Source organism: Bradyrhizobium sp. (assembly GCF_050014615.1).
Classification (GTDB): domain Bacteria; phylum Pseudomonadota; class Alphaproteobacteria; order Rhizobiales; family Xanthobacteraceae; genus Bradyrhizobium.
Genome location: NZ_JBEKCZ010000014.1, coordinates 1 through 44,745, shown reverse-complemented (window position 1 = coordinate 44,745; position 44,745 = coordinate 1). Strand labels below are relative to the sequence as shown.

The following is a 44,745-nucleotide window of genomic DNA, read 5'->3' as shown; positions in this document are numbered from 1 at the left end:
ACGTCCGTGACGGTGTTTCGTCAACCGCGCAAATCGGAATGAGGGTTTCGCAATGTCAAGACTTGAAGCTTTTCGCGTTGCGTTGTCATAGTCAGCCATGCCGATCGATTCATCAAAATTCTTCGACTCCATCCGGATCAAACCGAACAAGCTGAGCGCCAAGCAGCAGGCGCAGGCGCGTGAAGAATCCGCCATGTGCGAATGGCCTGATTGCAAGAACAAGGGGCCGCACCGGGCGCCCAAGGGCCGGGCCAATGACAAGGAATACTGGCACTTCTGTCTCAATCACGTCCGCGAATATAACCAGTCCTATAATTTCTTCTCCGGCATGAATGCGGACGCGGTCGCGCGCTACCAGAAGGATGCGCTGACCGGCCATCGGCCGACCTGGAAGATGGGCGCCAATACCAGCGCCAAGAAGGGCAAGGGCAGCCCCGAGGCCGACCTCGAAGCTGCGTCCGATCCGTTCAGCATGTTCAGCGAGCTCAATGGCCGCGGCCGCTGGCGGCCGGGTCCGGGCGGCGCCGCCGGCGAGACCAAGGTCGAAACCCGGAAGATTTTCAACGCCGAACGCAAGGCGCTGCAGGTGATGGGGCTCGGCGCCGACGCGACGCTCGAGACCGTCAAGGCCAAATACAAGGCGCTGGTGAAGCAGCACCATCCCGACGCCAATGGCGGCGACCGCTCCACCGAGGATCGCCTGATCGAAATCATCAAGGCGTATAATTACCTCAAGACGGTGGTGCGCGGCGCGAGCTGAGGCTCCAGGCCGTCCCGAAGTCGTCCCGGCCAACGGGCCAGGAATCCCCGTCAAGGGTTCTTTCGAACCGGCGCCGCGGCGGGCTCGATCACGCCTCCGCCCTGTCTGCGGCGGATTGCCCAGACCGTCAGCGCGACAATCAAGGCGCTGCCGATCACAAACAGCATCCAGTAATGCTTGGCGAGCCCGGCATGGGGTGCAAATCCGCCGTATCTGTGCAGCGCCGATACCGCCAGCACGCCCGGCAGCACATGTACGGGCGCCCACAGCAGGATCGCGGGGACGTTGACGGCATAAAACATCGGCGGCGACATCCCCAGTGCGCCTGCCGTGACCGGCACGAAGGCTCTGATCGGCGGCACGAAGCGCGCGAAAAACACCGCTAACGCGCCCCAGCGATGAAAAAAAGCCTCGCTCTGTGCGACCACGCGCGGGTAATTCGCCAGCGGCCAGGCGCTGAGGATTTCGCGCTGGGCGCGATGTCCGATCCAGAACGCCGATCCATCGCCAAGCAACGCTCCGGTGATCGCGGCGGCCAGCACCCACTCAAGCCGCAATTCGTGACCAGGCACCAGCGCGCTCAGCGCAAAGATGATGGTCGACCCCGGAATCACCGAGCCGACGATGGGGACGGCCTCCAGCAGGGCCGCAAGGAATAGCGTGAGATAGGCAAGCCCGGCATGCGCCGAGACGAAGGCAATCAATGGATCAATGAATGAAGTCACAAAAATCCTGTGCAGGGGGCTGGGATCCGGCCTTGGACCAGACCTAACATAACTCGCGGCGCGGGTGGAAAGTGCCATCAAGCTCAATCTTGTGGCGCCGGACTGGCCGATTGTGCCGGCGAAAGTACGGCGTGATTCGCAGGGCAGCCCTCCAAAAACCGGGCCCAGCACCTATCTAGATGATATAGCAACGGAACTTTGATTGGGCCGCGGGCTTCTGCCCGCCGCGGCACTCTGATAGGTTTGCTGCAGCACCCATCCGCAGCCACACCATAAATCTGGTTTCGGGAGCGTCCGAGACCTCGGAGGATTGATGACGACCGCCGCCATGACCAAATCGCAAGAAGCTGCTGGGGCGCCCGCCGGTATGCCCGACATGAAGGTGTCGGTTCGGCAGGTGTTCGGTATCGACAGTGACCTCGAGGTGCCGGCCTATTCCGCGGTCGATCCGCATGTCCCGGATGTCGATGCGGATTACCGTTTCGATCGCGCCACCACGCTTGCCATCCTCGCCGGATTTGCCAAGAACCGCCGCGTCATGGTGACGGGCTATCACGGCACCGGCAAGTCGACCCATATCGAGCAGGTCGCGGCCCGGCTCAATTGGCCCTGCGTGCGCGTCAACCTCGACAGCCACATCAGCCGTATCGATCTCGTCGGCAAGGATTCCATTGTCGTGCGCGACGGCAAGCAGGTCACCGAATTCCGTGACGGGATTCTGCCCTGGGCCCTGCAGAACAATATCGCGCTGGTGTTCGATGAATACGACGCCGGCCGTCCCGACGTGATGTTCGTGATCCAGCGCGTGCTGGAGGTTTCGGGCCGCCTGACCCTGCTCGACCAGAACAAGGTGATCAAGCCACATCCGGCGTTCCGGCTGTTCTCGACCGCCAACACCGTCGGCCTTGGCGATACGTCCGGCCTCTATCACGGCACCCAGCAGATCAACCAGGGCCAGATGGATCGCTGGTCGATCGTCACCACGCTGAATTATCTGGCGCATGACGAGGAAGTCGAGATCGTGCTGGCCAAGGCGCATCATTATCGCAATCAGGAGGGGCGCGACATCGTCAACAAGATGGTGCGGCTGGCGGACCTCACCCGCAACGCCTTCGCCAATGGTGATCTGTCGACGGTGATGAGCCCGCGCACGGTGATCACCTGGGCGGAAAACGCCGAGATTTTCTCCGACATCGGCTTTGCGTTCCGCGTCACCTTCCTCAACAAATGCGACGAGCTGGAACGGCCGCTGGTGGCTGAATTCTACCAGCGCTGCTTCAACGCCGAGCTTGCGGAGTCGTCGGTGAACGTGGCGATGAGCTAGCGCATGATCCGGAAAAGTGGGAACCGGTTTTCCGAAAAGATCATGCTCTAGGGTCGTCCCCGCGAAGGCGGGGATGGCGGTGAGGCAGAAATGACGACGTCGAACTCCAAATTCCGCACCGGATCGAAGGAAGCGCCGACCGAGCCGTTCAAGCGCGCGGTGACGGCCTGCCTGCGCGCGATCGCGAAGGCGCCGGAGCTTGAGGTGACGTTCGCCGCCGAGCGTCCCGGCCTCGCCCCGGGCAAGGCGCGGCTGCCGGAGCCGGCGCGCAAGATGACGAGGCGCGATGCCGCCATCGTGCGCGGCCATGCCGATTCGATCGCGCTGAAACTGGCCTGCCACGATCCGAAAGTGCACCGCAAGCTGATGCCGGGAAATCCGCAGGCGCGCGGCGTCTTCGAAGCGGTCGAACAGGCCCGCGTCGAGGCGCTCGGCTCGCGGCGGATGGCGGGGGTTGCGAAAAATCTCACCGCGATGCTCGACGATCATTTCCATCGCGGCAAGTTCGACGAGATCACCGACCGTGCCGACGCGCCGTTGTCGGACGCTTTGGCGATGCTGGTGCGCGAACGCCTGACCGGCCTCGCGCCACCGGCGGCGGCCCGCAAGATGGTCGATCTCTGGCGTCCGGTGCTGGAAGACAAGATCGGCGCGCGGCTCGACCGGCTCGACCGGCTTGCCGAGGATCAGGCGAAATTCGGCGACGCGGTGCATGATCTGTTGACCGCGCTCGAACTCGGCGATGATCGCAACGCCGAAGCCGATGAAGACGAGAACCAGGACGACAACCGCGACGGCGAGAACGATCAGTCCGGCGCCGAGGGTTCACCCGACAGCGACGCCGCGCAGGAAATGAGCGCCGATCAGGCCCAGGCCACCTCGGACGAAATGTCGGAAAGCGCGATGGAAAGCGCGCAGGCTTCCACCAGCGATACGTTCGACGACGGCGAACTCGGCGACGACGAGACGCCGGGCGAAGCGACGCGGCAGAATTCGCGCGGCGCCAATGAGCCGCGTGGGCCGGAATATCATGCGTTCGCGCCGAAATTCGACGAGGTGATCGCGGCCGAAGACCTCTGCGACCATGATGAGCTGGAGCGCCTGCGCAGCTATCTCGACAAGCAGCTCGCGCATCTGCAGGGCATCGTCGCGCGGCTGGCGAACCGGCTGCAGCGCCGCCTGATGGCGCAGCAGAACCGCGCCTGGGAGTTCGATCTCGAGGAAGGCATTCTCGACCCGGCGCGGCTGTCGCGGGTGGTCACCGATCCCTATCATCCGCTGTCGTTCATGCACGAGAAGGAAGCGACCTTCCGCGACACCGTGGTGACGCTGCTTTTGGACAATTCCGGTTCGATGCGCGGACGCCCCATCACGGTGGCGGCGACCTGCGCCGATATTCTGGCACGCACGCTGGAGCGCTGCGGCGTCAAGGTGGAGATTCTCGGCTTCACCACGCGGGCGTGGAAGGGCGGGCAATCGCGCGAGGCGTGGCTTGCCGCCGGCAAGCCGGCCAATCCCGGCCGCCTCAACGATCTGCGCCACATCATCTACAAATCCGCCGACGCGCCATGGCGCCGCGCGCGGAAGAATCTCGGGTTGATGATGCGCGAGGGCCTGCTCAAGGAAAACATCGACGGCGAAGCGCTGGACTGGGCGCACAAGCGCCTGCTCGGCCGCTCCGAGCAGCGCAAGATCCTGATGATGATTTCCGACGGCGCGCCGGTCGACGATTCCACATTGTCGGTCAACCCCGGCAACTATCTGGAGCGGCATCTGCGCCATATCATCGAGGAAATCGAGACCCGCTCGCCGGTTGAACTGATCGCGATCGGCATCGGTCACGACGTCACGCGCTATTATCGCCGCGCGGTCACCATCGTGGACGCCGAAGAACTCGGCGGCGCCATCACCGAAAAGCTCGCCGAGCTGTTCAGCGAGACCAGCGGCGCCGCCCCCGCCAGGACCGGCCGCAAGGCCGGTCCCAAGCGCCGATTGCATTCGTAAGATCATTGGAGCGAGATGATTGATCGCCCGCGCCTCTTCACCATGAGGAGTGAACCATCTCGCGATCGCTCTCGCCGCGGCTTCCTGACATCCATGGCGGCGGGGCTTTCGACGATCGCGCTGCCTGGTGTCGCGCGGGCGCAGCATGCGGCGGCGGCGCCGCCGCCAAAACCGGCGCCGCCGGATGAATTCCCGCTCACCGAAGCGGCGTCGATCGAGGTCAATGCCCGGCCGATCGCTTTCTTCGACCCAAACGACCACGCGCATCTGCGGTTCGGCGCGCTGGAATATCGCAGCGGGCTGGTGCTGACCTCGCGTTTCCCGGGCTTTGGCGGACTGTCGGGCCTGCGGCTCGACGCCAAGGGCGAACGCTTCATTTCGTTCAGCGACAAGGGCAACTGGTTCACCGGCCGCATCGTCTATCAAGGCCGCGACCTGACCGGACTTGCCGAGGTCGAGGCGGCGCCGATGCTGGGGCCTGACGGCAAACCGATCACCACGCGCGGCTGGTTCGATTCGGAATCGATCGCGCTCGACGGCTCCTTTGTCTATATCGGTTTGGAGCGCGTCAACCAGGTGCTGCGCTTCGATTTCAGCAAGGGCTTTACCCGCGCGCGCGGCGAAGTGGTGCCGCTGCCGCCGGCGGCGAGCAAGCTGCCGTTCAACAAGGGGCTGGAAGCGCTGGTGTTCGTGCCAAAGGGCATGCCGCTCGCGGGCACGCTGATCGCGATCTCCGAGCGCGGCCTCGATGCCAAGGGCAATCTGATCGCCTTTCTGGTCGGCGGGCCTTCGCCTGGACAATTCAGCGTTCGCCGCACCAATGAATTCGACGTCAGCGACGCCGTGCTGCTGCCCTCCGGCGACCTCCTGGTGCTGGAGCGCAAATTCTCGCTGCTCTCCGGCGCCGGCATCCGCATCCGCCGCATCGCGCTGGCCTCGGTGGCGCCGGGCGCGGTGGTCGACGGCCCCTCGATCTTCGATGCCGATCTCGGTGATGAGATCGACAACATGGAGGGCATCGACGCCCACGTCACGCCGGAGGGCGATACCGTGCTGACGATGGTCTCCGACGACAATTTCTCGCTGATCCAGCGCACGCTGCTGCTGCAATTCACGCTGGTGGCGTGAAGCCCATTATGGGCGGAACGCTTCTTGCAAACATTTTGAGTTCGATGAAAGCCGGAGTTGCGATGCGCCATTCCATCCGATCGATATGCATTCTCGCGCTGGTGTCCGCCACCGCCGCCGCCACCGCGCATGCGGAAAACTGGCCGTCGCGGCTGATCCGGGCGACGATCCCGTTCGGCGCCGGCAGCGCCGCCGATGTGGTGCCGCGCCTGGTGCTCGACCGGCTCTCGGCCGAAATCGGCCAGTCCATCGTGATCGAGAACAGGCCCGGCGCCGGCGGCACGCTCGGCACCGCGATGGTGGTGAAGGCCGATCCCGACGGCTACAGCATTCTGGCCCAATCCTCGGCGCTGGCGATCGCGCCGGCGATTTATCCCAAGCTGACCTTCGACATCAGCAGAGATCTGGCCTCGGTATTGATGATCGGCTCCGGCGCCAATGTGATGATCGTGCCGCCGACGCGGCCCTGGAAAACCGTGCAGGATTTCATCGCCGATGCCAAAGCGAAACCCGGCTCGATCTCGTTCGGCTCGGTCGGCGTCGGCAGCGCGGTGCATATCAGCGCCGAGAAATTCCGCCTCGCCGCCGGGATCGAGACCACCCACGTGCCCTATCGCGGCGGCGCCGAAGTGATCGCCGATATTCTCGGCGGCCGGATCGATTTCTATTTCTGCCCGCTCGCGACCGCGCTGCCGCTGATCAGGGAAGGCCGGGTGCGGGCGCTGGTGGTGTCGACGCCCAAGCGCGTCGCCGATCTGCCCGACGTGCCGACGCCGCAGGAAGCCGGCCTGAAAAATGCCGAAAGCGTGTTCTGGCTCGGCGTGTTCATGCCGGCGAAGACGCCGCGTGACATCATCGAGAAATTTCATGCCGCCGGCGAGAAGCTGCTGGCGGAGCCCGCGATGCAGGACAGTTTGAAGAAGCTCGGCATCGAAACCCTGCCGATGACCACAGCGCAAATGGATGATTTCGTGGCGCGCGAGACCGCGGATTATCTGGCCGTGATCAAGGCCGCGGGAATCCAGCCATAACCTGACCGGACACGGTTGAGGAACGCCCGGCGCGTTCCTAGATGGAATCTCACACCGGCTCCTCCCTCCCATCAGGACACCCTCATGAGCGCCCTGTTTTCCCCGATCCAATTGCGCGACCTTGCCCTGCCCAACCGCATCATGGTGGCGCCGATGTGCCAGTATTCGGCCGACGACGGCGCGGCCAATGACTGGCACTTTACGCATATCAACTCGCTGGCGCTGTCGGGCGCGGCGATGTTCTGCATCGAGGCCACCCATGTGGAAGCCATCGGCCGCATCACGCCGGGCTGCCTCGGGCTGTGGAACGACGCCACCGAAGCGGCGCTGAAGCCGATCCTGGCCTCGGTGCGCAGGCGTTCGAAGACCGCGGTGGCGATGCAGCTCGCCCATGCCGGGCGCAAGGGATCGAGCCACACCCCATGGAACGGCGGACAATTGATCCCGATCGCCGAGGGCGGCTGGCAGACCGTGGCGCCGTCGGCGGTGCCGCACAAGGAAGGCGAAGCCGCGCCGCTGGCGCTCGATGCGCCGGGCCTGGCGCGCGTGCGCGATGCCTTCGTGGCGGCGGCCAAACGCGCCGATCGGCTCGGCATCGACGCGCTCGAGCTGCATTTCGCGCACGGCTATCTGGTGCATCAGTTCCTGTCGCCGATCGCCAACAAGCGCACCGATCAATATGGCGGCAGCCTCGAAAACCGCATGCGCTATCCGCTGGAACTGTTCGACGCGGTGCGCGCGGTGTTTCCCGACCACAAGCCGGTCGGCGTCAAGGTATCCGCGACCGACTGGGTCGACGGCGGCTGGGATATCATGCAGACCATCATATTGGCGCTGGAGTTGAAAAAGCGCGGCGTCGACTGGATCGATGCGTCCTCCGGCGGGGTGTCGCCGCTGCAGAAAATTCCGCTCGCACCCGGCTATCAGGTGCCGATGGCGAAAGCGATCAAGGAAGCGACCGGCCTCACCACCATGGCGGTCGGGCTGATCACGCAGCCGCAGCAGGCCGAGGAGATCGTCACCTCGGGGAAAGCCGACATGGTCGCGCTGGCGCGCGGCATGCTCTACGACCCGCGCTGGGGCTGGCACGCCGCTGCCGAACTCGGCGGCCATGTCGATGCCCCGCCGCAATACTGGCGCTCGCAGCCCTCGACCCACAAGGAACTGTTCGGCGCCACTACGTTCGGGGCGCGGTGAGGGGGAGCGCGACCCGTAGCCCGGATGAGCGAAGCGACATCCGGGACTCAACGTGGCGCGGTCCCCGGATTTCGCTTCGCTCATCCGGGCTACGTCTCTGACTGCAGAAGCAAGACGTGGATGGCCGGGTCAAGCCCGGCCATGACGAAGGAAATTTGCATCGCCCCGGGAATGACAGTGATGCATTGCCCCATCCCCACCTCACATCCCGAACACGGCGACCGCGCGGATCGGCGAACCTGTGCCGCCGCGCCATTTCATCGGCAGGCCGATGAAGGTGAAGGGGCCTTCGCCGAGGATTGATTCGAGATTGCACAGGCTCTCGATGTGGGTGATGCCGAGCTCGAAGCAGGCCTTGTGCACCAGCAGATTCTCACGGCCCTCGGGCCCCGGCCGCATCGAATCGATGCCGAAATGCACGATGCCGTGGCCGGCGAGCCAGCGCGTGGCCGCGACATTGACGCCGGAATTCTCGGTGCCGTATTCCTTGCGCGGGAACGTTCGCTCGTGATGGCCGGTGCACAGCAACACGGTGCCGCCTTTCGGAATTTCGACGCCGGCCTTCTTCACCGCGGCCTCGAGATCGGCCGGCGTGATCTCGGCGCGCGGCGCGATGTGGCGCAGATCGAGGCAGATGCCGGGCACGATGCAGTTTTCCAGCGGATATTCGTTGATCGGCTGGCCGGTCTTGTCGAAATGCAGCGGCGCGTCGATGTGGGTGCCGGCGTGATCGGGCATCGCGATATACATCGACGCCAGCCCATGCACATTGCCGCCATCGGCGAAGGATTCCTCGTGGGTCTTCCAGACGCCGTGGATGATGGCGGAATGGCCGGGATAACTGGGCGTGCGGTGGTAGAGCTCACGAGAGAGGTCGACGATCTTCACGAGGGGTCCTTTCCTGGATCAATTGGTCTTGCTGTCATTCCGGTGAACTAAACGCGTCGTCCCTGCGAACGCAGGGACCCATAACCACAGGTGTCGGTTAGGAAGCAAGGCGACTGCCACATCGTCCAAATCGATAAGCCGCGGCGTATGGGTCCCTGCGTTCGCAGGGACGACGGGATTGCATCGTTCATCACAAAATCCCCCATCACACCGGCTTGATGCCGGCCCTGGCGATGATGTCGCGCCATTTCGGGACCTCGATGGCGATGCGCCGGCGCAGGCCGTCGGGGCCGTTGGCGATCACCTCGAAACCGTTGTTGAGCAGTTGTTCGCGAATCTCCGGGCGCTGCAGCACCTCGATCGATTGCGCCGCCAGCCGCGCGACGATCTCGGGCGGGGTTTTGGCCGGCGCCAGCAGCGCCTGAAAGGTCTCGGCGATGAAATTCTGGTAGCCGAGTTCGACCATGGTCGGCACGTCCTTGAGATCGAACCAGCGATGCGCGCCGGTGACGGCCAGCGCTTTCAGCGCGCCGGATTCGATATAGGGATGCGCCGGCGGCAGGGCCGCGACCGCGAGCTGGGTGACGCCGCCGAGCAGCGCCTGGATCGCGGGCATCGCGCCGGAAAACGGCACATGCGTGATATCGATGCCGGCGGCGATCTTCAGGAATTCGCCGGACAGATGCGGCGTGGTGCCGGCGCCGGGGCTGGCGTAATTGAGCTCGTCGGGATGCGCCTTGGCGCGCGCGATCAACTCACCGATCGTGGTGATGCCGAGCCTGGGATCGGCCAGGATCACATTCGGCGAGGTGCCGAGTTCGGCGATCGGCGCGAAATCGGTAGTGGGATCGTAGGGCACTTTGGCATAGAGCCCGGGATTGACGACATAGGCGCTGGACGTGACCAGCAGCGTGTAGCCGTCCGGCTCGGCATGGGCCACGTAGCCGATGCCGATATTGCCGCCGGCGCCGGATCGGTTCTCGGTGATGATATTGCCGCCGAGGGAGGTCGCGAGATGCTGTGCCAGGATCCGCGCCATAATGTCGGTCGGCCCCGCCGGCGCGAACGGCACGACGATTTTTATCGGCCGATCCGGGTAGCCGGCGGCGCGGGCGCCGCTGACACGCAGTTGTGAAGTCGCCGCCGCGCCGATCGCGAGGCCTGCGGCGCGCAGCACCTGCCGGCGCGAGCGATGGGGGTATTTTTCCTCGGGTATTTCTTCGGACATTTTTTCTCTCCCGGCGGGCGGCTTTTATTTATCTCACCACAGTCTGCGGCTTTATTCGAGCCTTTCGTTTGGACGTACCATCTCTCGTCGTCCCTGCGAACGCAGGGACCCATAACCACAGGTGTTAGGGGTTGGGCAAAGGCGTCGAACAGCCAATCTCATAACAAGCGACACGGCGTATGGGTCCCCGCGTTCGCGGGGACGACGCGTGGATGGAGCGCAGCCACACCGCCGCCTTCTCGCGGCGCGATGCGCCCGAGGTTTGCTGGAACTTCCCGCCCTCACAACAGAGGGCGCAGGGAATGCCGGGCGCCCGATGCGCCCGCAGCCGCGCGTGTAGTGTAGTAAACACGCGCGTTAGTCACCACGGTCACACCGGAAAACGCCCGGCATTCCCCGCGCAATGGTTTTAACGGCTTGCTTCGTGCTCTCCCTGGTGACCGGGCTTGGTTGTCACCATCGCCTCGCGGACACTTCCGCGAGACTTGAACGCCAGCGTCGGGGCGTCAGGACCACACGACTTCGCCGTCCGCTTTGAGCGCTGTACGTCTGCAGCACCAAGCGTCCACCGCATCCCGCACCCAACGTCCGTGACGATCGCGATACGCCCCTCTTGTGAGGGCGGGACGACCGACGATATGCAACTGATTTGCGTCAGCCGCGAAGAAAATTATTTTTGCGAAGGGGACTCGACAGGCGGAAAGGGACGCACACGCCGTTGCTGTGGTTGCCCGTCGGGCAAGTCGGGTGGCGGTGATGAAGCATCGTCATTGCGAGCGAAGCGAAGCAATCCATGCAGCAACATGGAAGCAAGCGTGGATTGCTTCGTCGCGGAGCCTGTCATCGGGCGCGCATTCGCGCGACCCGTTGGCTCCTCGCAATGACGAGAAAGCCGTCATACCCCGCGCATGCGGGGTATCCAGTACGCCACGGCCTCTCGATTCTTCACCATCGTCTCTGGAATACTGGATCGCCCGGTCAAGCCGGGCGACGACGACTGAAGGTGTGATGCGTTCTTGCACTATCTCGCGATGACGACATCCTCATCGTCCCGCACCCCCATCCCCTCAAAACGCAGTGCTGTCGTCCGACACCCGCCGCCCGCGCGCGTCATATTCCAGCAACGTCACGCGGTCGCGGCGGGTGATGCGGGCGCTCTTCAGCCGGCCGTTGGGATGGTAGCTGTAGAGATATTCGAAGAAGAACTCGCCGCGGAGGAACTTGACGACGCGGGTCAGTTTTCCGTCATCGCTGTAATAGCCGATCAGATAGGCCGCGCCTTGCGCGGTGATCACATCCGCCTCCTGCCGGGTGATCCGGTTCTCGAGCTTGATCGGATGCCGGTAGCCGCGCCAGCCCCGGTAATATTCGACCGGATCGTGATCTTTCCTGGCGAGCGCCAGCACCAGACGCCGCGCCAGCGCGACAAGGCCGCCCAGCGTCAGCAGCAGGATCCAGAATGTCATGGCGGGGCGGGCTCACCGTTGAACCGGGACCGCCATTGGACTTCGCGAAGGCGAGGAAGGTTCACGGCGATGCCGGCGTGGTGATAATCACTCGTCGTCCCCGCGAAAGCGGGGACCCATACGCCGTGTCGTTCGTTGTAAGACGCGCTGTTCGACGACTTCGCCTAACCACTGACGCCTGTGGTTATGGGTCCCTGCGTTCGCAGGGACGACGAGAGATCGTGCGCCGCATCCCGCCCTTGCCGGCAACTTTGATTAGGCGCAATTCAGCCGGGCCGATACCATCGTATGCGCTGGCGCGGGCCTTAAATCCGTCACATCCAAGGGAATCACATGAGCAACGACAATTCGCTTTCGCTAACCGAGCTCAACGACCGCATCGCGGTGCTCAGGGACAACATCCGACAATTGGTCGAACAGGCAGCCGGGTCTTCGGGCGCGCAGGATGAAGAACGGACGTCGGGGCGCATTGCCCAGCAGCAGGCGGAGCTCGACAGGCTGGTCACGGCGCGGGACGCCATGTCGAAAAAATAGCTGGAGGGCGTCCGGCACGCCGGGCCGTCCTTCGTCAGGACTGCATTTGCAGCAGCGTCGACATCAGGTCGCTGCTCAGCGGTTGCGACGAATTGCTTGCGCTGGAGGAAGTGCCGCCGCCGACGCCGCTGGTGGTATCCTGGGTATATTGACTGACGGCCTGCTGGAACGACGCGCCGCTCGAGGCCGCCGAGGAACTGGATGACGACGCCGGTTGCGGCGGAGCGAACACGCTTTGGCTGTTGTTGACGGCTGAGACCATGATCGTACTCCCCCGGGAAACGCGCTGCGTTAACTGGTTACGATCTTATGGTTAACGGCCGGTAAATCGGGGCTCGCGGATTCCGGCGCTTCGACGAGCGCCAGCAGCAGGCGCCCGGTCAGCGCCGCGAGACTGAATACGGTGACATGCAGGATCGCGAGGTCCATGGCGTGATGCTCTCACGTTGCAGGCGGAACTGCAATTGGAGTCGGTGAGGGCGGAGAAGGTTCACGGGATATGGGTAACCATCCGTGCGCCAGCCGGTCAGCCGCCCGGCTTTTTGGGCTCGCCCTTGTCGGGCCGGTCGGGAGAGACGAACGCCCGGGTTGTGATCGCCGATACTTTCTGCGCCAGCCTGACCTTGTTGTGCTCGACAGCCGCGACCTGGCTTTTGTCGATGAAGGGATGCTTGGGGTCGAGGGCATCTTTCCCGACCAGACGGATGCGGTCGCCGTCGATGCTTTTGACAATGCCGACATGCTGGTCGTTGGCGTCGACGACTTCCATGTGTTCGCTGATGTCCATCATCTTTACTCCCGGGGCCATGTCATGAGGCTAACGCGCGGGGACGGGGCGGGTTCCGATGGATGCGGCGCCGCGGTGCGGTGATGGCGAGGGAGGAAGTACTATGAACGCTACACCTGCCGCCGCACAAAGCCTCACCATGCGTGGATAGAACTCCTCTACCGTACTCGTTGTTAGCGCTCGAATTGCGAGAAGCGCCTTTATGAAGGCTGCACGATCGTATTCTTTCATCGATATTTTTGCGGCTTCTAACTCCCCCAGGCGTAGCCATGCGAACAGCACATTTTCTTCGGAGCGGAAGGAAGGGGAGTGTCTATATGAGAGTGACAAAGCAGAGAAATGTTCAGAGTGCCGAAAGCGCCGGACCTTGCTGAAATGCTGGGGAGCGGGTTGCGCTTCCAATCGCTGCTTCAACTTTACGATGCCGACCATATCGAGAGCATTGGGCCACTCGCGCCTACGGTGGTCGTTGGCGTAGACCACATTCCGACGCGTTGGGCTGTGCAGCAAGCCAAGCCAGAATGGCTCATCATCGGTGCGACGGGTCACTGGTCAGCAATGGCTTCGTTCCATTCAGAAGGGCTCGCTTGCGCACGCTGCCTTCACGATAAAGACGATCCGGATAATGGATTGATCCCCACGACAGCTTGCGTCTCTTTCTGGGCCGGCTTGTTGGCTGCCGCCTATCTTGCGCGACACGCGGTCGGCCAACCGATCCCTATAAACGAGCAGCAGCAAGTATATTTGAGCCCATTCCGACCGGAGAGCGTATTTCTTTCCGGAGTAGCATTCCGAAAAGATTGTCCAATCTGCCAGCCTGCGATCGGTGTTCCTGACGCCAAAATCGCCGCTGACAATTAGGGCTTCGGTTTTTGCACGGTCCTGTGATTTGGAATGGTGACTACTTAACAAAAACAGCCGGGTCTTTCGACCCGGCCATTCAAAACTCTCAAACCCAAACCCGCTTGAAGCGAGAAGCTCAGCTCGCCTTCGCGACCGGCGCGGAGGCGGCGATCTTTTTCTCGATCTTGCGCTTCAGGTCCAGCGCGCGGGGCGACAGCACGTCGGCCTTGGCCTTGATCAGGAAGGCATCGAGGCCGCCGCGGTGGTCGACGCTCTTGATCGCGTTGGTGGAGACGCGCAGGCGCACGTTCTGTCCGAGCGCGTCGGAAATGAAGGTGACGTTGCACAGGTTCGGCAGGAACCGGCGCTTGGTCTTGATATTGGAGTGGCTCACCTTGTGGCCCACCAGCGGGCCCTTGGCCGTCAGTTCGCAGCGCCGCGACATCGCAAGAAATCCTCTTCCATCCCGGCTTCCGTCCCGCATAAGGGGTCGGCGCCAAGGGTTCAAAATCACGCCCATTCAGGGAACCGCGGACGTATAGGGGCAGGGAGGCGGGGCGTCAAGGTTTGCGGGGTTTTGAAGGCCCGGAAAGTGCGCCCCCTCTCCCCTTGTGGGAGAGGGTTGGGGTGAGGGGGGCAGGTCTATCGATGGACCGTAACCCCTCACCCGGATCGCATCTTTGATGCGATCCGACCTCTCCCACAAGGGGAGAGGTGAAGGGGCGGAACCCATCGCGCGGTGCAAACCCGCGTCACAAAAACGCGTTCCGGAACAACCAGAAGCCGGCTTTATGCATCATATAAACGGCGTATTCGCCACCGACATCATGGGTTCCGCGCGCGCGTCCGCCGGTTTGGCGGGATTTGTCGCAAAAGCGCGCCGGTAGTTGTGCTTGCTTTGGGTATATTCGTTGTGCGCCGGGTATTTTGGCTTAAATGAATGCTTTGGATTGCGCTTGGTGTGAGGATTGTACCGCAGGTGGTTACGCACAGCATGATGTCGCCCCGGCCGGCCCGCAAGGCGCTGGCGATGTTGGGCAGCCTGTGCGCCGGTATTTTGCTGTTTTCCGGGCTGTTCGCGGGGCTATCGGATGCCGCCCGCGCGCAGGGCAGGCTCGAGGCGCATTATGAGGCGACGCTGGCGGGCATTTCCGTCGGCAAGGGCTCCTGGGCCATCGATATCGCCGACGACCAGTTTTCCGCCGCCGCGGCTGGGGGCACCTCGGGATTGCTGAAGGCGTTCGCCGCCGGTTCCGGCACCGGGGCGGCGCTGGGCCGCGTCGTCAATGGCGTGCTGGTGTCGACCAATTATACCGCCTCGACCACGACCCCGAAAAAATCCGAGTCGATCCACATGGTGCTGCTCAACGGCACCATCAAGGAATACGGCATCGATCCGGAACCGCCGGTCGATCCGGACCGGCTGCCGGTCACCGACGCGCATCGCCGCGGCGTGCTCGATCCGATGACGGGATCGATGCTGCGGGTGCCCGGCACCGGCGATCCGCTCAGCCCCGAGGCCTGCCACACCGGTGCCGCGATCTTCGACGGCCGGATGCGCTACGACCTGAAACTCGATTTCAAGCGCATGGAAACCGTCAAGGCCGAAAAGGGCTATCAGGGCCCGGTGGTGGTGTGCGCGGTCTATTTCACGCCGATCGCGGGCTACATTCCCGATCGCGCCGTGATCAAATATCTCGCCGCCCAGCGCAACATCGAGATCGCATTCGCGCCGGTGGCGGGAACCCGCGTCCTGGTGCCGTTCCGGATGGTGATCCCGACCCCGCTCGGCACCGCGATGCTGGAAGCCACGCAGTTCATCACCACGGCGACGCCGCCGCGGGTCGCGAAGACGCAGTGAGCGGCTTCTGATGCTTTATGTATGCGTCGTCCCTGCGAAAGCAGGGACCCATAACCACCGGCGGGAATTGTTGAAGCAAACTATTGGCGACGTCGGCCACCTCGGAGATCACGCGGTATGGGTCCCGGCGTTCGCCGGGACGACAGGTGAAGGAGACCCACCGAATCCCTGTTGACTCTTCCTCACTTCTGATTCGACTCCGAGCTGTCCGCAAACTTAAGGATTTCAACGCCGAACCCGCCCTTGTCGAGCCGCGACAAACTTGATCTAGTGCCGCCATGGGGGCTCAGCGCGAGATGTTGCGGTGAACGAAGCCGGAGTGCAGATCAGGCGCCGATTCGGGCGCGATTCGTTCCGGACTCGTTCCAGAGCTTAAGCCGCGACCTCACCGGCGTCGCAAAGTGATACACCCCTCTTATTCCAGCGACGCAGAAAACCCAATAAAACATGGTCTATTCGTCATCTCCGCCCACGCTTGCTAACGGACGGGCCCCCGGCGCCGGGGTTACCGCCGTGCTCGGGCCGACCAATACCGGCAAGACCCATCTGGCGATCGAGCGGATGCTGGCGCATTCCTCGGGCGTGATCGGCCTGCCGCTGCGGCTTCTGGCGCGCGAGGTCTACAACAAGATCGTCGATCGCGTTGGCGCCGATTCGGTCGCGCTGATTACCGGCGAAGAAAAGATAAAACCGCCGAAGGCGCGGTTCTGGGTCTCCACCGTCGAGGCGATGCCCAGGGATCTCGACGTGTCGTTTCTCGCGGTCGATGAAATCCAGATCGCGGCCGATCTCGAGCGCGGCCATGTCTTCACCGACCGCATCCTGCATCGGCGCGGCCGCGATGAGACCTTGTTGCTGGGCGCGGCCACGATGCGCCCGATCATCGAGCGGCTGTTGCCCGGCGCCTCGATCGTGACCCGGCCCCGGCTGTCGCAGCTCGAATTCGCCGGCGACCGCAAGATCACGCGGCAACCAAGACGTACTGCAATTGTCGCGTTCTCGGCCGACGAGGTCTACGCGATCGCCGAACTGATCCGCCGCCAGCACGGCGGCGCCGCGGTGGTGCTGGGGTCGCTGAGCCCGCGCACACGCAACGCGCAGGTCGCGATGTTCCAGTCCGGCGATGTCGATTATCTGGTCGCGACCGATGCGGTCGGGATGGGCCTCAACCTCGACGTCGATCATGTGGCTTTTGCCTCCGACCGCAAATATGACGGCTATCAGTTCCGCCGCTTAAATCCGTCCGAATTCGCGCAGATCGCCGGCCGTGCCGGCCGCGCCACGCGCGATGGCACGTTTGGAACCACCGGGCGCTGCGCGCCGTTCGAGCCCGAACTGGTCAACGCGCTGCAGAATCATACCTTCGAGAGCGTCAAAGTGCTGCAATGGCGCAATTCGAAGCTGGATTTTTCCTCGCTGGGCGCGCTGCAGGTGTCTTTGGCGCTGTCGCCCACGCACGAAGCCTTGACCCGTGCCCCGATCGCCGAAGATCTGCGCGTGCTCGATCATGCGGCCCGCGACGCCGATGTGCGCGGGATGGCGCATGGCGCCGCCGCGGTCGAGCGGCTGTGGGACGCCTGCCAGATTCCGGATTACCGCAAGATCGCGCCGGCCGCGCATGCGGAACTGGTCACGACTTTGTTCGGTTTTCTGATGCAAAAGGGCCGGATTCCCGATGCCTGGTTCGCCGCCCAGGTCGATCAGGCCGATCGCACCGACGGCGATATCGACACTTTATCGGGCCGGATCGCGCAAATCCGCACCTGGACCTTTGTCGCCAACCGTCCGGACTGGCTGGCCGACCCCGAGCATTGGCAAGGAATTGCGCGAGAAGTTGAAAATAAATTGTCCGATGCGCTGCATGAACGGCTCACGGAGCGTTTCGTTGATCGCCGTACCAGTGTATTGATGCGCCGCCTGCGGGAAAACACGATGTTGAATACGGAAATCGGCAAGACCGGCGAAGTGATCGTAGAAGGCCATGTGATTGGCCGGCTCGATGGATTCACCTTTGCACCTGACGCGGCGGAGGCCGGCTCCGACGCCAAGGCGCTGCAGGCCACCGCGCTCAAAGCGCTGGCCGGGGAAATCGAGGCGCGCGCCGAGAAACTGGCGGCCGCCCCCGACGATCAGTTCGTGCTGGCCTCGGATGGCACGCTGCGCTGGACCGGCGACGCCGTCGCCAAGCTGGTGGCGGCCGACGACGCGCTGCATCCGCGCCTGCGCATCATTTCCGACGAGCGTTTGAACGGCGCGCCGCGCGAATCAGTCCAGACCAGGCTCGATCTGTGGCTGAAGACGCATATCGAGAAGCTGCTGGGGCCGCTGTTCGATCTCGCCAAGGCCGAGGACATCACCGGGATCGGGCGCGGCATCGCGTTTCAGCTGATCGAGGCGCTCGGCGTGCTGGAGCGCGCGAAGATCGCGGCCGAGATGAAGGATCTCGATCAGCCGTCGCGGGCGGCGCTGCGCAAATACGGCGTGCGGTTCGGCGCCTATCACATCTATGTGCCGCCGCTGTTGAAGCCGGCGGCGCGCGCGCTGGCCTCGCTGCTGTGGGCGCAGAAGCAGGACAATGTCGATATGTCGGCGCTGTCGGGCGCGCAGCATCTCGCAGGATCAGGCCGCACTTCGTTTGCGGTCGACAAGCTGCTCAACCGCGATGCCTATCGTGTGCTGGGCTACCGGCAATGCGGCGAACGCGCGGTGCGGGTCGATATTCTGGAGCGTCTGGCCGATCTCATTCGGCCGGCGCTGTCGTGGCGTGAAGGTTCATTGGGCGAAAAGCCCGCCGGCGCGTTCGATGGCCGCGGCTTTGTGGTGACGCAGGCGATGACGTCGCTGACGGGATCGGCCGGCGAGGATTTCGCCTCGATCCTGCGCGCATTGGGCTATCGCATGGAGCGCCGCCCGCCGCTGCCGCCGAAGCCCGTGGTGGCCGAGGCGGCTGCGGCCGAGACGCCGGTGGAAGCGATTGCGGATGCGACAATAGAGAGCGCTGCAGTAACTGCAGACGCAGTTGCCGTCGAACCTGCGGTCGCTCATGAGACAGCAGCGATCGAGACCGCAGCGACAGAGACCACCGAGACCGCTGCCGTCACCCATGATGCGCCCGTGGCCAGCGACGAGAGCGTCGCGCCGACGGCGACGTTGCTGCCTGAGGTCTCGCCGATTGCGAGCGAGCCCGCGCAGGCCGTCGCCGAGACCATGCAGGCCGTCGCCGAGACCGCGCAGGCCGTCGCCGAGACCGCGCAAGTCGCCGTCGAAGCCCAAGGCGCTGAGGATACGCCGCAGGATCACGCCGTCGCCGAGACAATTTCTGAGACGGCTGTTGTCGGCGATGCCGCACCGGCGGAAGCCAGCGCGGCGGAAACCGCGCCCGAGATGGTTGCCGCGCCTGAACTGGTCGAGGTCTGGCGGCCCGGCGGCCGCTCGGAAGAGCGCCGGCCGCAGCGCCATGATCGCAACCGTCCCCGTCACCAAAATCGTCCTGCGGAGGGAGCCCAGCCTGCCGCCGCGGGCGAGGCCGTCGCCGGCGAGGCTGGCGAAGGCGCCAAACACGAGCGGCATCGGCGCGGACGGCGCGACCGCAATAATGATTTCAGAAAGCCCCGCACCGATGCGCCGGCCGAGGCCGTGGCGGTTGCCGCGGATGGCGCGCCGGTGGTTGGCGAGCCGCGCGCGGATAATAGTGGCCGTCCGCCGCGCGAGCGCTATCAGGGCAAAGGCAACGACAATCGCGGCGACCAGGACCGGCCCAAGAGTGACCGGCCCAAAGGCAAGTTCGAGGGCAAATTCGGCGGCGGCCGCGACAAGGGTGGCCGTGACAAGGGTGGTCGCGACAAGGGCGACCGTGACGGCCGCTCGGGCGGCGGGCCGTCGCACCGGCAATATGCGACCAGCGCCGCGCCGCGTGAACGCGATCGCCCGGTCGATCCCAATTCGCCCTTTGCCAAACTGGCGGCGCTCAAGGAACAGCTCACCGCCAACCGCAAGGATCGCTGACACGGATCCTGTTTTCTCGCTATTTCTCGCTATTTCTCGAAGTGGTGTGGCTTGGAGCGCCAGCGTCTCGACAAATGGTTGTGGCACGCGCGGGTGGTCAAAGCCCGCACCAGCGCGGCCGCGCTGGTGGAGGCCGGTCATGTCCGAATCAATGGCGCGCGCGAAAAGGCGCCCGGCCATGCGGTGAAAGCCGGCGATGTGCTGACGATCGGGCTCGATCGCACCGTGCGCATTCTAAAAGTCATCGGATTTGCGCCGCGGCGGGGCGATGCGTCGGCGGCGCGCGGGCTCTATGTCGATTTGCAGGACCGGCCGGAGTAGTTCCTTGTTTCCAAGGCCATTCCGCCGGCGCAGGATGGCCTGGAAAGCCTCTCGCGGGGCCTGTTGCTTGACTTGCGGCTGCGCAGTTCCTGCGCTACGCAAACCCCAGAAAATTACTGATCAAAATTGACCGTTCCGGAGCCCTGGATGACTTACGTCGTCACTGAAGCCTGCATCAAATGCAAATATACCGATTGCGTTGAAGTCTGCCCCGTAGACTGCTTCTACGAAGGCGACAACATGCTGGTGATCCATCCGGACGAATGCATCGATTGCGGGGTGTGCGAGCCCGAATGTCCCGCCGACGCGATCAAGCCGGATACCGAGCCGGGCCTGGAAAAATGGCTCGAGGTGAATACCGAATACGCCAAGAGCTGGCCGAATATCACCCAGAAGAAGGAATCCCCGGCCGACGCCAAGGATTTCGAGGGCATGGAAGGCAAGTTCGAAAAATATTTTTCTCCGGCCCCTGGTACCGGCGACTGACCCAGGCGGGGTCTTTTTGGCTGACGGGGCCGAGGCAGTTACTGTCTTTTCCACCCATCGGCTTAACCCTAATCGCCGTGATGTGGCCGAAATGGCCTTCAATGGGCCCCGGACGGGGCATAAACCATTGATTTTCGCAGGAAATGTGCTATATTGGGCACATTAACAAGCCGAACCCGTCAGCCCGCTTGATGGCCCCAATGGGTTCCCGTGAAAACATCGAACAGGGGCGTGGCAGTTCCGCGCGCAGGCTGTGTCACAGAAAACGCGTAAAAAGAGTGTTTCGAAGGGTTCCAAAAAAGCCGCTGCGGTAAGCCGTAGTGCAACCAAGAGCCGTGCCCGGACTTCTCCCAAGGAATTCCGGAAAGCCACCAAGGCCCCGGCTGCAAAATCCTCAAAGAACAAAAGAAGCGAAATGCCAAACAAGACTGCAAAAACTGCCGCGAAAGCGACCGTTTCGAAGGCTCCTGCTTCGAAGATCGCTGCTCCCAAGACCACCGCTCCGAAGATCGCCGCTCCCAAGGCAGCGGTCGCGTCCAAGCCTGTCGTTGCCGCCAAGCCTGCCGTCAAGCCGGTGGCGGTGGCTCCGCGTGTCGAGGAGCCGAAGAAGCCCCTGACCCAGCGTCAGGGCTTCAAGACCAACGAATTCGTGGTTTATCCCGCGCATGGCGTTGGCCAGATCCTGGCGATCGAAGAGCAGGAAATCGCCGGCGCCAGGCTTGAACTGTTCGTGATCAATTTCATGAAGGACAAGATGACGCTGCGGGTGCCGACCGCGAAAGTCGCCAATGTCGGCATGCGCAAGCTGTCGGATCCGGCGCTGGTCAAGCGCGCGCTGGAAACGCTCAAGGGCCGCGCGCGCGTCAAGCGCACGATGTGGTCACGCCGGGCGCAGGAATACGAGGCCAAGATCAATTCGGGAGATATCGTCGCGATCGCCGAAGTGGTGCGCGATCTGTATCGCTCGGACTCGCAGCCCGAACAGTCCTACAGCGAACGTCAGCTCTATGAAGCCGCCCTCGACCGCCTGTCGCGGGAAATCGCCGTGGTCCAGCATGTGACGGAAACCGAGGCGGTGAAGGAAATCGAAGGCCAGCTCGCCAAGAGCCCGCGCCGCGGTGCCAAGGCCGAGACCGAAGTCGAGGCCGACGGTGAAGCGGATGGCGACGCCGATGCCGATGGCGACGATGCCGCCGTCGCGGATGAAGCCGCGTAAGCCACCGATCGATCCACGATCCCTGACAATCAAAAGCCCGGTCGAAAGACCGGGCTTTTTGTTTGTTGTGATGGCGAAATCCATCAGCGAGTCGTCCCCGCGCACGCGGGGACCCCTAGCGTGAGCGCAACGCGCTCATCGCGGCGCCGTGTCGCTTGTTGTGAGACTCGCTGTTTAACGACCTTGCTTAACCGCTGACGCCGGTGGTTATGGGTCCCTGCTTTCGCAGGGACGACGATCTGAGACTAGCGCGATCGCTATATTTGCGAGCTCGCAGCCCACGTCCGCTCAGGATCATTCGCGTCGATATTGCGTGGCGGTGGCTTCACGCTCTCGGCTATTCGGGGGGTGAGCCCGAAGACAACGCCGATAGCAGCGGCTGCAACGCCTCGCGCACGCGCTCGATCACGGGCGCATAATCGCGGCTCTGGTTCTGCCTGAACAGGCGCACACTTCCATACCACGGACTATCGTCGCGGCCGAGCAGCCAGCGCCAGTCAGGTGTGTAGGGCAGAAGGATCCAGGTTGGACGGCCCAGCGCGCTGGCGAGATGGGCGACGCCGGTGTCGACCGTGATCACGAGATCGAGGCAGCTCATGAGGGCCGCGGTCTCCGCGAGGTCGGTGAGTTGCGCGGTCAGGTCGATGATGCCTGTCCGCTCGAGCTGCGCCCTGTCGTCCGGCCTGGGGTCCTTCTGCAGGCTGACAAAAGCAGCGTCGAGATCGAGCAGGCCCGACAGCTTCCGGAGCTGTAACGACCGGTTGTAATCGTTCCAGTGTTTCGGATTGCCGGACCAGGTGAGACCCACCCGCAGCTTGCGGCGCGGGCCAAGGGGATTCTGGAGGGTATTCTGGAGGCGATTCTCCCAAGCCTGGATGCGTGCCTGCGCGGGCCGCGGCAGATAGACGTCGGCCGGGATCGTCTCGAGCCGCGTTCGGAACGCGAGTGGCAGGCTGCAGATCGGACAGTGCAGGTCGAAGGCGGGCAGTGGGTCCGATTTTACCAGGAGCCGGGAGACGCCGGACAGTCCGGACAAGAGGGACGCGAGCGGGTCGTCCACCCACAAAATGACCCGCGCGCCGCGCGCGGCCAGCAAGGGGATGTAGCGCGCGAACTGGATCGTATCGCCCAGTCCTTCATCGGCAAACACCAGGATCGTCTTGCCCTCGATCGGACCGTGGCCGAGCCACATCGGTTGAGAGAGGTTCGGGTAGCCCTTGGTAACACGGGTCTTCCACCGTGCTTCACGCCCGACGAAGCCGGCCGCGAAATCGCCGGTCAGGAGTTGAAGCTCGGAGATCAGAAAGGTGATGTCGGCATTGCCGGGATCGGCCGCATTCGCCTGCGCGTAGACGGCAAAGGCTTCGTCAAGCCGCAGCAGCTTGGCGAGCGCGGCGGCCTTGCTGATCAGCACGGTGATGGAGCCCGGCAGCAGTCCAAGCGCCTTGTCGAACCACGGCAGCGCTTCCTCGTACCGGCCCAGCTTCAATAGCGCCGCGCCGATATTATTGCAGATCTCGGGACTGGCGGGGGTCTGCGCATGCGCCCGCGAACTGGCGGCCAAGGCTTCCTCGAACCTGCCGAGGTCGTGCAGCGCGAGACCGAGCTGTTCGAGCACCGTGGCGTTGTTCGGGTGCAATTGGTCGCTTAGCTCGAGGCAGGAAACGGCTTCCCCGATCCGGTTCAGGTCGCGCAGCAGAACGCCGCAGCGATAGGCGGCATAGGCGTGACGCGGGTTGAGCTTGAGCGCCTGCTGGTAGCTCGTCAACGCGTCCGCCGGCCGCTCCAGGTTCGCGAGCGCGTTGCCATGGTGCAGCCACGTATCGGCATCGTCGCGCGTGATCTTGACCGCCGCGTCGAACGCCTTGAAGGCTTCCCTGTGGAGTCCTTGCTGTGTGAGCGCGGTGCCGAGGCTGACGAGATACGCAGTCTTGGGATCTTGCCGGTTGGCGCGGGAGATCCATTCGATGGCGAGGTCGTATTGTTTGGCCTGCAGGGACAACAGGCCCATCAGGTGCAGGCTGTCGACGTGATGAGGGTCTGTCGCAAGCGCCCTCTCGCAGCACAGCTGTGCGTCGAGAGGGCGGCCGGCCTGCATGTGCCGGAGGCCGAGTTCATGGAGAGCCGACGGCGTTGAGCCGTCGGGACTTTTAGCGGTCTTCCTGGACTCACCGGCTGCCCGGCGTTCACGACGGTTCATATCGACGCATTTCGACCGCTTGAGATAGCTGCGGATAGCTGATTCTCGACTCGCGGTCGAGTTGCAGGTCTCGCTCCGAGTGTTGATGCTGACACAAAGTGGCAGCACTCCGTGATAGCCTTGACCCGCTTCACAACAGGGCGGCTCGATGTCACGCGCGCAGCGTCTACTCGATCTCATCCAGCACCTTCGCGGCTACCGCCGACCGGTCAGTGGTGCGGTGTTGGCCGGGGCGCTCGGCATTTCGCTCCGGACGCTCTACCGGGACATCGAAACGCTGAACGCGCAGGGGGCGCATATCGACGGCGAGCCCGGCGTGGGCTACGTCCTGCGCCCCGGCTTCATGCTGCCGCCTTTGATGTTTTCGGAAGAGGAGATCGAGGCGATCGTACTCGGCTCGCGGTGGGTGGCCGACCGTGCCGATGCGGCGTTGAGCGCCGCCGCGCGCAACGCATTGGCCAAGATCGCAGCGGTGCTGCCGCCGGACCTCAAAACCAGCCTTGATACGTCAAGCCTTCTGATCGGGCCGCGAAAGGCGATGGCCGCCGGTGACAGCGAATTGCCGGTCATCCGCCAGGCGATTCGGGGTGAGCGCAAATTGCGCATCCGCTATCTCGACAAAAGTGGCAGCGATTCACGGCGGACCATCTGGCCGTTCGCGCTGGGCTTCTTCGAGCGGGTGCGCATCGTCGTGGCGTGGTGCGAAATGCGCCAGGGTTTCCGCCACTTCCGGACCGACCGCATCAGCAAGGTGCAGGTCACGGACAAACGCTATCCGCGCCGCCGCCAGGTCCTGCTGAAGGATTGGCGCGCGGTCGAAGGAATTCCGGAACAATAGCCCGAAATCACTACTGACAGTTTTTGGCAGTGTCGTCTCCTAAACTGAACCTATCCCGGACACACGTTCCGGCAGCGACGTTCAATCAAGGGACCAGCGCCATGCCAAACTTCAATTTCGTCCTGCTCTATGTCGAGAACCCGCCGGCCAGCGCCAGCTTCTACGCCGATCTGCTCGGTCGGCCCGTCATTGACTCCTCCCCCACCTTCGCGATGTTGCCGTTGACGGATAGCGTGATGCTGGGACTGTGGTCGCGCAACACCGTCGAGCCCGCGGCCACCGCGCACGCCGGCGCCGGCGAAGTCGCGTTCACGGTCGCGGATGTCGCCGCCGTCACCTCGACATTCAACGACTGGAAGAAGCGCGGACTGACGATCCTGCAAGAGCCCGTGCAAATGGATTTCGGCCATACCTTCGTGGCGGCCGATCCCGACGGTCATCGCCTGCGCGTGTTCGTCCCCGGTGCCGCATGAGCCGGAACTGGGTCGCGGTGGCTTCCGCCGAGCATGTCCGGCTCGGCCGCGGTCAGGGATTCATGCAGGTCTGTCACGGCAAGGCCGCGCCGCTCAAACGTATCCAGCCCGGCGACAGGGTTGTTTACTACTCGCCGGCCACCGAGTTCCGCGGCAACGACCGACTGCAGTCGTTTACGGCGATTGGCGTCGTGCGCGACGGCTTGGCCTATCAGGCGGACATCGGCGGCGGTTTCTCGCCGTTCCGCCGTAGCGTCGACTGGCACACGGCCGAGGAGGCGCCGATCAAACCACTGGTCGGCAGGCTGCAATTCACGACAACGCGAAGTAATTGGGGATTTCAGTTGCGCTTCGGCCTGTTCGAAATTTCCGCGCACGACATGGCGATGATCGCGGCTGCGATGGACGCGTCCGCCCCATCTTCCGCAGGAACTTCCAGATCATATGGCCCGATCAGGGAAGAACTTCGCGATGAATCAAGACCTGCGGGTTAAGACTTGCGCGTCAAGACCTGGCCGTGGCGCGCGCCGCTGTGCGCGCCACGGTGCCAGGTCAGCGCGCCGTTGACGATGACAGCCTCGATGCCCTCGGCCTGTTCGGTCGGTGTATCGTAGGTGGCCTTGTCGATCACGGTCGCGGCGTCAAACACGACGACATCGGCATGCTGCCCCAAAGCGAGTGTTCCCCTGTTCGCCAGACCGTAGTTTTTCGCGGTCAGTCCGCTCATCTTCCAGACCGCGGTCTCCAGTGGAAACAGCCCCACATCGCGGCTGTAATGACCCAGAACCCTCGGAAACGTTCCCCAGAGTCTCGGATGCGGCTTGGTGCCGCCGGGCAGGCCGTCGGAGCCGACCATGGTCTCTTCGAAGGCCAGGATATTTCTGACATCGCCCTCATCCATGATGAAATAGATCGCGCTCGCCGGTTGCAGGCGCCGGGCCGCCTCCAGCCGGCTGACCTGCCATTCCCTGGCGATATCGGCGAGGTCGCGGCCGACATATTCCGGATGCTTTTCGCATTCGGCGATCAGGACACGGCCACGCAGCCTGACCTCGTCGGTATGCAGCATGGTCGAACTGGCCGCATAGGGATAACAGTCGAGCGCCAGGCACTGGCACTTCATCGCCGCCTGTATCAACGGCAAGGTCACGGCCGACTTGCCGAAATTCGCCTCGCCGATCAGCTTGTGATGGGAAATCACGACCGGTGCATTCAGCGCGCGGCCGATCTCGAAGGATTCATTCAGCGAGTCGACGCAGCCCTCCGCCTCGTCGCGCATATGGGTCGCGTAAACCGCGCCGGTGCCGGTGATGGGCCGGCAAACCTCGATCACTTCCTCGGTGGGAGCCATCGCCGCAGGCGGGTAGTAAGTGCCGGTGGAGACGCCGATCGCGCCGGCGTCCAGCGCTTCGACCAGTAAACCGCGCATCGCGGCGATTTCTTCCGATGTCGCGGCACGATCGAGCGAATCCATGGTCATCAGGCGCAGCGTCGTATGTCCGACCATCGCGGCGACGTTGACCGATGCCGGCGCGCGGCGCAACGCGTCCAGATAGTCGGAAAAATGTTCGAACGCGCGAGGAAACGTTTCGTCACCGGACTGACCCAGCAGACTCTGCGGCATCGGTCGCGGCAATTCCGGCTTGAGCGGGGCGAGGCTGATGCCGCAATTGCCTGTCACCACGGTGGTGACGCCTTGCGAAATCTTGAAGATCATGTCGGGGTCGGACAGCACCGCATGGTCGTCATGGGTATGGGAATCAATGAAGCCCGGCGCGACGATCTTGCCGCCGGCCTCCAGCGTCACCAGCGCCGGCGCGCCTGAGAGATCGCCGATGGCCGCGATCATGCCATCGCGGATGGCGACGTCTGCATCGAAGCGGGGCTGGCGCGTTCCGTCAATGACGGTTCCGCCGCGAATCAGGAGGTCGAAGGGGCGGGCCGTAGCGTCGGTCATGGCGAACTCCTGTGTTTATTTGGCGGCTGCAAGCTGGACAGCGACGGCCGAATCGCCGTCCGGCCGCCAGCCTGTGGCGATGACGGCTGACGTGACGGCAGACGCCAGCAAGAGACAGAACGCCGCAAGATATGACCCTCCGGTCGCCGCGATCAACGCACCCATGGCGACGGGAGCCACCGAGCCACCGATCTGTCCGCCGAAATTCATCAGTCCTGTCGCGCTGCCGATCAAGTGCTCAGGGAAGTGCCGCAGCGGCGCCGCGAAAACCGTAGCATAGACAAAGTTGAATGCCAGCAGCAGCAGCGTCCAATACATCAGCAGCAGATAAATCGAGGCCGTTATCATCATCAGCGCCAGAAATACGGCGCTGAACAACGCGCCGAGAACCATGAACAGCCGCTCGCGGCCCTTGCCGTGCTTGTCGAGCAGCAGGCCGACCACGTTGGTTCCGGCAAACGCGATCAGATTCGGGAGCATGGTCGCAAGACCGACCTGCTTTAGATCAACCCCCCAGGTCTGCATCAGGTATGACGGCATCCAGGACTGAACGCCGATATACAGCAGACTGGTAAAAGACCAGATCGCCGTCAGCTTCCACGCCATCGAGGTTCGGAGCAGCGACCCCCACATCTGACGCGGTCGGCTGGCGGCGCGCTCGCGCTGTGCGGTGATGCCGCCGCGCAACGCAAACCAGAGCACCAGCGCGACGGCAAAGCCGGCGGCGCTGAGAATGTGAAACGATCCGCGCCAGCCGAGCCAGGCGACCGTGGCGCCAATCAGGCCCGCGCCGGCGGCATTGCCAAGGAACACGGTGGAGATCAGGAACGACTTCGCCCGCGCTCGTTCCGGCTTTGGAAACACCTCGGCTATTGTAACCGAACTGGCCGGAGGAAAACTGCCCTCGCCGACGCCGAACATAAAGCGAATCGCCAGCAGCGAAGCGAACGACCAGGCCAGGCTGGTGGCGCTGGTAAATACCGACCACATCACGATGCACAGCACGACAACGATGCGCGAGCCGTAGCGATCCGACAGCCAGCCGCCCGCCAGTTGCATCAGCGCATAGCTGACATAAAATGCACTCAGCAGCATGCCGGCCTGGCGCGGATCGAGGGCGAGCTCGTGACTGATCGGGATGATCGCAACGCTCATCAGGATGCGATCGGCATATCCGACTGCCCAGGCCAGAAACAGTCCAGAAAGACAAGCCATCTTTTGCGATCTGGAAAAGCCCGACCCCACGAAATCCCCCTGATGCGAGACAACTGGATTTGATGGTTCAGTTGCGCCAGACTGCCGGTCTGGTTGGACGCGACTGTAGATGTCGCCGCTTTGGCACGCCCAATGAAAAGAGAAGCCCGTGATATAACCATGGGTTATAGGGGCGCTGCGGCATTGATGATGCAAATCACGCCAGCATTGAGCTGGACTGACATGTAACGCGCCGGGACCCCGCGTTACGCTCCGGAGGAAACAGGTGCGCCTGCGACACATCGAAGTTTTCAGCGCGGTCATGCTGACCGGCTCGACCAATGGTGCGGCCAAAATCCTCAACGTTTCGCAGCCGGCGGTGAGCAAAACCCTTCAACACGCCGAGCTGTCGGTCGGGTTTCCGCTGTTCCTGCGCAGCAAGGGAAAATTGGTGCCCACTCCGGAGGCGCTGCAGCTGCAACGGGAACTGGCACCCTTCGATGAGCAGCTCCGGCGCATCCGGCGGCTCGCCGCCAGTCTTTCGCATGGCTCGGTCCGGCCGCTGCGTATAGCGGCGACCCCCGCGCTCGCTCATCATTTGTTGCCACAAGCCGTGGCACGCTGGTGCCGGGCATTCCCGCAATCAAAATGCGATCTGTCGGTAGCCCACACACGGGAAATCGAGCAGGCGCTTTTGCTCAACGAAATCGAGATCGGCCTGACGATGCGTCCGGTCTCGCATCCCAACCTCGTGCTCACGCCGCTGCGAAGTTGCAGCCTGTGCGCGATCGCGCCTGCCGGCTGGTGGCCCGATAAACTGCTGAACCGCCCGTTGCGGGCCGAGGAGCTGATGGGTCAACCCCTCATCACCATCGATGCCGATGATTACCTCGGCGGCATCCTGTCCAACTGGCTGGAGGATGCCGGAGCCATCCCCAAAAGTGCCATTTCGGTACAGACCTATACCCTGGCCAAGTCGCTGGTGCAGGCCCGTGTTGGCATCGCGCTGGTCGACGGGTTCACAGCCAACTATCCGCCTGGCGCCTCGGACATCCAGGTGCGGCCGGTGGAGCTTGCCTCCAGCCTGAATGTTTATGCCCTGACCCAGCACGAGCGCCCGCCACCGCGCGCCGCAGACCGTCTGATGAAGTTCCTGCGTCAGGTGAGCTAGGGCAGCATCGCCATTCATGGTCGGCGAGATATAACCCGCGTTTATATCCCGTGTGCCGAACGATATTGGACGTTCCCGGGGCATTTGAAGAAAGTGGCGACCTGTTCATCAGGAGCTTCACTGGGCCATGCATGCCATCGTACTCGGCGCCGGCGTCGTCGGACTGACCACGGCCTGGTATCTGCAGGCCGACGGGCATCAGGTCACCGTCATCGAGCGCAACGACGATGTTGCGAGCGAGACCAGCTTTGCCAATGGTGGTCAGCTTTCCTATAGCTACGTCGCTCCGCTGGCCGCCCCCGGCGTGCTTTCAAAACTGCCGAACTGGCTTTTGCGGCGGGATTCGCCGGTTCGCTTCCGTCCCCGTGTCGATCTCCAGCAATGGAGCTGGCTGCTGCAATTCGCGCGCGCCTGCACCCTTCGTCAAAGCGAGCTGTCAACGCGACGTTTGCTTTCGCTGTCGTTTCTTAGCCGCGATCTGATGGACGAATTACTCGCGGGCGAGCCCGATTTGAGTTTTGATCACGCCAACGCCGGCAAGCTTGTGGTCTATCGGACGCGTGCCGCGTTCGATGCGGCGCGGCATCTGCTGGATTACCAGCGGTCGCTGGGGTGCGAGCAGGAAGCGCTGGAGGCTGACGCCTGTATTGCAAAAGAGCCGGCACTCGCCCATCTCGCCGGCCAGCTGCAGGGAGGCATCTTCACCGGCAGCGAAGACAGCGGCGACTGCTATCAATTCTGCGTGGGAATGATGCGCCTGTTACGCAGGCGTGGCGTCGCGTTCCGTTTCGGGACCACCGTCACCCAGCTGCGCCGGACGTCCGGACGGCGGGTCACGGCATCCGCTGATGACGAAGATCTTAAGGCGGATCACATCGTGATCGCCACCGGAGCGTCGAGTGTGCCGTTGCTCGCAACGTTGGGGATTCGCGTGCCGCTGTACCCGTTGAAGGGATATAGCCTCACGGCGCCGTTGGACGCGGGAGCGATCGCGCCGCGCATCAGCATAACAGACTATGAGCGCAAGATGGTCTATGCGCGTCTCGGAGACCGGTTGCGGATAGCGGGGATGGCCGACATCACCGGCCGGCGCGCCGATATGGATCCTCGACGGGTCGCCACGCTCCGCGCCGAAGCCACCGCGATGTTCCCGGGGGTTGCCGACTTCGACAAAGCGGTCGCATGGTGCGGACTTCGTCCCGCGACGCCGAAGGGCCTTCCGATCATCGACCGGACACCGTTCGGGAATCTCTGGTTGAACATCGGGCAGGGCGCGCTTGGATTTACGCTGGCGCTGGCGTCCGGGCGCCTGATCGGCGACCTCGTCTCGGGCCGCCAATCGGCGATTTCACGCGAGGGGTTCGGGTTAGCCGACACCTGACGCGATTTTGTTGCCGTGATTTATCAGCGAGTCGTCCCGGCGTGCGCAGGGACGACGAAACGAAATCAATCCACCACGATCTTCACGCGGTCGCGGGCCTTGACCTGGGCGTGGGCGTCGAGCCCGTTGAGGATGCGAAAGCGCTCCACCGGACGGTCGAGTCCGGCCATGTGGTGCGACAGCGATTCCACGGTGTCGCCGGGCTGCACGTTGATCACCTTGATGCGCAGCGGCCGCGCCGCCTGAATTTCCTCCAGCGTCAGCCGGCGGAAGGAATTCACGGTTTCGCGGGCGTTGCGGTCGCTTTCGGTGGTCTTCTGCTTGGCGGCGAAGATGAAGCGGTAGACGTCGCTGCCGAAGCGCAGCGCATAGACCTTGAATTGCCATTGATCGCCATGGGCGGTCACGGCGGCGGCCGGAAAACCGCCAATGGTCAGATCCTCGGTCGAGGCCTTGTCGACATTTTCCATCCAGCCCGAATTGAGATAATCGCCGAGCGTCTGTTCCGCCGGCACCCGCACCACATCGAAGCGCATCGCCTGCGTACCGCCGTCGCGCACGCCGATCACGGCCTGCGCGGTATTGTCCAGCGTGAAGGTTTCGGGGGCGGCGAAGGTGAAGCCGAGCTTGGGATGCAGGAAGCGCCGGCCGCGCACGAAGCCCTCGCTCGGATCCTCGCCATAGACGATGTTGTCGATCGCGGCGAGATAGGTTTCGCGATCGCGTTCGTTGTTTTCAGGCGAGGAATACTGCCGCGCGTTGTTCTGCGCGTTCTCGACGCGCTCGGGCGTCGCCGGGTGCGACGACAGGAAGTCCTGGGCGCGCGGATCGACCGAGTTCTTGCCGGCTTTCAGTTCGGCGTTGCGCTCCATCGCGGTCAGGAAACGCGCCGCGCCGAACGGATCGAAATGCGCGCGCGCCGAAATGCCGACGCCGATGCCGTCGGCCTCGAATTCCTGGGCGCGCGAAAAGCTCGCCATCGTCAGTTTGGTCTTGGCCAGCGCCAGCGCGGTCAGGTCGGGATCGTTGCCCATCTCGGTGACGACCCGGGTGACGACGGCGGCCTGGCGCGCCTGGTCCTCGCGGATCGAGGCGTGTTTGGCCAGCACATGCGCCATCTCGTGGCTCAGCACCGACGACAGTTCCGAGGTGTCGCAGGCCAGCGCGATCAGGCCGCGCGTGACATAGAGCTGGCCGGTCGGCAGCGCGAACGCATTGACCGCGCCCGAATTGAGGATCGTCACCTTGTAGGCCTGATCGGGACGATCCGATGCCGCCACCAGCCGGTCGACGGTCTTGCCGATCAGGGCTTCCAGCTTGGGATCGTCATAGGCGCCGCCATAGGAGGACAGGATTCGCTCATGCTCTTTTTCGGCGGCGGGACTTTGCGCGACCGTGCGGTTGGGCTTGGCCGGATTGGCCGCCGTCGGGGAGGACCCGGCCTGGAACCGGCTGATATCGCCGCAGGCGGCCAGCATGAAACCGGCGCACAGCAGGGCCGGCGCAGCCCAAAGGCGGCGGCTCATCCATTTCCCGTGCCGTCCCGCACCACCAGCCAATTCAGCTACTCGTCAGAGTTCCGCGAGCTAATTCCCGCCAAGCATTTCAATCTGCCCCACCCGGAGCACTTCAATTCGCGGCCCGCCCCGTGCCTCGATCCAACCGCGAACACGAATCCGTCGATTCTCGAGCGACTTAAGGGAGATGCCGGCCGCCTCGAAACTGGGTAGCACGCGCCTTGAAATAGTCACAGCAAAGTCCCGTGTCCAGTTCCGCCCGAAATTCACGTAAGTCGTTGCCCCGGCCTGCCGGACCGACAAAACCTTGCCCTCGACCACCATAAACCGCCCGATCCCGGCCAAAATATCGCCCGGACTTTCCGTGTTTTTTATGGCCGCCGGGTCGGCCCAAATGCCGCGTTTGGCCTCACGCGCCGCCGCCTCGGCGGCCATCAGCGCCGCGGCGCAGTCCTTGTCGGTCACCATCGCCGACACCAGCGCTTCACCCTGCGCCAGCAGTTCGCTCTGCACCAGCGTCTCCGTGGGCGAATTTTCGGACGCGGCGAGAAACACGAAAGCGGCTTGGCGGCCATAGCGATCGGGCGTGTCGTCATCGGCGCGCAATATCACCTCGCGTCCGGTCAGGATCGCCGACAGCGCCGGCGCGCGGCTCGCCGCTGATGTCTCCGGCACCACCGGCTCGATGCCGGCGAGGCGGATCTCGCGGCCATCTTGCAGGCGAAAGGTGCGCGCATCGATGATGGCAGCGACATGGCCATCCCCTTGCGCCTCAAACGCGCATCCCGCAGCAATAGCCGAACCGGCGGGAGCGACAACAAGTGTGAAGCCGCATAGCGCCAGCGCGGCAATTCTCATTTGGCGATAAGCTCCCTGATCGCGCGAACCAGCTTTTTCTCGTCGCCCTCGAAGCTCTCGATCATCGCTTCGAGCATGACGTCAGGATCAAACGCTTCAAGATCGAGCGGATGGCCGGCATTGTCGGCCAGCATCGCAAGGAAGGTCAATTGGGTGCGCCCGTTTCCTTCGCGGTAGGCGTGAATTGCATTCAACTCGGAGAGGAAATGCGCCGCTTGGGCCGAGAACTCATCAGGTTGAAGGTTTTCAAGAAAGTTATTGGCTTTCAGTTCCGCAAACAGCTTGCCGGCCTGGGCCGCGATATGCTCGGGATAACAAAACGGGTTGCCCTGCTTCGATATACGCACTGTGCGCACTTGGCCCGCCCAAGCATAGACGTCTTGAAACAGGTGATGGTGGACGGCGCAATAGTGCTCAAAATCAAGCTCACCTTCGGGCAATGGCTCACCCGATCGCGCGTTGGAGATTTCGGCCTCGTAAGCGTCCAGATCGCCCTGATCGCGCAAATCGAGCTTGTTTACGAGAACCGTTGAATTCTCGTAAGTGTACGGATCATCGATCGCGTCATACATGCCCGGCGCGCTCAGGCCTTGCGATAAGATCGGACTATGGTCTGGCGATACTCCTCGGCAGACAATCCCTTGCGCTCCGCGTCGCTCGCCCTTTTTTTCATGATTGGCGTCAGTCGGATACCCTCAACGGCGCTAATTTTCCCGAAGTTGTCGCGGCCAATGACAAACCCGCCCTTTTTCTTGACCTTCGAACCTGATCGCTTCGATTTCGACATGCTCCAAATCTAGCATAGTTCGGCTCGGCTCGCACCTTCCGCTTTGCGGAATATAGGCGGGGTACAAGGCGGTTGCATGCTGCCATGATCGGGTGCCGCCCGGCGCGGCTTGCCGCTGCGCATCGCTTGCGGCATGATTGCGGCAACAGCAATAGCGGCCGCCCGGCCATGCGGCAGGTCGTCAGGGAGGCTTCATGAACAGCATGAAACGCGTTTTTGCCGGCGTTCTCGCCACCATGCTCGCGGCCGCCGCCTCCGCGGCGATGGCGCAAAGCAAGCCTCCGCTCAAGCTCGGCGGCATCCTCGACATGTCCGGGCTTTATGCCGACATCACCGGCCCCGGCAGCGAGACGGCCGCCAAAATGGCGGCGGAAGATTTTGGCGGCGAAGTGCTGGGCCGCAAGATCGAGATCCTCGCCGCCGATCATCTCAACAAGGCCGATCTGGCCGCCAACATCGCCCGCGACATGCTCGACAATCAGGGCGTCGAGATGATCTGGGACGTCGCGGCCTCGGCGACCGCGCTGGCCGCCGGCGAGATCGCCAAGGCCCGCAACAAGATCATCATGTTCTCCGGGCCCGGATCGATCCGGCTCAGCAACGAAGCCTGCGGTCCCTATACCGTGCATTATGTGTTCGACACCTTCGCGCAGGCCAACGTCACGGGTCTGGCCGCCGTCAAGCAGGGGCTCGATACCTGGTTCTTTCTGACCGCCGATTACGCCTTCGGACAGGATCTCGAAAAGGACACCACCAATGTGGTGCGCAAGGCCGGCGGCAAGGTGCTGGGCGGCGTTCGTCACCCGCTCAACACGTCGGATTTTTCGTCCTATCTGCTGCAGGCGCAGAGCTCGAAGGCCAAGGTGATAGGGCTCGCCAATGCCGGCGGCGACACCATCAACGCCATCAAGCAGGCGGCCGAGTTCGGAGTGATGAAGGGCGGCCAGAAACTGTCGCCGCTGCTGGCCTTCGTGACCGATATCGACAGCGTCGGCCTCGAGACCGCGCAGGGGTTGCTGCTGACGGAAGCGTTCTACTGGGACCTCAACGATGAAACCCGCGCGTTTTCCAAGCGCTTCATGGACCGGATGAAGCGGGTGCCGACCGGGGCGCAGGTCGGCGTCTATTCGTCGGTCCTGCATTACCTCAAGGCGGTCAAGGCCGCGGGCACCACCGACTCGGCCGCCGTCATGAAGATCATGAAGGACACCCCGATCAACGACGTGTTCGCCAAGAACGGCCGGATCCGCGAGGATGGCCGCATGGTGCACGACATGTATCTGTTCGAGGTCAAGAAGCCTTCGGAATCCAAAGGACGCTGGGATGATTACAAGCTGCTCGCGACCGTTCCCGGCAATGAGGCGTTCCAGTCGCTGGAATTGTCGCGTTGCCCGCTGGTGAAGAAATAACGAAAGACGCGAACGCGCGAAGTTAAGGAAGCCGTCATTCCGGGGCGATGCGCAGCATCGAGCCCGGAATCTCGAGATTCCGGGTCTGGTCCTTCGGACCATCCCGGAATGACGGGACAAAAACCAACAACAACGAAAGCAAAAACCCATGAACGACATCGTCCTGCAAAACCTCGAATACGGCCTGCTCACGATCACCATGAATCGTCCCGACCGGCGCAATGCGCTCAATCCGGATATGACGCTGGGTCTGGTCGCAGCGGCGCGGCGCGCGGCGGAGGATCACGAGGTCCGCGCCGTTTTGCTCAAGGGCGCGGGCGGCACGTTCTGTGTCGGCGGCGACGTCAAATCGATGGCGGAGGGACGGGCGCCGCTATCGTTCGAAGCCAAGATGACCAATCTGCGGCGCGGCATGGAAGTCTCCCGCATCCTGCACCAGATGCAGAAGCCGGTGGTGGCGCAGGTTGATGGCGCGGCGGCGGGCGCCGGGTTGTCGATCGCGCTGGCCTGCGATCTGCGCGTCGCCTCGGCGTCGGTCAAGATCACCACCGCCTTCGCCAAGGTCGGTCTGTCCGGTGATTACGGCGGCACTTATTTTCTCACGCATCTGCTCGGCAGCGCCAAGGCGCGCGAGCTTTATCTGCTGTCGCCGGTGCTGACCGCCCAGGAAGCGCTCGCGCTCGGCATCGTAACGCGGGTCGTTGCCGATGCCGAGGTCGAAGCCGCGGCGCATGAGCTGGCGATGTCGCTGGCGCAGGGACCGTCGGTGACGCTGGGCTATATCAAGCGCAACATCAACAATGCCGAGCATCTGTCGCTGGAAGCCTGCTTCGACGCCGAGGCGATCCATCACTCGCGCGCCGGCGAGACCGCCGATCATAAGGAAGCCGCCAAGGCGTTCGTTGAAAAGCGCAAGCCGGTGTTTCAGGGGCATTGAAAATGACGGGCTATCTGCGGCTGCGGCAAATCTGCCTGGTGGCGCCGCGGCTCGAGCCCGTGATCGCTGATATATCGGAGATCATGGGTCTCAAAATCTGCTACCGCGACGGCAACGTCGCCAAATATGGCCTGGAGAACGCGCTGCTGCCGGTCGATACCGTTCTGCTGGAAGTGGTGGCGCCGTTGCAGCCCGGCACCGCGGCGGGGCGCTTTCTCGACAAGACCGCTGGCCGCGGCGGCTACATGGCCATCTTCTGCTGCGATGATCCGGACGCGCGCGGACGGCACGCCGAGAGCATCGGCGTGCGCATCGCCAACGTGATCGATCACGCGCCCTATCACGGCGTGCAGCTGCATCCGCGCGATTGCCGCGCGGCGTTCATCGAATTCAACCACACCGACGGCAGCGACGATATTCTCGGCCCCTATCCCCCGGCCGGTCCGGACTGGCAGCGATCGATCCGCAAGGATGTCACGCAGGCCCTGACCGGCGTCGAGATGGCAAGCCCGCAGCCGCGGGCGCTGGCCGCGCACTGGGGTCGAATCATCGGGGTGTCCGTCACCGAAAATGAAAGCGGCGAGCCAGAGCTGAAACTGCCCAATGGCTGCTTCCGCTTCATCAAGGGCGACAGCGAGATCATGAGCGGTCTCGATTTTCGGGTAGCCGATGTCGCTGCCGTGCGTGATGCCGCGAAGAACAGAGGCTGCGCGGTATCAGGCGATTCGTTTGGACTCGGTGGAGTGATGTTTCATCTGGCGGGGTGAGGTCGGGCGGGTTCCATCAACGGGTCGTCCCGGCGAACGCCGGGACCCATAACCACAGGCCGTCATGATGAAAGAAGGTGTTTGACACCGCCTCTCAATCGATAAGCCGCGGCGTATGGGTCCCGGCGTTCGCCGGGACGACGTAGATTTACGTGCCGTCATTTCGGGACGACATCTTTTAAAATTCAACGCCTCTTTTAGAACTCACCTTCCCCTGAAATTCGCGGCGCGGCGCTCGGAGGTGGCTTTGACGCCTTCCTTGAAATCTTCGGTGGCGCGCAGGCGGGTTTGTTCTGATAGTTCGTGGGTGGTCGCGGCCATGACGCGGTCGGCGAGGCCGGCGCGCATGGTGGCGCGGGTCGACAGCAGTCCCAGCGGCGAGCACTCGGCGATTTCCTGCGCGAGTTTCATCGCGGCAGCGCGAACCTGATCCTGCGGCACGCATTCATTGGCGAGGCCCATTCGATAGGCTTCTTCGCCGGTCACGCGCCGGCTGGTGTAGAAAATCAGTTCGGCATTGTTCTTGCCGACCAGTTCGGGAAGCGTCGCGGTCAGCCCGAAGCCGGGATGAAATCCAAGCTTGGTGAAATTGGCGGCGAAGCGCGCCTCGGGGCAGGTGACGCGGAAATCCGCCGATACCGCGAGTCCGAGCCCACCGCCGATGGCCGCGCCATGGACGGCGGCGACGATCGGCTTCTTGTTGCGGAAGATCCGCACCGCCTGGACATAGAGATGGCTGATCTGGCCGAGGCCGGTGGCCGGATCGGATTTTTCGCGCGCCTCCTGCTCTTGTCTGGCCGGATCGTTGAAATTGGCGCCGGCGCAGAACGCCTTGCCTTGCGCCGCCAGCACCACCGCGCGCGCTTCCGGATCATTGTCGATATCGGTCAGCGCATCGGCGATCTGGTTGATCAGCGAGATGTCGAAGAAATTCAGCGGCGGCCGCTGGATCTCGATCGTGGTGACGTGGCCGGTCTTCTCGACGCCGATGTCCGTGAATTTTGTCATGATGATCCTCGATTGAAATGATTCTAGTAGCGCTAGCGCAGTCCAGGCCGCGCGCCTAGCGCAGTCCAAGCCCGCGCGCGATGATGCCGCGCAGCACCTCGGTGGTGCCGCCCTGGATCGTCAGCTTGGGCGCGGTCTTGATCGCGAAGTCCAACTGCTGTTCCAGTGTCGCGTGGTTCGACGCATCGGGATCGACGAAGGCGGCGAGGTCGCGAACCCGGTGCGGCAATTGCTGCTCCCAGATCGTGCCGATGTCCTTGACGATCGAGGCTTCGACCACCGGTTCCTTGCCGGCATGCAGCATGCCCGCGACCGACACCGACATCCGCCGCATGGTATGGAGCTGCGCGACCAGCCGTCCGATACCCTCCGCGCTGCGGGTGTCGGGGTCTTTTCCGACCGCGCGCACCAGTTCGGTCAGCACATAATAGGTTTCGAGAAAACGCTCCGGCCCGCTTCGCTCATAGGCGAGTTCGCTGGTGGCCTGTTTCCAGGCGCCGTCGATCTCGCCCAGCACATGATCGTCGGGCATGAAGGCGTCGGTAAACACCACCTCATTGAATTCGAATTGCCCGGTGATCTGGCCGATCGGATTGACCTGGATGCCCGGAATCTTCATGTCGACCAGGAACTGGGTCAGGCCGTGGCGGCGGTTCTCCTTGGTGGACGGCGAAGTGCGGAAAATCGCGATCATGTAGTCGGCGATATGCGCCGACGAGGTCCAGATCTTGGTGCCGTTGATCAGCCAGCCGCCGTCGGTCTTGGTGGCCTTGGTCTTGGCCGCGAACAGGTCGGAGCCGGAATTCGGCTCGCTCATGCCGATCGCGAAACAGACCTCGCCGCGGCAGATCCGCGGCAGGATGTCCATCTTGATGCGCTCGGGCGCGTATTTCAGCAGCACCGGGCCGCTCTGCCGGTCGGCGACGAAGAAGCGCCGGGTCGGCGCGTTGGCGACGCGCATCTCTTCGGTGACCACATAGCGTTCAAGGAAGGTGCGCTCGTGACCGCCATATTTCTTCGGCCAGGTCATGCCGAGCCAGCCGCGTTCGCCGACCCGGCGGGAGAATTCCGGCGCGTCGCTGTCTTCACGGTTGGGCTTGTGCGGATCGAAGGTGCCCGCGGCGATTTCGTCGGCAAGAAAGGCGCGCACTTCCTTGCGCAGCTGTTCGCATTCGGGCGGCAGGCGGATCGGATCGAAACGAAGGGCTGCGGTCATTTTTTTAGTTCCGGCTTTCGTGCAAGCAAACTTCAGGCAAATTTCGTAAGGGGTCAGCGCGACGCCACCAGCGGCCATAATTCGTCGGCGCCGCGCGCGGCGATCATCTTGCCGAGTTCCACGGCCCAGTAGCTCTCGGAGCCGAAATCGTCGCGCCAGGCCAGCGCGCGCAAACTGTAGCGATGCAGGATGTGCTCGATGGTGAAGCCGATCGCGCCATGCACCTGATGGGCGATCGCGCCACCCTTTTCGGCGGCCTCCGAACAGCGGATCTTCGCCGAGGCCGCTTCGAGAAATACCGCCTCATCGAAACTCTTGCAGTTGGCGATGGCGTCCGCCGCCGAGGTCGCAGCGGCCAGCGCTGCCGCCGACTCGCCGGCAAGCTTGGCCAGATTGTGCTGCACCGCCTGGAATTTCGAAATCTTCTTCTCAAAGGCGACGCGCTCGTTGGAGTAGCGCACGCTGATGTCGAGCATCGATTCGAGGCTGCCAGCAATCTGCAGGCTGCGGGCAACACCGCCCATCAGCATCAGCGCGGTGCGATCGAAGCCCTTTGGCGCCGGCTTGATCGCGACCGGATGCACGTTGCTGAAGGTCACGGTGTCGCTGCCGTCGCCGCCGAGATTGAGACCGGCCTCGATCCGGCAGGCGCCGGCCTCGACCAGCGCGATCGAAAGGCCGCCGTTTCCCTGCGCCAGCACCGCGATATGCTTGGCATCCCCAGCGAAGGGAATGCCGCGCGCGCGTCCGGACAGGGTGCCGTCGGCGCCGACCGTGAGACGGTCCTTCGGGCCGGCGGGCGCCACCGTCATGGCGCCTTCGGGTGAGGTGATTTTCGCCTGCGACAACAGCCATCCCGCCAGCATGGTTTCGGCGAGCGGCACCGCCAGCGCGAAACGGCCGGCCGCACCGAGCACGCTGAAACCTTCGGCGAGACTGGCACCGGAACCGCCGCATTCCTCGGAAACCCATGACAAGGGCAGCCCGGCCTGCGTCAGGGCCTGCCAAAGCGGCGCTTTCCAGCCGCCTTTCTTGTCGTGGTTGACGGTTTGCGGGTCGGCGAGATCCGCGAATATCTTCTCGGCGGTTTCAGCGACAATATTCTCAACTTCCGTCAAGGCGTTCCTCGTTTTCAGCCTGCACCTGCAAGCGCGGCCATTTGCCGGGCTGCGGTGCGGTATTTTCTTGCTGGCCATGATGAGGAAAAGCCACAGCCATGACAAGCGCCGATGTCCGCGGGGCGACCTGCAAGGGTGGCATGCACCCGCGGGTCTGTCAGGACCAATTCTGCATAGCGACTAATTCCGCATGGCGGAGTTTCGCGGATTTGCGGGCATTTCCCGGCGCGATATGGTAGATCGCCGCTGCAGCGGAATGCTCAATGAAGATTAGAGGAAATGCGGATGTCGAAGGATGGTTTGTGCGTGATTGTAACGGGGTCTGCGTCCGGTCTGGGCGCCGCGACCGCAGCCATTCTGGCCAGGAATGGCGCGCGCATCGTCGTCAATTATTCCTCCAGCCAGAAGGAGGCCGAACAGACCGCCGATCTGTGCCGCAGCGCGGGCGGCGAGGTGGTTGTCGTGCAGGGCGATGTGTCCCGCGATGAGGATTGCCGCAAGATCGCCGCGGCCGCCGCGCCCTGGGGGCGTCTCGATGCGCTGATCAACAATGCCGGCACCACCAAGCACATGGCGCATGACAATATGGACGGCCTGTCGGCGGAGGATTTCCAGCGCATCTTCGGCGTCAACACGATCGGACCGTTCCAGATGGTGCGGGCCGCAAGGTCGCTGCTGGAAGCCGGCGCGACGGCCTCGGGCCGTGCCTCCACGGTCGTCAACGTGTCGTCGGTCGCCGGCATCAGCGGCGTCGGCTCTTCGGTCGCCTATGCCGCGAGCAAGGGCGCGCTCAACACCATGACGCTGTCGCTGGCGCGCGCTTTGGCGCCGCTGATCCGCGTCAACACCGTCTGTCCCGGCTATATCGACACGCCGTGGTTCACCAAGGGCCGCGGCGTCGACGGCGCGGCCAAGGTCCGCGATTCCGTGGTGTCGAAAGTGCCGCTCAAACGGGCCTCGACCGCGGAAGACGTCGCGGGCCTGGTCTGCTTCCTCGCCACGCCGGCCTCGAGCAACATGACCGGCGAGATCGTCCGGATGGACGCGGGCGCGCACCTCATCGCATGAGGTTTGTCATTCCGGGGCGATGCCAACGGGTCCGCGCGAAGCGCGGCCCGATGACAGGCTCCGCATCGAACTCCGATGTGCAATGCACATCGGAGAATCTCGAGATTCCGGGTTCACGCTTCGCGCGCCCCGGAATGACGGAGCTTATTTGCGGCCCATGTCGGCAATGACGCCGCTTGCCACCAGCCGGTTCCAGATGAACAGCACCACCAGCGCGCCGATGGTCGCGGTGATAAAGCCCGCGCCCTCACCCGGGCTGTAGTGCCCGATGGCCTGGCCGATCGCGGTCGCGAGAAACGCGCCGACGATGCCGAGCACGGTGGTCAGGATGAATCCGCTGGGATTATTCGGACCCGGCGACAGCAGCCGGGCGATAATTCCCGCGACGAAGCCGACGATGATGATCCAGATAATGCCGCCCATGATGGTCGTCCTCTTTCTCAAAAAAACCGGGTTTAAAATGCTCTCGCAGATCGGCCCCTCACAGGCGGCCGGATACTTCGTCTTCGGTCGGCAGCCGTCCGTCCGGCGTCAGATGGTTGATCACGTCGGGCAGATGCTGGCTGAGGCCGGAGAGCAGCTCGTCGCGCGACAGGCCGCTTTGCGACATCAGGCTGTTGATCTGGTCGGCGCCGAGCGCATTGGCGAGATCGCCGGGCGCGATCTGCTTGTTGGGGCCGGGGCTCACCCACGAATTGGCGGTTTCGCCATGGCCGCTCTGCTGAAATTGCTTGAGCAGGTCGCCCAGTCCGCCGCTGATCACGCTGCCGGCGGCGCCGCCCGCGAGCAGGCCGCCGAGCCCGCCCTTGAGAACATCGCCAAGGCCGCCACCAAGAGCACCACCGAGGCCGCCACCATCCGCCATTCCGCCGCCCGCGGGCGAGGGGGCCGGCGCTGTGCCACTCTGGCCGCCGCCAATATGCTTGACGGCCTTGTAGGCCAGCAGGGCGAGGATCGCCATGGTCATCGGCGACATCCCGCCGCCGCTTTGCGCGCTCGGAGTGCTCGGGCCGCGCGGGCCGTTCTGCATTCCGTTGAGTATGTCGAGTAAGCCCATCGTTATCTCCTGCCGCGTGCCTGCCCCACCTCGCAAAACATACCGGCGCGTTGTGACGGTTACAAGGCGCGGGCGGCGTCGCGGCGCTCTCGCCCTTCGGCGCGCGCTGGCCGCCAAAGTCTGCTATCGAATCCTGTCAGGATAGGGGTCAGGGGTGGGGATGGCGGGATGATCCGGGACAGGCTGATCGCCGTAGCCGGGGCCGGCAGCATCGGCTGTTTTGTCGGCGGCATGCTGGCGGCCGCCGGAGCCCGCGTGGCGTTGCTGGCGCGCCCGCGCGTGATCCAGGAAATTCAGGACCATGGCCTCAGGCTGACCAGCTTCGAGGGTTTCGAGCGGCAGATCGCACCGGGCCAGCTGACACTGTCCGAGGATCCGCGAATTCTTGCCGATGCCGGCGTGGTGCTGGTGACCGTCAAAAGCGCCGATACGCCCGGGATCGCCGAGCTGATCGCGCGGCATGCGCCTTCCGATGCGGATGTCGTCAGTCTGCAGAACGGCGTCGGCAATGCGTCGGTGCTGCGCGAACGAATGCCCGGACGACGCGTGCTGGCGGCCATGGTGCCGTTCAACGTGGTCGCTCCGGCTCCGGGGCGATTTCATCGCGCCACCTCCGGCGACATCATCATTGAGCAGGACGATGCCGGCACCGCGGCCCGGCTTTCGGTGCCCGGGCTGACGATGCGCCCGACCGCTGACATCGCCGGCGTGCAATGGGGCAAGCTGCTGGTCAATCTCAACAACGCGCTCAACGCGCTGGCCGATCTGCCGCTGCGTGAGCAGTTGGCGCAGCGCGCCTGGCGCCGGCTGTTCGCCGATCAGATCGCCGAAGGGCTGGCGGCGATCAAAGCGGAGGGCATCAGGCCGGTGTCGGCGACACCGGTCCCGGTGTCATGGATGCCGCATCTGCTGCGGCTGCCCGACGCGGTGTTCGCTGACATCGCCGACCGGCGCCAGCTGCAGGTCCCGCTGTCGCGGCGCGTCAAAGCCCTGATCAGGCGCGCCGAGGCCACAGGCCAAGGCTCGCCGAAGCTGACGCCGGAGCAGATCCGTTCAGATCTCCAAGTCCGTTCAGACTTTATTAAGCATTGATTCCCATCCACGCTAAAAATGTAACGATGTAAGTAGAATTTAGCGAAGGATTGGCAGCTATGATCCCGCGCGTCCCCGATATTGCGACAGGACTGGTTTCACATGGCAAAGGCTGGATTTGCAGCTCGTCTGACGGCGCTGCTTCGTCGTTTCCGCAGCAATTCAAACGGCAATATCGCCGTCATCTTCGCGTTGGCCCTGCTTCCGATTTTGACCGCGATCGGAAGCGCCACCGACTATTCGATGGCGAGCCGGATGCGGGCCAAGATGCAATCGGCGGCGGATGCCGCGGCCGTGGCCTCGATTTCCCAGAACTCGTCCGGCTTTATCGCCGCGGCCGCCATGACCGGCAACGGCTCGGTCTCGGCCGGCGTGACCGATGCCACCAACATCTTCAACGGCAATTTGAATGCGGTTGGCGGCTATAACAACCTGTCGCTCACCGCCACCGTCACCAAGACCGGTGCGACGCTGAGTTCCATCGTGAATTACAGCGCCACCGTGCCGGTGGTGTTCATGAAGGTGCTTGGATATCAATCCCTCAGCATCTCCGGCACTTCCCAAGCGAGTTCTTCGCTGCCGCTGTATCTCGATTTCTACATGACGCTGGATGTCTCGGGATCGATGGGCCTGCCGTCGACACCGTCCGAGGCCGTGCGGCTGCAGAGCATCAGCCCGGATAACTACGTCCAGTACCCCACCGGCTGTACCCTGGCCTGCCATTTTGCCCCGCAAAACAGCGCGTGCGTCGATCCCCCCGTCACTTCTCCTACCAATCCCCCGGCCAATCCCCCCACCAACTCCTCGTATACCCAGCAATACAATACGAACAGTTATTGCATGGGCTATGTGTATTAGCGCCTCGGCCAGACCGCGCTTTCCAACCTCATCAA

At 63.5% G+C, this 44,745-nt stretch carries 44 protein-coding genes; 24 read left to right on the top strand and 20 right to left on the bottom strand.

The features are described from left to right. The first annotated feature begins 97 nt into the window (after positions 1 to 97). A complete protein-coding gene (locus tag ABR948_RS04145; protein WP_428114168.1) occupies positions 98 to 760 on the top strand; it encodes a J domain-containing protein in 663 nt (220 codons plus the stop codon). Between the two features lie 50 nt (positions 761 to 810). On the opposite strand, the gene ABR948_RS04140 is transcribed toward ABR948_RS04145, so the two are convergent. Next, the gene (locus ABR948_RS04140; RefSeq protein ID WP_428114167.1) at positions 811 to 1,485 is read right to left on the bottom strand and encodes a DedA family protein; all 675 of its coding nucleotides are present in this window, start codon (positions 1,483 to 1,485) and stop codon (positions 811 to 813) included. Between the two features lie 313 nt (positions 1,486 to 1,798). Here ABR948_RS04140 and cobS point away from each other — a divergent pair, with 313 nt between their 5' ends. The 5 genes from cobS (at position 1,799) to ABR948_RS04115 (ending at position 8,169) form a co-directional block, all read left to right on the top strand. After that, positions 1,799 to 2,809, top strand: coding sequence for a cobaltochelatase subunit CobS (gene cobS, locus ABR948_RS04135; RefSeq protein WP_428114166.1), 1,011 nt, complete (start codon positions 1,799 to 1,801; stop codon positions 2,807 to 2,809). 90 nt (positions 2,810 to 2,899) lie between these two features. After that, positions 2,900 to 4,813 carry a cobaltochelatase subunit CobT gene (gene cobT, locus ABR948_RS04130; protein WP_428114165.1) on the top strand — a complete coding sequence of 638 codons (1,914 nt, stop codon included), beginning with the start codon at positions 2,900 to 2,902 and terminating at the stop codon, positions 4,811 to 4,813. Between the two features lie 93 nt (positions 4,814 to 4,906). Continuing rightward, complete coding sequence (locus ABR948_RS04125) at positions 4,907 to 5,941, top strand: esterase-like activity of phytase family protein (RefSeq protein WP_428114171.1); 1,035 nt, start codon at positions 4,907 to 4,909, stop codon at positions 5,939 to 5,941. Between the two features lie 62 nt (positions 5,942 to 6,003). After that, positions 6,004 to 6,972 carry a Bug family tripartite tricarboxylate transporter substrate binding protein gene (locus tag ABR948_RS04120; RefSeq protein ID WP_428114164.1) on the top strand — a complete coding sequence of 323 codons (969 nt, stop codon included), beginning with the start codon at positions 6,004 to 6,006 and terminating at the stop codon, positions 6,970 to 6,972. A gap of 84 nt (positions 6,973 to 7,056) precedes the next feature. After that, positions 7,057 to 8,169, top strand: a complete 1,113-nt coding sequence (locus ABR948_RS04115; protein ID WP_428114163.1) for an NADH:flavin oxidoreductase/NADH oxidase — start codon at positions 7,057 to 7,059, stop codon at positions 8,167 to 8,169. Positions 8,170 to 8,370: 201 nt separating this feature from the next. Here the strand turns inward: ABR948_RS04115 and ABR948_RS04110 are convergent, their stop codons facing one another. The 3 genes from ABR948_RS04110 to ABR948_RS04100 all read right to left on the bottom strand — a co-directional run bounded on the left by ABR948_RS04110 (position 8,371) and on the right by ABR948_RS04100 (position 11,751). Then, positions 8,371 to 9,057 carry a cyclase family protein gene (locus tag ABR948_RS04110; protein WP_428114162.1) on the bottom strand — a complete coding sequence of 229 codons (687 nt, stop codon included), beginning with the start codon at positions 9,055 to 9,057 and terminating at the stop codon, positions 8,371 to 8,373. Between the two features lie 205 nt (positions 9,058 to 9,262). After that, a complete protein-coding gene (locus ABR948_RS04105; RefSeq protein WP_428114161.1) occupies positions 9,263 to 10,285 on the bottom strand; it encodes a Bug family tripartite tricarboxylate transporter substrate binding protein in 1,023 nt (340 codons plus the stop codon). Between the two features lie 1,067 nt (positions 10,286 to 11,352). Continuing rightward, on the bottom strand, positions 11,353 to 11,751 hold the full coding sequence (locus ABR948_RS04100; RefSeq protein ID WP_428114160.1) for a DUF6156 family protein: 399 nt from the start codon (positions 11,749 to 11,751) through the stop codon (positions 11,353 to 11,355). Positions 11,752 to 12,084: 333 nt separating this feature from the next. Here ABR948_RS04100 and ABR948_RS04095 point away from each other — a divergent pair, with 333 nt between their 5' ends. Continuing rightward, the gene (locus tag ABR948_RS04095) at positions 12,085 to 12,285 is read left to right on the top strand and encodes a hypothetical protein (RefSeq protein ID WP_428114159.1); all 201 of its coding nucleotides are present in this window, start codon (positions 12,085 to 12,087) and stop codon (positions 12,283 to 12,285) included. Positions 12,286 to 12,319: 34 nt separating this feature from the next. Here ABR948_RS04095 and ABR948_RS04090 read toward each other — a convergent pair whose 3' ends face one another. The 3 genes from ABR948_RS04090 to ABR948_RS04080 form a co-directional block, all read right to left on the bottom strand. After that, entirely contained in the window at positions 12,320 to 12,547 is a 228-nt protein-coding gene (locus ABR948_RS04090; protein WP_428114158.1) for a hypothetical protein, read from the bottom strand. A 29-nt stretch (positions 12,548 to 12,576) separates the two neighbouring features. Next, positions 12,577 to 12,714, bottom strand: a complete 138-nt coding sequence (locus ABR948_RS04085) for a hypothetical protein (protein ID WP_428114157.1) — start codon at positions 12,712 to 12,714, stop codon at positions 12,577 to 12,579. A gap of 97 nt (positions 12,715 to 12,811) precedes the next feature. Beyond that, positions 12,812 to 13,075 (bottom strand): DUF2171 domain-containing protein, encoded by a 264-nt coding sequence (locus tag ABR948_RS04080; protein ID WP_428114156.1) that lies wholly within the window; start codon positions 13,073 to 13,075, stop codon positions 12,812 to 12,814. Between the two features lie 336 nt (positions 13,076 to 13,411). On the opposite strand from ABR948_RS04080, the gene ABR948_RS04075 reads away from it, so the two are divergent. Next, positions 13,412 to 13,933 (top strand): hypothetical protein, encoded by a 522-nt coding sequence (locus ABR948_RS04075; RefSeq protein WP_428114155.1) that lies wholly within the window; start codon positions 13,412 to 13,414, stop codon positions 13,931 to 13,933. A 118-nt stretch (positions 13,934 to 14,051) separates the two neighbouring features. Here the strand turns inward: ABR948_RS04075 and rpmB are convergent, their stop codons facing one another. Beyond that, positions 14,052 to 14,360, bottom strand: a complete 309-nt coding sequence (gene rpmB / locus ABR948_RS04070; protein WP_428114154.1) for a 50S ribosomal protein L28 — start codon at positions 14,358 to 14,360, stop codon at positions 14,052 to 14,054. Between the two features lie 552 nt (positions 14,361 to 14,912). Between rpmB and ABR948_RS04065 the strand changes: the two genes are divergently transcribed. The 5 genes from ABR948_RS04065 (at position 14,913) to ABR948_RS04045 (ending at position 21,804) form a co-directional block, all read left to right on the top strand. Beyond that, positions 14,913 to 15,776: a DUF3108 domain-containing protein gene (locus tag ABR948_RS04065; protein WP_428114170.1), complete on the top strand. Its 864-nt coding sequence runs from the start codon at positions 14,913 to 14,915 to the stop codon at positions 15,774 to 15,776. Positions 15,777 to 16,223: 447 nt separating this feature from the next. Further along, the gene (locus ABR948_RS04060) at positions 16,224 to 19,781 is read left to right on the top strand and encodes a helicase-related protein (protein WP_428114153.1); all 3,558 of its coding nucleotides are present in this window, start codon (positions 16,224 to 16,226) and stop codon (positions 19,779 to 19,781) included. A gap of 51 nt (positions 19,782 to 19,832) precedes the next feature. After that, on the top strand, positions 19,833 to 20,102 hold the full coding sequence (locus ABR948_RS04055) for an RNA-binding S4 domain-containing protein (RefSeq protein ID WP_428114152.1): 270 nt from the start codon (positions 19,833 to 19,835) through the stop codon (positions 20,100 to 20,102). Positions 20,103 to 20,249: 147 nt separating this feature from the next. After that, complete coding sequence (fdxA, locus tag ABR948_RS04050; RefSeq protein WP_159005189.1) at positions 20,250 to 20,588, top strand: ferredoxin FdxA; 339 nt, start codon at positions 20,250 to 20,252, stop codon at positions 20,586 to 20,588. Positions 20,589 to 21,003: 415 nt separating this feature from the next. Further along, on the top strand, positions 21,004 to 21,804 hold the full coding sequence (locus tag ABR948_RS04045) for a CarD family transcriptional regulator (RefSeq protein ID WP_428114151.1): 801 nt from the start codon (positions 21,004 to 21,006) through the stop codon (positions 21,802 to 21,804). A 337-nt stretch (positions 21,805 to 22,141) separates the two neighbouring features. On the opposite strand, the gene ABR948_RS04040 is transcribed toward ABR948_RS04045, so the two are convergent. After that, on the bottom strand, positions 22,142 to 24,004 hold the full coding sequence (locus tag ABR948_RS04040; protein ID WP_428114150.1) for a tetratricopeptide repeat protein: 1,863 nt from the start codon (positions 24,002 to 24,004) through the stop codon (positions 22,142 to 22,144). A 148-nt stretch (positions 24,005 to 24,152) separates the two neighbouring features. Between ABR948_RS04040 and ABR948_RS04035 the strand changes: the two genes are divergently transcribed. The 3 genes from ABR948_RS04035 (at position 24,153) to ABR948_RS04025 (ending at position 25,809) form a co-directional block, all read left to right on the top strand. Next, positions 24,153 to 24,842 (top strand): helix-turn-helix transcriptional regulator, encoded by a 690-nt coding sequence (locus ABR948_RS04035; RefSeq protein WP_428114149.1) that lies wholly within the window; start codon positions 24,153 to 24,155, stop codon positions 24,840 to 24,842. A 101-nt stretch (positions 24,843 to 24,943) separates the two neighbouring features. Next, complete coding sequence (locus tag ABR948_RS04030; RefSeq protein ID WP_428114148.1) at positions 24,944 to 25,315, top strand: VOC family protein; 372 nt, start codon at positions 24,944 to 24,946, stop codon at positions 25,313 to 25,315. After that, the gene (locus ABR948_RS04025) at positions 25,312 to 25,809 is read left to right on the top strand and encodes an EVE domain-containing protein (RefSeq protein ID WP_428114147.1); all 498 of its coding nucleotides are present in this window, start codon (positions 25,312 to 25,314) and stop codon (positions 25,807 to 25,809) included. Before ABR948_RS04030 ends, ABR948_RS04025 begins: the two co-directional genes overlap by 4 nt. On the opposite strand, the gene ABR948_RS04020 is transcribed toward ABR948_RS04025, so the two are convergent. Together ABR948_RS04020 and ABR948_RS04015 are read right to left on the bottom strand one after the other, a co-directional pair. Then, the gene (locus tag ABR948_RS04020) at positions 25,806 to 27,272 is read right to left on the bottom strand and encodes an N-acyl-D-amino-acid deacylase family protein (protein WP_428114146.1); all 1,467 of its coding nucleotides are present in this window, start codon (positions 27,270 to 27,272) and stop codon (positions 25,806 to 25,808) included. The genes ABR948_RS04025 and ABR948_RS04020 overlap by 4 nt on opposite strands. A gap of 15 nt (positions 27,273 to 27,287) precedes the next feature. Further along, positions 27,288 to 28,487: an MFS transporter gene (locus tag ABR948_RS04015; RefSeq protein ID WP_428114145.1), complete on the bottom strand. Its 1,200-nt coding sequence runs from the start codon at positions 28,485 to 28,487 to the stop codon at positions 27,288 to 27,290. 265 nt (positions 28,488 to 28,752) lie between these two features. Here ABR948_RS04015 and ABR948_RS04010 point away from each other — a divergent pair, with 265 nt between their 5' ends. Then, a complete protein-coding gene (locus ABR948_RS04010) occupies positions 28,753 to 29,637 on the top strand; it encodes a LysR family transcriptional regulator (RefSeq protein ID WP_428114144.1) in 885 nt (294 codons plus the stop codon). Between the two features lie 127 nt (positions 29,638 to 29,764). Then, the gene (locus tag ABR948_RS04005) at positions 29,765 to 31,018 is read left to right on the top strand and encodes a D-amino acid dehydrogenase (protein WP_428114143.1); all 1,254 of its coding nucleotides are present in this window, start codon (positions 29,765 to 29,767) and stop codon (positions 31,016 to 31,018) included. Positions 31,019 to 31,083: 65 nt separating this feature from the next. On the opposite strand, the gene ABR948_RS04000 is transcribed toward ABR948_RS04005, so the two are convergent. The 4 genes from ABR948_RS04000 to ABR948_RS03985 are packed head-to-tail and all read right to left on the bottom strand — an operon-like array spanning position 31,084 to position 34,180. Next, the gene (locus ABR948_RS04000; protein ID WP_428114142.1) at positions 31,084 to 32,544 is read right to left on the bottom strand and encodes a M48 family metalloprotease; all 1,461 of its coding nucleotides are present in this window, start codon (positions 32,542 to 32,544) and stop codon (positions 31,084 to 31,086) included. Positions 32,545 to 32,604: 60 nt separating this feature from the next. Next, the gene (locus ABR948_RS03995; protein ID WP_428114141.1) at positions 32,605 to 33,393 is read right to left on the bottom strand and encodes a thermonuclease family protein; all 789 of its coding nucleotides are present in this window, start codon (positions 33,391 to 33,393) and stop codon (positions 32,605 to 32,607) included. Beyond that, entirely contained in the window at positions 33,390 to 33,965 is a 576-nt protein-coding gene (locus ABR948_RS03990) for a Fic/DOC family protein (protein ID WP_428114140.1), read from the bottom strand. Before ABR948_RS03990 ends, ABR948_RS03995 begins: the two co-directional genes overlap by 4 nt. An 11-nt stretch (positions 33,966 to 33,976) precedes the next feature. After that, complete coding sequence (locus ABR948_RS03985; RefSeq protein WP_428114139.1) at positions 33,977 to 34,180, bottom strand: hypothetical protein; 204 nt, start codon at positions 34,178 to 34,180, stop codon at positions 33,977 to 33,979. Positions 34,181 to 34,383: 203 nt separating this feature from the next. Here ABR948_RS03985 and ABR948_RS03980 point away from each other — a divergent pair, with 203 nt between their 5' ends. The 3 genes from ABR948_RS03980 (at position 34,384) to ABR948_RS03970 (ending at position 37,293) form a co-directional block, all read left to right on the top strand. Beyond that, positions 34,384 to 35,589, top strand: coding sequence for an ABC transporter substrate-binding protein (locus ABR948_RS03980; RefSeq protein ID WP_428114169.1), 1,206 nt, complete (start codon positions 34,384 to 34,386; stop codon positions 35,587 to 35,589). A 148-nt stretch (positions 35,590 to 35,737) separates the two neighbouring features. Next, positions 35,738 to 36,526, top strand: a complete 789-nt coding sequence (locus ABR948_RS03975) for an enoyl-CoA hydratase (RefSeq protein WP_428114138.1) — start codon at positions 35,738 to 35,740, stop codon at positions 36,524 to 36,526. 2 nt (positions 36,527 to 36,528) lie between these two features. Next, complete coding sequence (locus ABR948_RS03970) at positions 36,529 to 37,293, top strand: VOC family protein (protein WP_428114137.1); 765 nt, start codon at positions 36,529 to 36,531, stop codon at positions 37,291 to 37,293. Positions 37,294 to 37,497: 204 nt separating this feature from the next. On the opposite strand, the gene ABR948_RS03965 is transcribed toward ABR948_RS03970, so the two are convergent. Genes ABR948_RS03965 through ABR948_RS03955 form a run of 3 tightly spaced genes read right to left on the bottom strand, consistent with a single transcriptional unit; the run spans position 37,498 to position 40,635 of the window. Then, positions 37,498 to 38,301: an enoyl-CoA hydratase/isomerase family protein gene (locus ABR948_RS03965; RefSeq protein WP_428114136.1), complete on the bottom strand. Its 804-nt coding sequence runs from the start codon at positions 38,299 to 38,301 to the stop codon at positions 37,498 to 37,500. A 55-nt stretch (positions 38,302 to 38,356) separates the two neighbouring features. After that, positions 38,357 to 39,517: an acyl-CoA dehydrogenase family protein gene (locus ABR948_RS03960; protein WP_428114135.1), complete on the bottom strand. Its 1,161-nt coding sequence runs from the start codon at positions 39,515 to 39,517 to the stop codon at positions 38,357 to 38,359. 53 nt (positions 39,518 to 39,570) lie between these two features. Further along, entirely contained in the window at positions 39,571 to 40,635 is a 1,065-nt protein-coding gene (locus ABR948_RS03955) for an acyl-CoA dehydrogenase family protein (protein WP_428114134.1), read from the bottom strand. 285 nt (positions 40,636 to 40,920) lie between these two features. Between ABR948_RS03955 and ABR948_RS03950 the strand changes: the two genes are divergently transcribed. Then, positions 40,921 to 41,703, top strand: a complete 783-nt coding sequence (locus ABR948_RS03950) for an SDR family NAD(P)-dependent oxidoreductase (RefSeq protein ID WP_428114133.1) — start codon at positions 40,921 to 40,923, stop codon at positions 41,701 to 41,703. Positions 41,704 to 41,847: 144 nt separating this feature from the next. Here ABR948_RS03950 and ABR948_RS03945 read toward each other — a convergent pair whose 3' ends face one another. Together ABR948_RS03945 and ABR948_RS03940 are read right to left on the bottom strand one after the other, a co-directional pair. Then, complete coding sequence (locus tag ABR948_RS03945) at positions 41,848 to 42,126, bottom strand: GlsB/YeaQ/YmgE family stress response membrane protein (protein ID WP_428114132.1); 279 nt, start codon at positions 42,124 to 42,126, stop codon at positions 41,848 to 41,850. A gap of 58 nt (positions 42,127 to 42,184) precedes the next feature. Then, a complete protein-coding gene (locus ABR948_RS03940) occupies positions 42,185 to 42,760 on the bottom strand; it encodes a YidB family protein (RefSeq protein ID WP_428114131.1) in 576 nt (191 codons plus the stop codon). A 168-nt stretch (positions 42,761 to 42,928) separates the two neighbouring features. Here ABR948_RS03940 and ABR948_RS03935 point away from each other — a divergent pair, with 168 nt between their 5' ends. Then, the gene (locus ABR948_RS03935; protein ID WP_428114130.1) at positions 42,929 to 43,852 is read left to right on the top strand and encodes a 2-dehydropantoate 2-reductase; all 924 of its coding nucleotides are present in this window, start codon (positions 42,929 to 42,931) and stop codon (positions 43,850 to 43,852) included. Between the two features lie 102 nt (positions 43,853 to 43,954). Next, the gene (locus ABR948_RS03930; RefSeq protein WP_428114129.1) at positions 43,955 to 44,710 is read left to right on the top strand and encodes a TadE/TadG family type IV pilus assembly protein; all 756 of its coding nucleotides are present in this window, start codon (positions 43,955 to 43,957) and stop codon (positions 44,708 to 44,710) included. Positions 44,711 to 44,745 lie beyond the last annotated feature (35 nt).

Coding starts and splice junctions, on each gene's coding strand:
- ABR948_RS04035 (WP_428114149.1), top strand. CDS start 24,153: ATGTCACGCGCGCAGCGTCTACTCGATCTCATCCAGCACCTTCGCGGC.
- ABR948_RS03935 (WP_428114130.1), top strand. CDS start 42,929: ATGATCCGGGACAGGCTGATCGCCGTAGCCGGGGCCGGCAGCATCGGC.
- ABR948_RS04005 (WP_428114143.1), top strand. CDS start 29,765: ATGCATGCCATCGTACTCGGCGCCGGCGTCGTCGGACTGACCACGGCC.
- ABR948_RS03950 (WP_428114133.1), top strand. CDS start 40,921: ATGTCGAAGGATGGTTTGTGCGTGATTGTAACGGGGTCTGCGTCCGGT.
- ABR948_RS03970 (WP_428114137.1), top strand. CDS start 36,529: ATGACGGGCTATCTGCGGCTGCGGCAAATCTGCCTGGTGGCGCCGCGG.
- ABR948_RS04045 (WP_428114151.1), top strand. CDS start 21,004: ATGCCAAACAAGACTGCAAAAACTGCCGCGAAAGCGACCGTTTCGAAG.
- ABR948_RS03940 (WP_428114131.1), bottom strand. CDS start 42,760: ATGGGCTTACTCGACATACTCAACGGAATGCAGAACGGCCCGCGCGGC.
- ABR948_RS04100 (WP_428114160.1), bottom strand. CDS start 11,751: ATGACATTCTGGATCCTGCTGCTGACGCTGGGCGGCCTTGTCGCGCTG.
- ABR948_RS04120 (WP_428114164.1), top strand. CDS start 6,004: ATGCGCCATTCCATCCGATCGATATGCATTCTCGCGCTGGTGTCCGCC.
- ABR948_RS04040 (WP_428114150.1), bottom strand. CDS start 24,004: ATGAACCGTCGTGAACGCCGGGCAGCCGGTGAGTCCAGGAAGACCGCT.
- ABR948_RS04105 (WP_428114161.1), bottom strand. CDS start 10,285: ATGTCCGAAGAAATACCCGAGGAAAAATACCCCCATCGCTCGCGCCGG.
- ABR948_RS04080 (WP_428114156.1), bottom strand. CDS start 13,075: ATGATGGACATCAGCGAACACATGGAAGTCGTCGACGCCAACGACCAG.
- ABR948_RS04015 (WP_428114145.1), bottom strand. CDS start 28,487: ATGGCTTGTCTTTCTGGACTGTTTCTGGCCTGGGCAGTCGGATATGCC.
- ABR948_RS04085 (WP_428114157.1), bottom strand. CDS start 12,714: ATGGACCTCGCGATCCTGCATGTCACCGTATTCAGTCTCGCGGCGCTG.
- fdxA (WP_159005189.1), top strand. CDS start 20,250: ATGACTTACGTCGTCACTGAAGCCTGCATCAAATGCAAATATACCGAT.
- ABR948_RS04145 (WP_428114168.1), top strand. CDS start 98: ATGCCGATCGATTCATCAAAATTCTTCGACTCCATCCGGATCAAACCG.
- ABR948_RS04115 (WP_428114163.1), top strand. CDS start 7,057: ATGAGCGCCCTGTTTTCCCCGATCCAATTGCGCGACCTTGCCCTGCCC.
- ABR948_RS03990 (WP_428114140.1), bottom strand. CDS start 33,965: ATGTATGACGCGATCGATGATCCGTACACTTACGAGAATTCAACGGTT.
- ABR948_RS03945 (WP_428114132.1), bottom strand. CDS start 42,126: ATGGGCGGCATTATCTGGATCATCATCGTCGGCTTCGTCGCGGGAATT.
- ABR948_RS03975 (WP_428114138.1), top strand. CDS start 35,738: ATGAACGACATCGTCCTGCAAAACCTCGAATACGGCCTGCTCACGATC.
- ABR948_RS03965 (WP_428114136.1), bottom strand. CDS start 38,301: ATGACAAAATTCACGGACATCGGCGTCGAGAAGACCGGCCACGTCACC.
- ABR948_RS04020 (WP_428114146.1), bottom strand. CDS start 27,272: ATGACCGACGCTACGGCCCGCCCCTTCGACCTCCTGATTCGCGGCGGA.
- ABR948_RS04030 (WP_428114148.1), top strand. CDS start 24,944: ATGCCAAACTTCAATTTCGTCCTGCTCTATGTCGAGAACCCGCCGGCC.
- ABR948_RS04065 (WP_428114170.1), top strand. CDS start 14,913: ATGTCGCCCCGGCCGGCCCGCAAGGCGCTGGCGATGTTGGGCAGCCTG.
- ABR948_RS03980 (WP_428114169.1), top strand. CDS start 34,384: ATGAAACGCGTTTTTGCCGGCGTTCTCGCCACCATGCTCGCGGCCGCC.
- cobT (WP_428114165.1), top strand. CDS start 2,900: ATGACGACGTCGAACTCCAAATTCCGCACCGGATCGAAGGAAGCGCCG.
- ABR948_RS04060 (WP_428114153.1), top strand. CDS start 16,224: ATGGTCTATTCGTCATCTCCGCCCACGCTTGCTAACGGACGGGCCCCC.
- ABR948_RS03995 (WP_428114141.1), bottom strand. CDS start 33,393: ATGAGAATTGCCGCGCTGGCGCTATGCGGCTTCACACTTGTTGTCGCT.
- ABR948_RS04075 (WP_428114155.1), top strand. CDS start 13,412: ATGTTCAGAGTGCCGAAAGCGCCGGACCTTGCTGAAATGCTGGGGAGC.
- ABR948_RS04090 (WP_428114158.1), bottom strand. CDS start 12,547: ATGGTCTCAGCCGTCAACAACAGCCAAAGCGTGTTCGCTCCGCCGCAA.
- cobS (WP_428114166.1), top strand. CDS start 1,799: ATGACGACCGCCGCCATGACCAAATCGCAAGAAGCTGCTGGGGCGCCC.
- ABR948_RS04025 (WP_428114147.1), top strand. CDS start 25,312: ATGAGCCGGAACTGGGTCGCGGTGGCTTCCGCCGAGCATGTCCGGCTC.
- ABR948_RS03930 (WP_428114129.1), top strand. CDS start 43,955: ATGGCAAAGGCTGGATTTGCAGCTCGTCTGACGGCGCTGCTTCGTCGT.
- ABR948_RS04000 (WP_428114142.1), bottom strand. CDS start 32,544: ATGAGCCGCCGCCTTTGGGCTGCGCCGGCCCTGCTGTGCGCCGGTTTC.
- ABR948_RS04125 (WP_428114171.1), top strand. CDS start 4,907: ATGGCGGCGGGGCTTTCGACGATCGCGCTGCCTGGTGTCGCGCGGGCG.
- ABR948_RS03960 (WP_428114135.1), bottom strand. CDS start 39,517: ATGACCGCAGCCCTTCGTTTCGATCCGATCCGCCTGCCGCCCGAATGC.
- rpmB (WP_428114154.1), bottom strand. CDS start 14,360: ATGTCGCGGCGCTGCGAACTGACGGCCAAGGGCCCGCTGGTGGGCCAC.
- ABR948_RS03985 (WP_428114139.1), bottom strand. CDS start 34,180: ATGTCGAAATCGAAGCGATCAGGTTCGAAGGTCAAGAAAAAGGGCGGG.
- ABR948_RS04095 (WP_428114159.1), top strand. CDS start 12,085: ATGAGCAACGACAATTCGCTTTCGCTAACCGAGCTCAACGACCGCATC.